The following is a 57129-nucleotide window of genomic DNA, read 5'->3' as shown; positions in this document are numbered from 1 at the left end:
TTGATCGCGCGCAGCACGCCCTTGAGGTCGATGGCCCCGTGCTCGTAGAAGCGCGCGTCCTCGATCGCGACGATCGCCTTCTGCATGTAGGGGGAGATCTTCTCCAGCGGCACCACCTTGCGGTCCCGCGAGTAGACCGTGGCGATCACCCCGCCCTTGGAGTCCAGGATGGTGGTGCGCTGGCTGAGCGGCGGGGTCTTCAGATTGGAGGGGATCTCGTCGAACCCCTCCACCGTGCCCTTCGCCGCCAGACCCAGTGCGCCGGCCGCGGGCAGGGCGATGCCCGCCAGCACGGCTCCGGAGAGCACACTGACACCGAGGAACTTGGCGGCCTGCTGGGTCCCGGTCAGACCACCGCCCGAGCGCTTCTTTGCCATGGGGGCAGCCTAATCCGTACTTACGAGCGTTCTGCAGGAGCGGGTGCTTCTCGGAGCGTTCGAGTACCAGACCGTGACATCCAGGTGCAGCCGGGCCGCCGAGGCCTCAACGTAGATCGGTGCGCGGTCGTGGTGCTCAGGGCGGGGAGGGCTGAACTCGTAACCGCTGGACGGATGCCTTCGCGTGACAGGACTTGTGAAGTCTCCCGGTAGATCGGCGCCGCTCGGCGACCTCAAGGGCAACACTCTCCGCCCTGGCTTCTCGTTGGCGTTGGCGGTGCGAGCCTGCCGCGCGGTGACCTCTTGCTACGCCCGAGCCCTCAGAGCTCCCGCATAGACCGAGGCCCGTGGGGTGCGCTGGTGTCACGAACGGCTAGTGAGGTGGCGGCCCGACCGCGCTGCGGTTGAGGCCTGGGATTAGGTCGCTGCGTGGCCCGCATGCGCTCGTGACCAGCGCAAACACCGATCTCCGGGGAGGGAATCTTGATCTACTGCGGAATCGACTGGGCGGAACGAACCCACGACGTCGCCCTGGTCGACGACACCGGCCAGCTGCTCGCCAAGCGGCACATCACCGACGATGCGGCCGGCTACAAGATCCTGCTGGAACTGCTCGCCGAGTATGGCGATACCGAGGAGGATCCGATCCCGGTCGCGATCGAGACCTCCCGAGGCCTGCTCGTCGCGGTGCTGCGGACCGGAACGCGCAAGGTGTTCGCGATCAACCCGATGGCCGCCGCCCGCTACCGCGACCGGCACAGCGTCTCCCGCAAGAAGTCCGACCCCGGCGACGCCCTCGTCCTCGCCAACATCCTCCGCACCGACATGCACGCCCACCGGCCCCTGCCCGACGACTCCGACCTCGGCCGCGCGATCACCGTCCTGGCCCGCGCCCAGCAGGACTCTCTCTGGAACCGGCAGCAGCTCGCCAACCAGCTCCGCTCCCTGCTGCGCGAGTACTACCCCGCCGCCCTGGCCGCCTTCGCCGCCTGGACCAACGGCCTGTGCCGTCCCGAGGCCCGCGAGCTGCTCAAGACCGCCCCGACCCCGGCCCGGGCCGCACGGCTGACCCGCACCCAGATCCAGGCCGCGCTCAAGCGAGCCGGCCGCCAGCGCGGCATCGAGGCCGAGGCCGACCGCCTCCGCGAGGCCTTCCGTGCCGAGTGGGCCCACCAGCCGCCGCTGGTCGAGGACGCACTCGGCAAGCAGATGCTCGCCCTTCTCATGCAGCTGGATGCCGCCTGCACCGCCGCCGACCAGCTCGCCGAAGCGGTCGAAGAGGCATTCCCCCAGCACCCGGACGCCGAGATCCTGCTGAGCTTCCCCGGCCTCGGCATCCAGCTCGCCGCCCGAATCCTGGCCGAGATCGGCGACGACCGCACCCGCTTCGCCGACGCCCACGGACTGAAGGCCTACGCCGGCTCCTCACCCATCACCCGCGCCTCCGGCAAGAAGTCCGCCATCACCAGACGCTGGGTGAAGAACGACCGGCTCAACCACGCCGGCTACCTCTGGGCCTTCGCCTCACTCCGGGCATCCACCGGGGCCAACGCCCACTACCGACGCCGACGCGAACAAGGCGACTGGCACGCCGCCGCCCAGCGCAACCTCTTCAACCGCATGATCGGCCAGCTCTACCACTGCCTCCAGCACGGACAACGCTTCGACGAGTCCGCCGCCTTCCCGGTGGGGATCGAGGACGCAGCGCAGGCCGCATAGTCCCGGCCCCCGGAAAAGGCCAGGAGGACCTACGGCTCGAGTGGCTAGGCTCCCGAGGCATGAGCAGCAACCAGCCCTCCGTCTCAGACCGCTTCATCGGCGATTTCCGGGAACTCGGGCACGGCCGGAGTGATGGGCCCTCGCTTCATGCTGCCGTACGTGACGAAGGAGACCAGGACGAGCAGTCCCTCGCGCGCTACCTGTGTGAAGGGGGAGTCCTTGCTGTCACCGGGACCAGGCTCTACGACATCCTCAGCCCGGAGCGCGAGCTGATCGGCGGACTGTCCTTGCTCACCGACGGCCAGTGGTTCTGGTACTCGGACCTCGCCCACTACGTCGAGCGCTACCACGTCGCCCTGGACCAGCGATTCGTCCAGCACGCCCGAAGCAGGAACTGGAGTCCGCCGGAGCTGACCGACGATGAACTCGTCGAAATCGGAGATGCCCTGTTCGACGAAGACGAGGCCTGACCTCACCACTCGGGCGGCCTGACTTGACGGCATAGCAACGTGAGGTGTCTACGTTCTCAATCGCCGGACACGCGTATATGCCTTGGCCTAAGCTGCTCCCAACTGTCACAGGAGTGCGGTCCCGTATCAACCCCCGTGCGTGACAATCGCCTGATTTCCGGCACCCGTTCCCGCGTCCCCGAATACGCGGGAAGAGTGTGTCCGATTCCGGGGTGTGTGTCGCGGGGTGCCCCATAACACACGCATGTCCTTCGATCACTCCCCTGGGTGATCTGACGCGCACGCATAGTCCGTTCGGACCATTCAAGATTGGGCCCGAAGGGGGTGTTGCGCTGTCCCCGCCTTCCGTAACGTCCCAACTGGCAGCGGTGAATATGCCGCTGCCGCCGTGGGGGAGCCTCGATTCGGGAGAGGACGGCGCCGGTATGGGCTGGGTAGCTGACTGGAGTGCGCAGGCGGCCTGCCGCACTACCGATCCGGATGAACTTTTCGTGCAGGGAGCGGCGCAGAACAGGGCAAAGGCGGTGTGCACCGGCTGTCCGGTACGCACCGAGTGCCTCGCCGACGCCCTGGACAACCGTGTGGAGTTCGGCGTGTGGGGTGGCATGACGGAGCGCGAGCGCCGTGCCCTGCTGCGCCGGCGGCCCACGGTCACCTCGTGGCGGCGGCTCCTGGAGACCGCGCGCACCGAGTACGAGCGCGGCGCGGGTCTGCTGCCCGTCGCCATGCAGGACGACGCGACGTACGAGGAGTACGCCGCGGTCGGATAGTCCCGCTCGCCCCGTGAGGTCCCGTCAGGACCGCTCGCGCGGGGAGGAGAGGCGCTCACCGATGGCCCGCAGCCCGGCGAGGTCGTGCACATCGCCGGGCAGGGCGGCCACCTCGGTCACCGCCACCTCGGGGTGGAGGGCCGTGAAGCGGTCCCGCGTGCGCTGCTCGCGCGTGAGCACCCGCATCCGCTCGGCATGGAGCCGGAGCAGGCCCGCGGTGAGCCGCGCGATGTCCGGAGCGGACCCGGGATCGGTGTCCTCGCTGGGGTGCTCTTCGGGCACGTCGGCTGTGGGGGCAGCCTCGGATGCGGCGGAGGGGCGGGCGGGAGAGTCGGCGGCGGTGGCGTGCGACGGCTCGGACGACGTGGCCGGGGCGCCACGCACTCCAGTCTTCCCGGGCCCCTGATCCACAATGCGGCCCTCCTCAAGATTTTCCGCGGCCGCCCGGGCCCGCTCGGCCGAGAGCCGCTCCGCCCCGCTGCCGTGCACCCGGTTGAGGACGAGACCGGCCAGCGGCATCCCCTCGGCGGCCAGCCGCTCCACGAAGTACGCCGCCTCCCGCAGCGCGTCCCGCTCGGGCGACGCCACGACGAGGAAGGCCGTGCCCGGCGCCTGGAGCAGCCGGTACGTGGCGTCCGCCCGCGTCCGGAAGCCGCCGAACATCGTGTCCATCGCGGCCACGAAGGTCTGCACGTCCCCCAGGAACTGACCCCCCAGCAGCTTCCCCAGCGTCCCCGTCATCATCGACATGCCGACGTTGAGGAACTTCATCCCGGCCCGGCCGCCCACCTTCGCCGGCGCCATCAGCAGCTTGATGAACTTCCCGTCCAGGAAGGAGCCGAGCCGCTTCGGCGCGTCCAGGAAGTCCAGCGCCGAGCGCGACGGCGGGGTGTCGACGACGATCAGGTCCCACTCGTCCCGGGCCCGCAGCTGGCCCAGCTTCTCCATCGCCATGTACTCCTGCGTACCGGCGAACCCGGCCGACAGGGACTGGTAGAAGGGGTTCTCCAGGATCGCCCGCGCCCGGGCCGGCTCCGCGTGCGCCTCGACGATCTCGTCGAAGGTCCGCTTCATGTCCAGCATCATCGCGTGCAGCTCGCCCCCGCCCTCCCCGCGGTCGCCGCCACCCTCGCCGGAATCACCGCGCGAGGCTCCCGCCGGACCGGAGCCCTTGATGCCGTCCACCCTGCGCGGGGTGTTGTCCAGCGCGTCGATGCCCATCGACTGGGCCAGCCGGCGCGCCGGGTCGATGGTGAGCACCACCACCCGCCGGCCCCGCTCCGCCGCCCGCACCCCCAGCGCCGCCGCCGTGGTCGTCTTGCCGACCCCGCCCGCGCCGCAGCAGACGATGATCCGGGTGTCCCGGTCGTCGAGGATCGGGTCGATCTTCAGGAAGGGCACCGCGTCCATGCCGCCGCCCGCGGGAGGAACCGGCCCGCCCGCCTCGGCCGGGGCGGCCCCGCCGTCCGCCGGGCCCGGGGTCTTCTCCGTCACGCCGCACCCACCCCTTGCTTCCGCAGTTCCTTCGCCAGGCGGTAGAGGCCCGCGATGTCCGCCCCGTCACCCAGGTACGGCAGCTCGTACGCGGGCACGCCGACGCCTTCCAGGACCGCCCGCTGGGTCCGCTCCAGCTCCACCCGGCGGGCGTGCTCGGCCGCCTGGTCGAGCAGCGGCTCCACGAGCCCGACGGCGCCCGTGACGCCGGCGGCCGCCAGCGTCCGCGCGATCGCCTCGCGGTGGTCGCCGGAGGCGGCCCGTACCGCCGCCTCGTCCAGGACGTGCGGGCGGACCATGTTCACCACCACCCGGCCCACCGGCAGCCCCGCCGCACGCAGCTCCGCGACGCCGTCCGCCGTCTCCTGGACCGGCATCTCCTCCAGGAGCGTCACCAGATGCACGGCCGTCTCGGGGGACTTGAGGACCTTCATCACGGCCTGCGCCTGGTTGTGTATCGGGCCGATCCTGGCCAGCCCGGCCACCTCGTCGTTCACGTTCAGGAAGCGGGTGATGCGGCCGGTCGGCGGCGCGTCCATCACCACGTGGTCGTAGACCGGGCGGCCGTCCTTCTCCCGCCGGCGGACCGCCTCGCACGCCTTGCCGGTGAGCAGGACGTCCCGCACCCCCGGCGCTATCGTCGTCGCGAAGTCGATCGCGCCGAGCTTCTTCAGCGCCCGGCCCGCGCCGCCCAGTTTGTAGAACATCTGAAGGTAGTCGAGGAGCGCGCGCTCGGCGTCGATCGCCAGCGCGTACACCTCGCCGCCGCCCGGAGCCACGGCGATCTTGCGCTCCTCGTAGGGAAGCGCCTCCGTCTCGAAGAGCTGTGCGATGCCCTGTCTGCCTTCGACCTCGACGAGGAGCGTGCGCTTCCCCTCCGTCGCGAGGGCGAGGGCGAGGGCGGCGGCGACCGTCGTCTTACCGGTACCGCCCTTGCCGCTGACGACCTGGAGCCTGCTCACGCTGTCGAGCCTAACCACTGGCGGGCCCGCGCAATCAGCGGACCGCCCCGGAGAAGTCCCCGAGCCCGGGCCCTAGGGGGAGAGCCTCGGAGGAGCACTCCTCCGCAACGACTACAGTCGGCTCCATGACCAAGTGGGAGTACGTCACGGTGCCGCTTCTGGTGCACGCGACCAAGCAGATTCTCGACAACTGGGGCCAGGACGGCTGGGAGCTCGTCCAGGTCGTGCCCGGGCCCAACCCGGAGCAGCTGGTGGCCTACATGAAGCGGCCGCAGTCGTGAGCGGGGCCGTCGAGGCCCGGATCGCCGAGCTGGGCCTGAAGCTGCCCGAGGTCGTCCCGCCGCTCGCCGCCTACCAGCCGGCCGTGCAGTCCGGCGTGTACGTCTACACCTCGGGCCAGCTCCCGATGGTGGAGGGCAAGCTTCCGGTGACCGGCAAGGTCGGCGCCGAGGTGACCGCCGAGGAGGCCAAGGCGCTCGCCGCCACCTGCGCGCTGAACGCGCTCGCGGCCGTCAAGTCGGTCGCCGGTGACCTCGACCGGATCAAGCGCGTCGTGAAGGTCGTCGGCTTCGTCGCCTCCGCCGCGGACTTCACCGGCCAGCCCGGCGTCATCAACGGCGCCAGCGAGCTGCTCGGCGAGATCCTCGGCGACAAGGGCGTGCACGCCCGCAGCGCCGTCGGCGTCACCGTCCTGCCGCTCGACGCCCCCGTCGAGGTCGAGGTCCAGGTCGAGCTGACCGAGGCCTGACCGGAACCGTCCGCACGAGAGCCGGCCGCCCCCACCCGGGGCGGCCGGCTCTCGTGCATTCCGTTCGATGCGCATAGCATCCGCCCATGCCGAATGGTCAGTGGTACCCGCCGGAATGGCCCGACCGCATCCGCGCCCTCGCCGCCGGCGAGCTGGTGCCGGTGACGCCCCGGCGCGCCGCCACCGTGCTCCTGCTGCGCGACGCGGCGGCGGGTCCCGAGGTCCACATGCTGCGCCGCCGCACCTCCATGGCCTTCGCCGGCGGCGCGTACGCCTACCCCGGCGGCGGCGTCGACCCGCGGGACGAGCAGCCGGTGCGCTGGGCCGGGCCCGCGCTGGAGGAGTGGGCGGAGCGGCTGGGGCTCGACGACCCCGCGCAGGCCCAGGCCGTGGTCTGCGCGGCCGTCCGGGAGACCTTCGAGGAGGCGGGCGTGCTGCTCGCCGGGGAGACCCCGGACACCGTGGTCGGCGACACCACCGGCGAGGACTGGGAGCGCGACCGGGCGGCCCTGGTCGCCCGCGAGCTGTCCTTCGCGGACTTCCTCGACCGGCGCGGCCTCGCGCTCCGCTCCGACCTGCTCGGCGCGTGGGCCCGCTGGATCACCCCCGAGTTCGAGCAGCGCCGGTACGACACCTGGTTCTTCGTGGCCCTCCTCCCGGCCGGGCAGCGGACCCGGGACGTCTCCGGGGAGGCCGACCGGACCGTGTGGACCCGTCCGGCCGACGCCGCGGACGGCTACGACCGGGGCGAGCTGACGATGATGCCGCCGACGATCGCGACCCTGCGCTCCCTCCTGCCGTGCGCCACGGCCGCGGACGCCCTGGCGGCGGCCGGGAAGCAGGCACTGACGCCGGTGCTGGCCCACGCGCGCGTGGAGGGCGATCAGGTGGTGCTGACCTGGCCCGGCCACGACGAGTTCACCAAGCGGGTCGAGGGAGGCGCCGCATGACCGACGCCGCCGCCCTGCCCGGCCAGCCGCGCGGGCTCGTCACCTCGGGGCCCGCGACCGCGCGGGCCGTGAACGTGCTCGCGCCCAACCCGTCCGCGATGACCCTGGACGGCACCAACACCTGGCTGCTCTCCGAGCCGGACTCGGACCTGGCCGTCGTCGTGGACCCGGGCCCGCTCGACGAGGGCCACCTCCGGCACGTGATCGACACCGCGGAGCAGCTGGGCAAGCGGGTCGCGCTGACCCTGCTGACCCACGGGCACCCGGACCACGCCGAGGGCGCCGGCCGCTTCGCCGAGCTGACCGGCACGTCCGTCCGCGCCCTCGACCCGGCGCTCCGCCTCGGCGACGAGGGCCTGGGGGAGGGCGAGGCGGTCACCGTGGGCGGTCTGGAGCTGCGGGTGGTGCCGACGCCCGGACACACCTCCGACTCGCTCTCCTTCCACCTGCCCGCCGACCGCGCGGTGCTGACCGGCGACACGATCCTCGGGCGGGGCACGACGATGGTGGCGCATCCGGACGGGCGCCTCGGCGACTACCTGGACTCGCTGCGGCGGCTGCGCTCGCTCACCGTGGACGACGGCGTGCACACGGTGCTGCCGGGCCACGGGCCGGTCCTGGAGGACGCCCAGGGTGCCGTGGACTTCTACCTGGCCCACCGGGCGGGCCGGCTGGCCCAGGTGGAGGCGGCCGTCGAGGCGGGCCACCGGACGGCCGAGGAGGTCGTCGCGCACGTCTACGCGGACGTGCACCGCTCGCTCTGGCCGGCGGCGGAGCTCTCCGTACGGGCGCAGCTGGAGTACCTGAGGGAGCGCGGCCGGAGCTGACCCGGCCGCCCCGGGCCCGCGAGGGTGTCCTGAAGCAACCGGTCCACTCCGGCCGCCCCGGGGCCCGCGAGAGTGTCCTGAAGTGACCGGTCGACCCCGGGAACCCGGGAGCTTCCCCTGATGTCTTACGCTCCGCTTACATCAGGCCGTAGCTCTCGGGGGGAATGCCCATGTTCGTCATAGCCATCCTGCTGGTCATCGCCGCGGTGGTGCTCTGGTTCGTCGGCCGGTCGCAGGACTCGACCGGCTGGAAGCTGGGCGCCGCCGGCGCTCTGGTGACCGGCGTCTTCTCGCTGATCGTGAGCATGACGTACGTGATCAGCGCGTACGAGGTCGGCGTGCCGGTCGCCTTCGGCAAGGTCGGGACGCCGATGACGTCCGGCATGCACGTGAAGTCACCGTTCACCGACGTCACGACCTTCTCCACCCGCCCGGTCGACCTCAACCTCTCCGACAAGGACGTGGTCGAGGTCCGCTCCTCGCAGGGCGGTGTCATGTACGCCGAGGTCACCGTGAAGTGGGCCGTGGTCCCGGCGAAGGCCGTCGAGCTGTACAAGCTCGCGGGCAGCGAGGACGCGATCCAGCAGCGGCTGGTCTACCCGGACAGCCGTGAGATCGTCCGTAACGTCTTCGCCCGCTACAGCAGCGAGCAGGGGTACGCCTCCGACCGCGAGAAGATCAACGCCGAGATCGCCCGGCTCATCACGGAGCGCCTGGAGCCGCGCGGCATCGTCGTCACCACGGTCAACCTGCGCAACGTGAAGCCCTCGGACGCGCTCCAGGGCCAGATCGACCGCAAGATCCAGCAGCAGCAGGCCACCGAGCGGGCCCTGGAGGCCGCCCGTACGGCCAAGGCGGACTCGGACCGGCGCCGCATCGAGGCGGAGGGCATCGCCCGCGCCAACAAGATCCTCAACGACTCGCTGACCGACAAGGTCCTGGCGAACCAGTGCATCGACGCCTTCAAGGAGGCGGCGGCCAAGAACCCGGTCTACGCGGTGCCCTGCGGCAGCGGCGGCGGCTCCGCCCCGGTGATCGTGGACGGCTCCAAGCGCTGATCCGCCCGCACCCCGCACGGAAGGGGGCCGCCCGGTTCGACCGGGCGGCCCCTTCTTCCGTACCTACGCGCGCGTGCTTACCGCGAGCGCTTCGCGAGGCGCTCCACGTCCAGCAGGATGACGGCGCGGGCCTCCAGGCGCAGCCAGCCGCGCTGGGCGAAGTCGGCGAGCGCCTTGTTCACGGTCTCGCGGGAGGCGCCGACCAGCTGGGCCAGCTCCTCCTGGGTGAGGTCGTGGACGACGTGGATGCCCTCCTCCGACTGCACGCCGAAGCGGCGCGACAGGTCGAGGAGCGCGCGGGCGACCCGGCCCGGCACGTCGGAGAAGACCAGGTCGGACATCTGGTCGTTGGTCTTGCGCAGTCGGCGGGCGACGGCCCGCAGCAGGGCGCCGGCCACCTCGGGACGGGCGTTCAGCCAGGGCTGGAGGTCGCCGTGGCCGAGGCCGAGCAGCTTGACCTCGGTCAGCGCCGTCGCGGTCGCGGTGCGCGGGCCCGGGTCGAAGAGGGACAGCTCGCCGATGAGCTCGCCGGGGCCGAGGACGGCCAGCATGTTCTCCCGCCCGTCGGGGGAGGTGCGGTGCAGCTTCACCTTGCCCTCGGTGACCACGTACAGGCGGTCGCCGGGGTCGCCCTCGTGGAAGAGCGCGTCGCCACGGGCGAGCGTCACCTCACTCATCGAGGCGCGCAGCTCGGCGGCCTGCTCGTCATCGAGCGCCGCGAAGAGCGGGGCGCGCCGCAGAACGTCGTCCACGAGTTCACTCCTACTGTCGACCTGCTCACGGGACCTGGTCCCATGATGCCGGACGTGCCAAACAGTGCGATCAATCACAACAAGTTTGACGCACCGGACGCCATTGCCGAACGTCAGGGGCCCGATCGGGGGCCGATCGGCGGCGGGCGGGGCGGATGTCGGCCTCGGCCCCTAGGCTGGCCGGGTGTCCAACTCGCCGGTGAGAACGCAGGCCAAGGGGGCTGGAAGAGTGTCGGCCGAAGGTAATTCCGCCGTGGGCGAACACGGCGTGTCGAAGCGGTCGAAAGGTGCGGATCGGGATGATTCGCACCCGCGAGAGGCGGCCCCGAAGAAGGCCGCGGAGAAGGCTGGGGTGAAGAAGGCCGCGGCGAAGAAGGCGGTGGCGAAGAAGGCGGCCCCGGAGAAGGCCCCCGCCAAGAAGGCGGCCCCGGAGAAGGCGGCGCCGAAGAGGGCCGCCGGGTCCAGGTCCGAGTCGCGGCTCGCGATGGTCCGGCGCGCCCGCAGGATCAACCGGGAGCTCGCGGAGGTGTTCCCGTACGCCCATCCGGAGCTCGACTTCCGGAACCCCTTCGAGCTGCTGGTCGCCACCGTCCTCTCCGCGCAGACCACCGACCTGCGGGTGAACCAGACGACCCCCGCGCTCTTCGCCCGGTACCCGACTCCCGAGGACCTGGCCGCCGCCGTCCCCGAGGAGGTCGAGGAGCTGATCCGCCCGACCGGCTTCTTCCGCGCCAAGACCAAGTCGATCATGGGCCTGGCCGCCGCCCTCAGGGACGACTTCGGCGGCGAGGTCCCCGGCCGTCTGGAGGACCTGGTCAAGCTCCCCGGCGTCGGCCGCAAGACCGCCTTCGTCGTCCTCGGCAACGCCTTCGGCGTCCCCGGCATCACCGTCGACACCCACTTCATGCGGCTCGCCCGCCGCTGGCGGTGGACCGAGTCCGACGACCCGGTGAAGATCGAGGCCGAGGTCGCCGAGATCTTCCCGAAGAGCGACTGGACGATGCTCTCGCACCGGGTCATCTTCCACGGCCGCCGCATCTGCCACGCCCGCAAGCCCGCCTGCGGCGCCTGCCCCATCGCCGCCCTCTGCCCCGCCTACGGCGAGGGCGAGACGGACCCCGAGAAGGCCGCGAAGCTGCTCAAGTACGAGAAGGGCGGCTACCCCGGCCAGCGGCTCAACCCGCCCGCCGACTACCCCGGCCGCCCCGCCCCGCCCGCCCCCGGAGTGGCGCCGGGCGCCGTCCAGCGTCCCTCAGGGGCCGAATGAGCACGGCAGGGGCCTCCGGCGCGTTGGGCGACCACGGGAACGAAGGGGCACGGCGACGGCGTTGGACGACACGGGGGTGCCCATGACGCGCACGGACGAAGAGATCTACGGCCCCGGCACCGGCGGCCTGCTGGACCGGGGCGGACTGCCCGACTGGCTCGCGCCGGTCGACCGGGCCGCGCGCACCGTCGCGCCCGAGCAGCTGAGCCGGTTCCTGCCGCCCGCCAGCGGCGCCGGCCGCCAGTCCGCCGTGCTCGTGCTCTTCGGCGACGGCGAGCGCGGCCCCGAACTGCTCCTCATGGAGCGGGCCGGCAGCCTCCGCTCGCACGCCGGACAGCCCTCCTTCCCCGGCGGCGCCCTCGACCCCGAGGACGGCGCCCCCGACGACGGGGGACTGCTGCGGGCCGCCCTGCGCGAGGCGCGGGAGGAGACCGGCCTCGACCCGGCCGGCGTCCAGCTCTTCGGCGTCCTGCCCCGGCTCTACATCCCGGTCAGCGGCTTCGTCGTCACGCCCGTCCTCGGCTGGTGGCGCGAGCCCAGCCCGGTCGGGGTCGTGGACCCCGCCGAGACCGCCCGCGTCTTCACGGTGCCCGTGGCGGATCTCACGGACCCGGCCAACCGCGCCACCGCCGTCCACCCGGCCGGCCACGCGGGCCCCGCCTTCCTCGTCGCGTCCGCCCTGGTCTGGGGTTTCACCGCCGGAGTGATCGACAGGCTCCTCCACTTCGCCGGCTGGGAGCTCCCCTGGGACACCTCCCGTAAGGTCCCGCTCGACTGGCGGTCATGACAGGCTGGGCCCCCGGGCGACCGGAAACGACACTGCGAGGCTGACGACCGTGAACGTGCTGGACATCCTGCTGCTGCTCGCGGCCGTGTGGTTCGCGATCATCGGCTACCGCCAGGGCTTCGTGGTCGGCATCCTCTCGGTGATCGGCTTCCTCGGCGGCGGGCTCGCCGCGATGTGGCTGCTGCCGATCCTGTGGGACCAGCTCACCGAGCAGAGCGAGGTCACCACCACCGTCACCGTGATCTTCGTGATGGCGGTCATCGTCAGCGCGTCCGTCGGCCAGGCGTTCACCACCCACCTCGGGAACAAGCTCCGCCGCCACATCACCTGGTCCCCGGCCCGCGCCCTCGACGCCACCGGCGGCGCGCTGGTCAACGTGATCGCCATGCTCCTCGTGGCCTGGCTGATCGGCTCGGCGCTGGCCGGCACCTCGCTGCCCACCCTGGGCAAGGAGGTGCGCGGATCCAAGGTGCTCCAGGGCGTCTCCCGGGTGATGCCCGATCAGGTCGGCGTCTGGTTCGCCGACTTCAGCTCCACCCTCGCCCGCAGCGGCTTCCCGCAGGTCTTCGGCCCCTTCGCCAACGAGCCCATCACCGAGGTCCTCCCGCCGGACCCGGCGCTCGCCGGCAGCCCCGTCGCGACCCTCGCCCAGCGCTCCATCGTCAAGGTCGTCGGTACGGCCCCGAGTTGCGGCAAGGTCCTGGAGGGCACCGGCTTCGTCTTCTCCGACCGCCGGGTGATGACCAACGCGCACGTGGTCGGCGGGGTCGACGAGCCCACCGTGCAGATCGGCGGCGAGGGACGCCTCTACGACGCCAAGGTCGTCCTCTACGACTGGCGCCGCGACATCGCCGTCCTCGACGTGCCCGAACTCGACGCCGATCCGCTCCGCTTCACCGGTCGGGAGGCCCGCAGCGGCGACGACGCCATCGTCGCCGGCTTCCCCGAGAACGGCTCGTACGACGTCCGCTCCGCCCGCGTCCGCGGCCGGATCAGCGCCGACGGCCCCGACATCTACCACCGGGGCCAGGTGCGCAGGGAGGTCTACTCGCTGTACACGACGGTCCGCCAGGGCAACTCCGGCGGACCGCTGCTCACCGAGGACGGCACGGTCTCGGGCGTGATCTTCGCCCGCTCCCGCGACGACGCCGACACCGGTTACGCGCTGACGGTGGAGGAGATCCGCGAGGACATCGAGCTCGGCCGCACCGCCACCCAGGAGGTGGACACCGACGGCTGCGCCCTCTGACCCCGGGTGGGGTCAGGGGGTGTCGCGCGGATGGCGGAGCCGGGCCGAGACCCAGCGGGCCCGCCGCCTGAGGATGCGTGAGATCCCGACCTGCCCGCCGGGAGCGCGGCCCTGGTCCGGCGGGCCTCCCCGCTCGCGGGAGCCCGGCCCGGAGGCGGAGCGGCGGTCGCGTGCCGTGTCACCGTAGTCGTGCGTCCAGCCCATACCCGGACGTCTGCCCGGGGTCCGGCCCCGGTAACCGTTCCGGTGCCCGCCAATCGGAGTATGCGCGGGGCACATGGCCGTTCGACGCAAACCCGTGCGGGCGGCGGGCCCGCGGCCGCCCGCCGGCGCCCGTACGGGCCTCAGCGGTCGGGCTCGGGGTCCTTCAGCCAGTTCACGAGCTCCGTCGTGAAGGCGACCGGGTCCTCCTCGTGCGGGAAGTGCCCGAGGCCGTCGAAGAGCCGCCAGCGGTACGGGGCCTCCACGTACTCGCCCGAACCGGCCGCGCTGCGGGTGCGCATCACCGGGTCCAGCGACCCGTGCAGGTGCAGCGTCGGCACCCGCACCGGCCGCTTCATCCGGCGGTTGAACTGGATGCCGTCGGGGCGGGCGAGCGAGCGGACCAGCCAGCGGTACGGCTCGATCGAGCAGTGCGCGGTCGAGGGGACGAGCATCGCCCGCCGGTACACCTCGACCGCCTCCTCGTCGGCCGGGCGCGGGCCCGACCACTCCTGGAGCAGACGACCCACCAGCTCGGCGTCGTCGGCGACCAGCTGACGCTCCGGCAGCCACGGCCGCTGGAAGCCCCAGACGTGCGAGCCGGCCCGCGACTGGGCGAAGTCGGAGAGCATCGCCGAGCGCCAGCGGCGCGGGTGCGGCATCGAGGAGACCACGAGCCGGCGGACCAGCTTGGGACGCATGACCGCGGCCGTCCAGGCCAGGTAGCCGCCCAGGTCGTGGCCGACGAGGGCGGCGTCCGGCTCGCCGAGCGAGCGGACCACGCCGGTGATGTCGAGGGCGAGGTTGGCGGGGTCGTAACCCCGGGGGGTGCGGTCGCTGCCGCCGACCCCGCGCAGGTCCATCGCGACCGCCCGGAAACCGGCCTCGGCGAGCGCCGGCAGCTGGTGGCGCCAGGTCCACCAGAACTGCGGGAAGCCGTGCAGCAGCAGCACCAGGGGGCCGTCGCCCATCTCGGCGATGTGGAAACGGGCGCCGTTGGCCGCGACGTCACGGTGGGTCCACGGACCGTCGAGGCGTACGGGCCCGCCGCCGGGGGTGCTGCTCTCGGGGAGGGTCATACGGACGAGCGTGCCACAGTCTGGGCCTTCGCCATCGTCACCTCGGCGGCGGGGACACCCTCCGGACGGGGGTGCGGCTTCACGTTCTGGAGCATCGCGGCGGTCTGCTTGGCCGAGGAGATGGACTTCTCCGGCGGCTTCACCTTCTTGAACTTCGAGACCGCGAGGAGGCCGAGGAGGCTCGCGACGATCACGTTGAAGGCGAAGGACAGCAGGAAGCACCAGACGAGGTTCCAGCCGCCGTTGCCGTTGTGCCCGCCGGTCCAGGTGTTGATGGCGTACGCGAGCGCGAAGCTCAGCATCGGCAGCGAGAACAGCAGCACGACGGCGGCGGCGATGCCGGCCACGCTGCCGATCGCGCCGCGCTTGACGTCCTGCCGGAGCTCGGCCTTGGCCAGGGCGATCTCGTCGTGCACCAGTGCGGACATCTCGGCGGTCGCCGAGGCGACCAGCTGGCCGAGGCTGCGCTCGGTTCCGTCGAACGGGTCGCTCATCGCTCTCCCTCTCCTCTTGTACGGTCCAGTCAGATCATGCCGGACGGTCGGCCCCGTCGCGCGATGCCCCCGCCAGTCGGGCGCGCTCGCGATGTTCCGCGGCCCTCCGCTCCAGGATCTCCGCCATCCGGAGGTGGTACTCCTCCGTGCCCTCCTCGTACACGTCCGGGATGCCGTCCTCGTCGTCGTCGCGGTCCTCCTCGGCGACCAGGAGCTGGTACTTCCGGACGCGCAGCTTGAGCAGGAGCGTGGCGCACGCGGCGGCGATGAGCGAGCCCATGAGGACCGCTGCCTTCACCTCGGCGGTGAGGGCCGCGTCCCCCTCGAAGGCGAGTTCGCCGATGAGCAGGGAGACGGTGAAGCCGATCCCGGCGAGGGAGGCGACGGCGAAGACGTCCGGCCAGGCCAGCTCGGGGTTGAGCTCCGCCCTCGTGAAGCGGGCGGCGAGCCAGGTGCCGCCGAAGATGCCGAGGGCCTTGCCGACGACCAGTCCGAGGACGACGCCGAGGGTGACGGGCTGGGTGAAGACGTCGCGGAGCGCCTCGCTCGACAGGGACACGCCGGCCGAGAAGAGCGCGAAGAGGGGGACGGCGAAGCCGGCGGAGAGCGGGCGGACCAGGTGCTCGATGTGCTCGCCGGGGGAGTGCTCCTCGCCCTCGCGGGTGGTGCAGCGGAGCATCAGGCCCATGGCGACGCCCGCGATGGTGGCGTGGACGCCGCTGTTGTACATCAGCGCCCAGACGACCAGGGCCAGCGGCACGTACACGTACCAGCCGCGCACCTCCTTGCGGAGCAGGTACCAGAAGAGGGCGAGGCCGGCGAAGGCGCCGCCGAGGGCGAGGAAGTTCAGGTCGCTGGTGAAGAAGACCGCGATGATCAGGATCGCGAAGAGGTCGTCGACGACGGCGAGGGTGAGGAGGAAGGCGCGGAGCGCCGAGGGGAGCGAGGTGCCGATGACGGCGAGGACGGCGAGCGCGAAGGCGATGTCGGTGGCGGTGGGCACGGCCCAGCCGTCCATGGACCCGCCGCCGACGGCGTTGACCAGGACGTAGACGAGGGCCGGGGCGGCCATGCCGCAGATCGCCGCGATGACCGGGAGGGCGGCGGCCCGGGGGTCGCGCAGCTCGCCCGCGACGAGTTCGCGCTTGAGCTCGATGCCCGCGACGAAGAAGAAGATCGCCAGGAGGCCGTCGGCCGCCCAGTGCGCGACCGACAGGTCGAGGCCGAGGGCGGCGGGGCCTATGTGGAAGTCGGCGACTGCCTCGTAACTGCCCTGGAAGGTGTTGGCCCAGACGAGTGCGGCGACGGCCGCGAGGAGCAGGAGGACACCGCCGACCGTCTCGGTGCGCAGGGCGTCGGTGAGGTAGCGGCGCTCCGGGAGGGAGAGCCTGCCGAGGAACTTGCGGTCGGTGGACACGGGGGGCCTCCGGTCGGGTGGGCAGCACAGAGCACATGCCGACCAGACTTCCCGGCGCACCTAGGTCTTTCTGTCGCGTTCCTGACGCGGTCCTTACCTTACCTAACGAGCCCGAGGTGTGCGGAGGCGTGTCCGGCGAGGATCACTTTAGGGAGTTATGGGGCTTTCGTCGCGTCGGGGCGGGCGCAGCGGAAAGGCCCGCCCCAGGGCCTCGGGGCGGGCCTTTCCGTACCGACCGGTGCTGTCAGTCCTCGCTGGACGCGGCGGGCAGCTGCGTCTGGATGAGCGACATCACGGACGAGTCGGTCAGGGTGGTGACGTCGCCCAGCTCGCGGTTCTCCGCCACGTCGCGCAGCAGCCGGCGCATGATCTTGCCGGAGCGGGTCTTCGGCAGCTCGGCCACCGGGAGGATCCGCTTCGGCTTGGCGATCGGGCCGAGGGTGGCGCCCACGTGGTTGCGCAGCTCGGCGACGAGGGCGTCGTCCTGGCTGGCGGTGCCGCGCAGGATGACGAAGGCGACGATCGCCTGGCCGGTGGTCTCGTCGGCGGCGCCGACGACGGCCGCCTCGGCCACCGACGGGTGGGAGACGAGCGCCGACTCGACCTCGGTGGTCGAGATGTTGTGGCCGGAGACGAGCATGACGTCGTCGACGCGGCCCAGCAGCCAGATGTCGCCGTCGTCGTCCTTCTTGGCGCCGTCGCCGGCGAAGTACTTGCCCTCGAAGCGGGACCAGTAGGTGTCGATGAAGCGCTGGTCGTCGCCCCAGATGGTGCGGAGCATCGACGGCCACGGCTCGGTGAGCACCAGGTAGCCGCCGCCGCCGTTCGGCACCTCGCGGGCCTCGTCGTCGACGACGGTGGCGGAGATGCCCGGCAGCGGGCGCTGGGCGGAGCCCGGCTTGGTCTCGGTGACGCCGGGGAGCGGGCTGATCATCATGGCGCCGGTCTCGGTCTGCCACCAGGTGTCCACGATGGGGCAGGTGTCGGCGCCGATGTGCTTGCGGTACCAGATCCACGCCTCGGGGTTGATCGGCTCGCCGACCGAGCCCAGCACGCGCAGGCTGGTCAGGTCGAACTTGGCGGGGATGTCGTCGCCCCACTTCATGAACGTGCGGATCAGCGTCGGCGCCGTGTAGAGGATGGTGACGCCGTACTTCTGCACGATCTCGAAGACCCGGCCCTGGTGCGGGGTGTCCGGGGTGCCCTCGTACATGACCTGCGTGGCGCCGTTGGCCAGCGGGCCGTAGACGATGTACGAGTGGCCGGTGACCCAGCCGATGTCGGCGGTGCACCAGTAGACGTCGGTCTCCGGCTTGAGGTCGAAGACGGCGTGGTGGGTGTACGCGGCCTGGGTGAGGTAGCCGCCGGAGGTGTGCAGGATGCCCTTCGGCTTCCCCGTGGTGCCCGAGGTGTACAGGATGAAGAGCGGCTGCTCGGCCGGGAACGCCTCGGGGGTGTGCTCGGCGGACTGGCGCTCGACGAGCTCGTGCCACCACACGTCGCGGCCCTCGGTGAAGGCGGTGTCCTGGCCGGTGCGGCGGACCACCAGGACGTGCTCGACCGTCGGGCACTTGGCGACGGCCTCGTCGATGGCGGGCTTGAGGGCGGACGGCTTGCCGCGGCGGTAGCCGCCGTCGGCGGTCACGACCACCTTGGCGTCGGCGTCCTGGATGCGGGAGGCCACCGCGTCGGCGGAGAAGCCGCCGAAGACGACCGAGTGGGCGGCGCCGACGCGGGCGCAGGCCAGCATCGTGATCGCGGCCTCGGGGATCATCGGCAGGTAGACGGCGACCCGGTCGCCCTTGCGGACGCCCAGCTCGGTCAGGGCGTTGGCGGCCTTGGAGACCTCGTCCTTGAGCTCGGCGTAGGTGATCGCCCGGCTGTCGCCCGGCTCACCCTCGAAGTGGATGGCGACCCGGTCGCCGTGGCCGGCCTCGACGTGCCGGTCGACGCAGTTGTACGCCACGTTGAGCTCGCCGTCGGCGAACCACTTGGCGAACGGCGGGTTCGACCAGTCGAGGGTCTCGGTCGGCTCGGCCGCCCAGCTCAGCCGCTTGGCCTGCTCGGCCCAGAAGCCCAGCCTGTCCGCCTCGGCCTGCTCGTACGCCTCCGCCGTCACGTTGGCGTGCGCGGCCAGCTCGGCGGGCGGCGCGAAGCGGCGCTCTTCCCGGAGCAGATTGGCCAGGCTCTCGTTGCTCACGACATCTCCCTTTCCCAGGGCGTCCTCTGTGCGTATGTGTCCCGCGTCATACCTCATCAGCCCAATGCCCCGGGTGACAAGAGTCTCCGGGGAATTGGTTTAGACCTGTGAGTGTCTTGACGGACGGTGGCCCCTTCGTCCCGAGCGGAGGGAGAAGGGGCCACACAGTCTCACGGACGCGCGCCGCGGAAGGTTCAGGACGCGCGGGATCCCCGCTCTCGCGGGGTGGGAGGCGCCGGAGGCCGGGGCCCCGGCTGTCAGGGAGCCCGGGCCGGGAGGACCGCCGGAGGCCGGCCGTCAGGAGGCCGGGCGGTGAGGACCGCCGGAGGGCGAGGCCCGGACGTCAGGAGGCCCGGGCCGCCAGGACCGCCGGAGGCCGAGGCCCGGACGTCAGGAGGCCCGGGCCGCCAGGACCGCCGGCGGGACGCTGTCGAAGACGTCGTCGTAACCGCGCACCTCGTCCCCGGAGAGCAGGTACGCCTGCGCCTCGCCCACGTGGAAGTACATCCCGTGCAGGGTGAGGCTGCCGTCCGCGAGCCGCCGCGCCACCGACTCGTACGCCCGCAGGTGCTCCAGCTGCTGCACGACGTTGGTGAGGCAGAGCTGCTCCACCGCGTCAGCCGGCAGCCGCCCGGAGATCCGCGCCCACGCGTGGCGGCGGCTCGCCATCCGCTCCAGGCTCGGCCGGCCGTGCCGCAGCCAGCGGCGCAGCGGGGTCGTCGGCTCGTCGGGACCGGCGCCGAGCAGGGCCTGCATGGCTCCGCAGCCGGAGTGGCCGCAGACGGTGATCGACTGGACCCGCAGCACCTCCACCGCGTACTCGATCGCCGCCGCCACCGAGTCGTCGCGGCTCTCCTCGCCGGGCAGCGGGACCAGATTGCCGACGTTGCGCACGGTGAAGAGGTCGCCGGGGCCGCTGGAGGTGATCATGCTGGTGACCAGCCGGGAGTCGGCGCAGGTGAGGAAGAGCTGGGAGGGGCTCTGGCCCTCCCGCGCCAGCCGGGCCAGCTCGTCCCGGACCAGCGGGGCGGTGTTCCGCTGGAACTTGCCGATGCCGTGGGCCAGCTGGTGCCCCGTCGGCCGCGCCGGCTCCTCCTCGGCCACGAACTCGGGCGGCGGGACGGGCCGCTCGGCGCACTGGTGGTTGTGCCACGGCGTCCAGGGGCGGCAGCAGGCGTGCGGGGAGGCGTGGACGGACCCCTCCTGCGCGGCGAGCGGTCCGGCGAGCGACGCGGGGAGCGTCCTCGGGGCCGGGGCGGGGCCCGTACCGGGGGCGGCCGGGGAATCGGCCGCCGGATCGGCCAGGGGGTCCGCTTCGGGGACGCGGGTGCCGGGGGAGCCGGGGGAGCCGGTGATACGGCCTCCGGTCGGGCCCCTCATCTCGACCGTGCCGCCGTGCGCCAGGTGGCCGGCCGTCCAGTCGCTCAGCGTCTCGTACGCGGCGTGGTCCATGAAGGAGCCGTCCAGCACCACCGTCACCGCCGAGCCCGCGGGGATCTGGTGCAGCGCCCGGCTCAGCCTCGGCACCGCGAGGAAGGTCAACTGGCCGCGCACGCGCAGCAGCTGGCTCCCCTCGCGGTCCTCCCGGGTGATCCGGGTCCGGGCCAGCCGCTGCATCGCGACCGCGACGGCGACCGCGATACCGAGGGCGACGCCCTCCAGGACGCCGACCAGGACGACCCCGCTCACGGTCACCGCGTACACCACGACCTCGCGGTGGCGGGTGACCGTGCGGATGTGGGTGATGCTCACCATCTGGATGCCGACGACCATGACGAGCGCGGCGAGCGCGGCGAGCGGGATCAGGTCGATGGCGGGCACCAGCAGCAGGGCGGCCAGCACGATCCACAGCCCGTGCAGCATGGTCGAGGCGCGGCTGACCGCGCCCGCCGAGACGTTGGCGACGCTGCGGACCGCGACCCCGGCGACCGGGAGGCCGCCGAGCGCCCCGGAGACCATGTTGGCCGCGCCCTGCCCGGCCAGTTCGCGGTCGAGGGCGGCACGCGGGACTCCCCGGCCCCGGTCCGGGCGGGCGGCGACGAGCTTGTCGACGGCGACGGCCGACAGCAGCGACTGCACGCTGGTGACCAGGGTGATCGTGAGCACGCCGGCGGCGATGCCGAGCACGGGGCCGTCGGGCAGCCCCGGCAGCGCGTGGCTGCTCCAGGACGGGAGGTCGACGCGGGGCACGCCGATCCCGGCGGCCACCGCGAGCAGGGTCGCGCCGCCGACGCCGACCAGTGCGGCCGGGGCCTTGCGCGCCCACGCGCCGGCGCGGCCCGGCAGCCGGGGCCAGCCGAGCAGCACGGCGACGGTCAGCCCGCTGATGAGCAGCGAGGCGGGCCCGGCGTCCGCCAACTGGGCGGGCAGGCCGAGGACGTTGGCCACGGCGGAGCTCTGCGGGGTGCCGCCGAGCACGATGTGGAGCTGGGCCAGGGCGATGGTGACGCCGATGCCGGCCACCATGCCGTGCACGATGGCGGGCGAGACCATGAGCGCCGAGCGGGCCACCCGCAGGGCGGACAGGGCGAGTTGGGCCAGTCCGGCGAGGACCGTGATGGCGCAGGTGGTGCGCCAGCCGTACCGCTGGATCAGCTCGGCGGTGACGACGGTGAGGCCGGCGGCGGGGCCGCTCACCTGGAGCGGGGAACCGCCGAGACGGCCGGCCACCAGTCCGCCGACGGCGGCGGCGACCAGTCCGGCCTGGAGCGGGGCTCCGGTGGCGAGGGCGATGCCGAGCGAGAGCGGCAGCGCGATCAGGAAGACGGCGATCGACGCGGAGACGTCCGCGCCGGCGGGGCGGAAGCGGCGGCCGCCGGGCGGGCTGTGGGGCCGCTGGACGCGGGGGCGGTTGGTGGTGCGGGCAGGGGTGCAGAGGGTCATCCGGTCTCCTCCGGGGCCGAACGGGTACCTCAACTCTGAGTAAATGAATCGTAACGAAGAGTAAAGTCTCCGGCATTATTTTCGGGGCAAACAGGTCAAGGATTCACCTATTTCGGTGATTGGAGGGCGAAGGGCCGCTTGTCGTTTCATCACTCCGGCGGGTGCGGTGCGACGTTGACGGCGCTCGAAGGCCGTCGTCGGAGGAGAGAGGTGGGCGGATGTCAGCCGCCGCGCGAGGAAGTACGTTCCGCAGGAAGGCGCTGGCCGCCGGCGTCCTGGTCGTCGCCCTGATCGGCGGTCTCGCCGGCTGCTCGGAGCCGGCCGGGCCACCGGACGGGGGCGCCCCCGGAGCCGGCGCCGGGAAGACCGGGACGGGCGCCGGGAAGAAGGGCCCCGCCGCCGCGCCGGAGAACGCGGTCCGGCTGATCGGTGACGGCTCCACCGCCCACACCGGCGCCCAGCCGCACCAGCCGACCTGGAAGAAGCTGAAGCCGGGCGAGGCCCCGCCGCAGTTCGTCGTCTTCTCCTGGGACGGAGCGGGCGAGGACAGCCAGAAGCTCTTCTCCCACTTCCGGAACGTCGGCAAGAAGTACGACGCCACCATGACGTACTTCCTCAGCGGCGTGTACCTCCTGCCGGAGGAGAAGCGGGCGCTGTACGACCCGCCGCAGCACAACGCGGGCCGCTCCGACATCGGCTTCAACGACACCGAGGGCATCCGCGCCACCGTCCGCGAACTGCGCGGCGCGTGGCTGGAGGGCAACGAGATCGGCACCCACTTCAACGGGCACTTCTGCGGCGCCGAGGGCGGCGTCGGCACGTGGTCCGTGGAGGAGTGGAAGAGCGAGATCCGGCAGGCCAAGTCCTTCGTCAAGAACTGGAAGACCCACTCGGGCCTGCGCGCCGAGCAGCCGCTCCCCTTCGACTACGACAAGGAGCTCGTCGGCGCCCGCACGCCCTGCCTGGAAGGGCGCGAGAACTTCGTGAAGGCCGCCGCCGAGCTGGGCTTCCGCTACGACACCAGCGGTGTCAACGACCAGATCTGGCCGGAGAAGGACGGCGGCATCTGGGACCTGTCCATGCACCTCGTGCCGGTCCCGGGCCGCGCCTTCCAGACCCTGTCCATGGACTACAACTTCATGGTCAACCAGTCGCCGGGGACGACCCAGGGCGACCCGGGCATGCACCGCTACTGGGGCGACCAGATGCGCGACGGCCTCGTCCAGGCCTTCCAGCGCTCCTACCAGGGCAACCGGGCGCCGGTCGTCATCGGCAACCACTTCGAGTCCTGGAACGGCGGCACCTACATGCGCGCCATCGAGGAGACCATCGCCACGGTCTGCGTCCAGAAGGACGTCGAGTGCGTCTCCTTCCGCCAGCTCGCGGACTGGCTCGACGCCCAGGACCCGGCCGTCATCGCCAAGATGCGGACCCTGAAGGTGGGCGAGGCCCCGCCCGGCGGCTGGACCGCCTTCCTCGCCCAGCAGCCCCCGGCCCCGGCGACCGCCCCCGCGGCGAAGCCTGCCTCCAAGGCGTGACCTCCGCCCCCGGGCCGCACACCCTGCCGCGCCGGAGCGCCCCCGAGTCATGACGGCCCGGCCGCCGGGTCCGCCACCGGCGGCGGGTGCGCCGAGCGGGTCCGCCGAGGGCGAGCCGGGGCCTGCCCCGCGCCGCGCCGCCTTCGGCGGGTGGCGGCAGCGGCACTGGGTTGCCGGTGTGGGCCCCGGCCCGGGCCGCCGTCGGCGGGTGGCGGCGGTGGTGCGGGGGTGCCGAGGGTGAGCCCCGGGGTCCGGGCCGCCGCCGTCAGCGGGTGGCGGCGGTGGTGGGTTCGCCGAGGGTGAAGTCGGGGTCGACCTGCGCCGCCAGGTCGGCCCCGGTTTTGGCGTTGCCCCAGCTCTCCGCGTTGCGGAGGTGGAAGTGGACCATCTGGCTCGTGTAGCGGCGCCAGTCGCGGCGCGCGTACGAGTCGTCCGCCGCCTCCCGCAGGGTGCCCAGCGCGCGCTGGTTCTCCGGCTCCAGCCGGTCGAAGCGCGGCGGCCGGCCCTTCTCCATGGCGCGCACCCAGTCCGAGTGCCCGACCGTGACGAGCAGGTCCTCGCCGACCTCCTGGTGCAGGAAGTCCAGGTCGTCCGGACCCTGCACCTTGTTCCCGACGACCTTCAGTGCGACGCCGAAGTCCCGCGCGTACTCCTTGTACTGGCGGTACACCGAGACGCCCTTGCGGGTCGGCTCGGCGACCAGGAAGGTCATGTCGAAGCGGGTGAACATGCCGGACGCGAAGGAGTCCGAGCCCGCGGTCATGTCGACGACCACGTACTCGCCCGCCCCGTCCACCAGGTGGTTCAGGCACAGCTCCACCGCGCCGACCTTCGAGTGGTAGCAGGCCACCCCGAGGTCCGCCTCGGTGAACGGCCCCGTCGCCATGAGCCGCACCTCGCCGGGGTCCAGCCGGACCGGCCGGGCGCACGCCTCGTAGACCGGGTTCTCCTCGCGGACCCGCAGCAGCCGCGAACCCTCCCCGGGCGGCGTCGTCTTGATCATCGTCTCGGCGGAGACGATCCGCGGGTTGCTGCCGCGCAGGTACTCCTTGATGAGCGGCAGGTGCGCCCCCATCGCGGGCAGCGCGGCCGCCTCGTCCTCGGAGAGACCGAGCGCGGCCCCCAGGTGCTGGTTGATGTCCGCGTCGACGGCGACGACGGGGGACTCGGTGGCGGCGAGGTGGCGGACGAAGAGCGAGGACAGCGTCGTCTTGCCGCTGCCGCCCTTCCCGACGAAAGCGATCTTCATGTTCACTTAGCGTAGTGGTATGAACGCGCCGAGTGGTCAAGGTCTATGAAGAAGACCACTCCATCGTGGGGCGGGCCCCCGGGGCGCGTAGCCTCCTTACCTATGAGTACGCACGCCTCTGACCCCTTGGCCGCCCTCGGCACCCTGCCGGGCGTAGCCGATGCGGTGGACTCCGTACGCAAGGCCGTCGACCGGGTCTACGGCCACCGTGTGATGCGCCGCCGCAGCAACGAGATCGCCCACGAGGCCGCTCTCCGCGGCGCCCGCGGCTCGGCCGCGCTGGCCGGGGCCGACTGGGCCCTGGAGGAGGTCCGGCGCCGGACCGACTTCAGCGCCGACCCCGAGGCCCGCACCGTCGGCGCCGCCCTCCGGCTGAGCGCCGAGGCGGGCGAACTGCTCTCCATCTGGCGCCAGTCGCCGCTCCGGGTGCTGGCCCGTCTGCACCTGGTCGCCGCGGGCGAGCACGAGGACTCGACGGGCCGTCCCCGTCAGGCCGGCGAGACCGTCGTCGAGCCGCTGATCGAAGCCTCCCTGCCGGGCCCCGACGAGGTCGCCGCCCGGCTGGACGGCCTCGCCGAACTCGTCGTCAACGGCAGCGAGGCCCCGGCGCTCGTCGTCTCCGCCGTGGTCCACGGCGAACTGCTCGCCCTGCGCCCCTTCACCTCGCACAACGGGCTCGTCGCCCGGACCGCGGAGCGGATCGTCCTGGAAGGCAGCGGTCTCGACCCGAAGGGCATCTGCCCCGCCGAGGTCGGCCACGCCGAACAGGGCCGGGCCGCCTACGCGGCCGCCCTCGAGGGGTATCTGACCGGAACCCCGCAGGGCGTCGGCGCCTGGATCGCGCACTGCGGGCGCGCGGTGGAACTGGGAGTCCGGGAGTCGACGGCGGTCTGCGAGGCGCTCCAGCGCGGCGCGGCCTGAGGACACCCCCGGACATGGGTTGCGGCGGTACCGAGAATCAGTACCGCCGCTGGCACGGCCACCCAGTTACCAAGCGTCCTCGATATGTGCCCATCAGGCGGGGTTGCTTTGCCCTTCGCCTGGTGCGGCTGGCCCGTAATCGACGGGTCGACGTCGCGTGGGTGCCGGGTTTTCGTGCGTCAGGTCCGTGGGGCCTTGATGCTCAACAGGTGATCCTCTCGGATGTCCCAGGTCTCGCGGGCCTGATTCCTTTCTACTCCTGTCCGCCGATAAGCGAAAGTGGTGGCTCCGCTTCTTTGCCCTCTTTCCGGGCCGCGCGGAGACGGGGGAGCGGTCAGCGCCCCGCGAGGGCCGTGGCGGCCCGGTGCCGCCGCCGGGTGGCGTACCAGACCAGCCCCGCGGTGGCCGCCGCCGCTCCCACCGCCGCCGCGGCCATCAGCGCCGGACGGGGCGGCATCCGGAAGTCCGGCAGCCGCTGCTTCAGCCGCACCGGCCGGTTGAACACCAGCACCGGCCACTCCCGGGCGACCGCCTCGCGGCGCAGCGTCCGGTCCGGGTTGACCGCGTACGGGTGTCCGACGGCCTCCAGCATGGGCAGGTCGGTCGCCGAGTCGCTGTAGGCGTAGCAGCGGGAGAGGTCGTACCCCTCCGACTTCGCCAGCTCGCGGACCGCCTCGGCCTTCGTCGGGCCGTAGGCGTAGTACTCCACCTCGCCGGTGAAGCACCCGTCGTCGCCGACCACCATCCGGGTGGCGACGACCCGGTCGGCCCCGAGCATCTCCCCGATCGGCTCGACCACCTCGGCACCGGAGGTGGACACGATCACGACGTCGCGGCCGGCGGCGTGATGCTCCTCGATGAGCGAGGCGGCCTCGTCGTAGATGATCGGGTCGATCAGGTCGTGCAGGGTCTCGGCGACGAGTTCCCGGACCTGGGCCACGTTCCAGCCTTTGCAGAGCGCGGAAAGATATTCGCGCATCCGCTCCATCTGGTCGTGGTCGGCCCCGCCGACAAGGAACACGAACTGGATGTAGGCCGTCCGCAGGGCGGCGCGGCGGCTGATCAGCCCGCCCCGGTAGAAGGACTTGCTGAAGGTCAGCGTCGATGACTTCGCAATGACCGTCTTGTCCAGGTCGAAGAAGGCAGCTGTGCGCGGCAAGGAGTGGTTTTCCACAACGCTGAGCATAGGTGCCCGCCATTCGGCGTACGCTGTGGCGCGTGGGTTTGCCTGAGAAGCCTCTCGGGTACACCATGGAAGTCACGGATCGTTCGCGACCGTGCTAACCCGGTCCGGCTCCTCCCCCCCCGAGTCGGCCGGAAAGACGACCCCCGCTCTCCCCCCCGGCGGGGGTCGTCGCATGTCCGGACCCGTTTTCACCCGCTGAGCCATCGCTCGCTCCCCTCTCTCCCGCCGCCGCGTGTCCGGCCGCCCCCGGCGCGGCGATCTCTCGATTCATCACTCAGAGTAACCGGCGGACTGCGTTCCGGGCAGTCCTCGGACGGGTGGTCGAGATATTCACAGGCGGTGGATTGTCCACAGTTTTTCGGTGGCCTCCGCACGATTTCCCCGGCGGCCTCACCGTGATTCCCGTCGCGAAGTTCGCGGCCGACAGGAATCACGAGAGGGGTGGGCGCGATGCAGGAGCCGACGGCTTCCCGCACGGGCGGAGCGGAGCACGGGGACGCGAGGCGGGGCCCGCGCGGAGCGCGGGGCGAGGAAGGGGCACGGGGCGGCGAAGGGGTGCGGGGCGGCGAAGGGGCACGGGGCGGCGAAGGGGTGCGGGCGGTCGGCCCGCTGATCGTCACCGAGGACGTCGTCCTCCTCGACGACCTGCTGCGGCTGTGCGCCGCGGCCGGCGTCGAGCCCGAGGTCCACCACCGGGTGCCCGAGCGGCGAGCGAGCTGGACCGATCCTCCGCTCGTCCTGGTCGGCGAGGACGCGGCGGCCCGCTGCCGGGGCGCCACTCGCAGGCCCGGGGTCGTCCTCGTCGGACGCGCCCAGGACGATCCGGCCGTGTGGCGGCTCGCCGTCGAGCTCGGCGCCGACAGCGTCCTGCGGCTCCCCGGCGCCGAGTCCCTACTCGTCGACCGGATCGCGGACGCCGCCGAGGACGTCGGCAGGACCGCGCTGACCGTCGGCGTCGTCGGCGGGCGGGGCGGGGCCGGTGCCTCCACCCTCGCCTGCGGGCTCGCCCTCGCCGCCGCCCGCACCGGCAGGCCGACCCTTCTCGTCGACGGCGACCCGCTCGGCGGAGGGCTCGACGTGCTCCTCGGCGCCGAGCGGGAGAAGGGCAGGCGCTGGGGCGACTTCGCCGCCTCGAAGGGACGCCTGGCCGGCGGAGCCCTGGCGGAGTCGCTGCCGGCCGCCCGGGGCGTCCGGGTGCTCAGCTGGGGCCGGGAGCCCACCGCCGCCGTACCGCCCGAAGCGGTCCGGTCCGTGCTCGCTGCGGCCCGACGCCGGGGCGGGGTCGTCGTGGTCGACCTGCCGCGCGCCGTCGACGAGGCCGGGGCCGAGACCCTGGCCCAGCTCGACCTCGGCCTCCTCGTCGTCCCCGGCGAGCTGCGGGCGGTCGCCGCCGCCCATCGGATCACCGACACCCTCTCCCTGTTCGTGCGCGACCTGCGGGCCGTGGTCCGGGGACCGTACGCGGCGGGCCTCGACGAGCGCTGGGTCGCCGACGCGCTGCGGCTGCCGCTCGCCGGCGAACTCCCCTACGACCCCGGCATCGTGACCGACCAGGACGCGGGCGTCCCGCCGGGCGCCGAGCCCCGGGGGCCGCTCGGCCGCTTCTGCGCCGCCTTCTGGGAGCGCGCGCTGCCCACCGGAGGTGCGGCATGACGGGGACGGGCGTGGGGGACACCGGGACGGCGACCGTCCCGCGCGGTGGCGCCCCGGACGCGCGGGCGGGCGGCACGGGACTCCTGGACGCCGTGCGGCAGCGGCTCGCGGCGAGCGGCGCCGAACCGACCCCGGCCCGGGTGGCCGCCGCGCTGCGCGCCCAGGGCCGGCTGCTGGGGCACGCCGAGGTGCTGGGAGCCGCCGAGGAGCTCCGCTGCGAACTGACCGGCGCGGGACCGCTGGAGGCCCTGCTGGCCGCCCCCGACGTGACCGATGTGCTCGTCTCGGCGCCGGACCGGGTCTGGGTCGACCGGGGTGCCGGCCTGGAGCGGGCGCCCGTCGTCTTCCCCGACGCCGCCGCCGTCCGCAGGCTCGCCCAGCGGCTCGCCGCCGTGGCCGGGCGCCGCCTCGACGACGCCCGGCCGTGGGTGGACGCGCGGTTGCCCGACGGCACCCGCATGCACGCGGTCCTCCCGCCCGTCGCCGTCGGCTCCACCTGCCTCTCGCTCCGGGTGGTGCGCCCGCGGGCCTTCACCCTGGACGAACTGACCGCGGCCGGCACCGTGCCGCCCGGCGGCGACCGGGTGCTGCGCGCGCTGATCGAGGCCCGGGTGTCGTATCTGGTCAGCGGTGGCACCGGCACCGGCAAGACGACGCTTCTGGCGGCGCTGCTCGGTCTGGTGGGCGAGCGGGAGCGGATCGTCCTGGCCGAGGACTCGGCCGAGCTGCGCCCGGACCATCCCCACGTGGTGCGTCTGGAGGCCCGGCCGCCGAACCAGGAGGGCGCCGGACTGGTCACCCTCAGGGATCTCGTCCGGCAGGCCCTGCGGATGAGGCCCGACCGGCTGGTGGTCGGCGAGGTGCGCGGCGGCGAGGCCGTCGACCTCCTGGCGGCCCTCAACACGGGCCACGAGGGCGGCTCGGGGACTCTTCACGCCAACACCGCCGCCGACGTGCCCGCCCGGCTCGAAGCCCTCGGCACGGCCGCCGGGCTCGACCGGGCCGCCCTGCACAGCCAGTTGGGCGCCGGACTGTCCGCCGTGCTGCACCTGGCGCGCGACCGCGACGGGCGGCGCCGGATCGCCGAGGTCCATGTGCTGGAGCGGGACCGCGCCGGCCTGGTGCGGACGGTGCCCGCGCTCCGCTGGGACCCGGCCGGGTTCGAGCGGGAGCGCGGCTGGCCCCGGCTGCGCGCGCTCGTCGGGGGTGCCCCGTGACGGCCGCGGAGTTCTCCGTCACCTGCGTCTGGGTCTGCGTCCTCCTCGCCTATTGGCAGGCGGCGGGCCGCCGGCGGGCGGTCCGCCGGGCGGCGGTCCTTCTGGGCCCGGGCACGGTCCACGGGGGCGGTGCCACCGGCCGGGCGATCGCGGAGCGCTGGTGGGCGGCGGCTCGGGGGCGGCCCGAGTGGCTGTGCCTGCCCGTCGCCGCGCTGGTCGCGCTCCTGGGGGAGTCGCCGCTGCCGCTGGCCGCAGGGGCCCTGGCGGTCCCGCTGGTGCGGCGCCGCCTGCGGGCGGCCTCCCGGCGCAAGGAGCGTGAGGCGCTGGCCGGGAGCGTGGTGGCCCTGTGCGAGGCCGCCGGCGGCGAGCTGAGGGCCGGCCTGCAGCCCGGCCCCGCCCTCGCCCACGCGGCACGCCGCACCGGCGCCCTCGGCCCGGAGGAGGCGCGGGTGCTGGCCGCGGTCGGCTTCGGCGGCGACGTGCCGGAGGCCCTGCGGGCGGCGGCCCGCCGGGAGGGCGCCGAGGGGCTCGCGGGCCTGGCGGCCTGCTGGCAGGTGGCCGTCGACAGCGGGGCGGGGCTGGCGGCCGGGCTCGACCGGCTGGAGGCCGCCCTCCGCGAGCGGCACGAACGGCGCGAGGGTCTGCGGGCCGAACTGGCCGGGGCCTGGGCCACGGTGGCCGTGCTCGCGGCCCTCCCGGTGGCCGGCATCGGGTTGGGCGCGACCATGGGCGCCGACCCGTTGCGGGTCCTGCTCCACACCCCCGCCGGATGGATCTGCCTCCTCGTCGGCTGCGGGCTGGAAGCGGTCGGGCTGTGGTGGGCCGCCCGGATCGTGCGGGGAGGCGGTGCCGATGCGGAGTGAACTGACGCGGTCGGCGGTGCTGTTGCTCCTGCTCTGCTGGATCCTCGTCCGTGCCTGGCTGCGGCTAGGACGGGCGCGGCGGGAGCGGGGCGCCCGCCGGCGGCTCGCCGCCCTGGCGGCGCTTCCCGAGAAACGGCCCGCCGCGCGAGGGGTCCCGGCCCGTCTGGCGGCCGGGCTGAGGCGGGTGCCGGGGCCGGTGCGGGCCGCCGTCGCCGGGGGAGTCCTGGGCACCTGGATGCTCCTCGGGTGGCCCGCGGCGCTCGTGGCGGGCGCGGGCGGGACCCTGGGCGCCCGGTGGTGGACGCACCGGACCGAAGCCTCCCGGGCGTCGGCCGTCGACCTGGAGGCGGTACGGCAACTCCCCCAGGCGGCCGATCTGCTGGCGGCCTGCGCCTCGGCCGGGGCAGGGCCTGGGGAGGCGGCGGAGGCCGTGGGGAGGTCGATGGGCGGGCCGCTCGGCGAGCGGCTGCTGCGGACCTCCGCCGAACTGCGGCTCGGCGGCGAACCGGCCGAGGTGTGGGCGAGGTTCGGCGCGATACCGGGCGCCGAGGGGCTCGCCCGCTGCATGGAACGGGCCGGTGCCTCCGGGGCACCCGCCGCGGACGCCGTCGCCCGGCACGCGGCCGGACTGCGGGCGGCGAGCGCCCGTACCGCCACGGCACGGGCCCGCCGGGCCCAGGTGCTGATCAGCGCCCCCGTGGGGCTGTGCTTCCTGCCCGCGTTCCTCGTGGTCGGGGTGGCCCCGGTGGTGATCGGCCTGGCATCGGGCCTGCTCGGCCCCTGAGGACGGACATGACGACGAACAAGAGCGACGAGGACGGAAGGAAGATCGAGATGGGAAAGACGTACACGTGGGCGCGGAAGGCGCTGGGGACCTTCTGGGAGACCCGGCGGGCGGCGCTGCGGACCGACAACGGGATGAGCACCGTCGAGTACGCGCTCGGCCTGCTCACGGCGGCCGGCGTGGCCGTGATGTTCTCCAAGGTCGTGACCGGGGCGAGCGTCTCCGGCGCCCTGGAGTCGATGGTCATGAAGGCCCTCGATGCGCCGTTCTGAGGGCGACCGGGGCTCGGTGACGGTGGAGGCGGCGATCGTGCTGCCGGTGCTGGCGCTCTTCGCGATGGCCCTGCTGTGGGCGCTGGTGGCGTCCGCCGCGCAGATCCGGTGCGTGGACGCCGCCAGGGCCGGGGCGCGGGCGGCGGCCCGGTCGGAGCCCGCGGAGGCGGTGACCGCCGCCGCCAGGGCCGCCGCACCCGACGGAGCCCGGGTGGCGGTCGTGCGGGACGGGGAGCTGTGGCGGGTGACGGTGGAGACGGCCGCGCCGGGACCGGGCGGCCTGGGCGTGACCCTGCGCGCCGGGGCCGCTGCGCTCGCCGAGGACGCGGTGGGAGCAGGGATCGGCGTCGGGATCGGGCCCGAGGCCGGGGGAGGTGGTGCGGTGTGAGGCGTGGCGCCGGCGATCGGGGTGCCGCGACCGTGTGGACGGCCTTCACGGCCTGCGCGCTCTGTGTGGTCTTCGGGGCGGTGCTGGCGCTCGGGCAGGCGGTGGCCGCACGGCACAGGGCGGGCGGAGCGGCCGATCTCGCGGCCCTGGCCGCGGCGGACCGGGCCCCGTGGGGCGAGCCGCGGGCGTGCGCGGCGGCCGCGCGGGTCGCCGCCGCACAGGGCGCCGAAGTGGTGCGGTGCGCCGTGACCGGGGCGGAGGCGGAGGTGACGGCGCGGGTGGTCCGAGGGCCCTGGACGCCGACGGTCAGGGCGCGGGCGGGCCCTGCCCAGCCACTGCCTCTCCCGCCGCCCGGGGCTCTGGCTCCGCGGTCCGGGTTCCGGTAGGAGCCGCGGCGCCTCCCGCCGCTCTGGGCTCAGGCTTCGCGGTACCGGTACCGGCGAGGGGCACGGGCTCTGCCGCCGCCCTGGGCTCTGGCTCCCCGGTCCGGGTACCGGTTCTGGTTCCGGCGAGGGCCATGGCCTCTGTCGCGGCTCCGGGCTCTGGCTACGCGGGCCCGAGTTCGGTGGGCGCCACCGTCTCTCCCGTTTCTCCCGTCGCCTCCTCCTCGGCGCCCTCCGGCGGTGCCGCGCGGAGGAGTTCCGTGAGGAGGCGGACGGCGCCTCGCTTGTGGAGGGGGTCGTTGCCGTTGCCGCACTTGGGGGACTGGATGCAGGAGGGGCAGCCCGCCTCGCACTCGCAGGAGGCGATCGCCTCGCGGGTGGCGGCGAGCCAGGCCCGGGCGGTGTGGAAGGCGCGCTCGGCGAACCCGGCGCCGCCCGGGTGGCCGTCGTAGACGAAGACGGTCGGCAGCAGGGTGTCCGGGTGGAGCGGGACGGAGACGCCGCCGATGTCCCAGCGGTCGCAGGTGGCGAAGAGCGGCAGCATGCCGATGGAGGCGTGCTCGGCGGCGTGCAGGGCGCCGCCGAGGATCTCCGGGGTGATCCGGGCGGCGTCGAGCTGGTCCTCCATGACCGTCCACCACACGGCCCGGGTGCGCAGGGTGCGGGGCGGCAGGTCGAGCTTGGTCTCGCCCAGCACCTCGCCCGTGATCAGCCGGCGGCGCAGGAAGGAGACGACCTGGTTGGTGACCTCGACGGAGCCGTAGCAGAGGCGGCCCGAACCCCAGGGGATCTCGGTGTCGGTCTCCAGGACGCGGATGGAGGTGGTGTCGCGGGCGACGGTCGAGTACGGCGGGACGGCCTCCTCGACGAGGGCGACCGAGTCCTCCAGGTCCAGCTTCCGGACCAGGTAGGTGCGGCCCTGGTGGAGGTGGACGGCGCCCTCGTGGACGGCGGTGTGGGAGGCGGCCTCGTCGACCGTGCCGAGGAGCCGGCCGGTGCCCTCCTCGACGATCCGGACCGGGTTGCCGCCGCCGCCCCGGATGTCGGCGAGGTCGGCGGCCCGCTCGCGGCGGGTCCAGTACCAGCCGCCGGCGCGGCGGCGGAGCAGTCCGGCCGCCTCCAGCTGGGGCATGAGACCGGGCGCGGCGGGGCCGAACAGAGCCAGGTCGGTCTCGGTGAGCGGGAGCTCGGAGGCGGCGGCGCAGAGATGGGGGGCGAGGACGTAGGGGTTGTCGGGGTCCAGGACGGTCGACTCGACCGGCTGGTCGAAGATCGCCTCGGGGTGGTGGACGAGGAAGGTGTCCAGGGGGTCGTCGCGGGCGATCATGACGGCGAGGGCGCCCTCGCCGGAGCGGCCCGCCCGGCCCGCCTGCTGCCACAGCGAGGCCCGGGTGCCGGGGTAGCCGGCGATGAGGACGGCGTCGAGGCCGGAGACGTCCACGCCCAGCTCCAGGGCGGTGGTGGCGGCAAGGCCGAGGAGTTCCCCGGAGTGCAGGGCACGCTCCAGGGCGCGACGCTCCTCCGGCAGGTAGCCGCCCCGGTAGGCGGCGACGCGCCGGGCGAGCGCCCGGTCGGTCTCGGCGAGCCGCTCCTGGGCGATCACCGAGATCAGCTCGGCGCCGCGGCGGGAGCGGACGAAGGCGACCGAGCGGACGCCCTGCCGGGTGAGGTCGGTGAGCAGGTCGGCGGTCTCCGCGGTGGCGGTGCGGCGGACCGGGGCGCCGCGCTCGCCCTGAAGCTCGGTGAGGGGCGGTTCCCACAGGGCGAAGACCAGTTCGCCGCGGGGGGAGGCGTCGTCGGAGACCTCGGTGACGGGCAGGCCGATGAGGCGTCCGGCGGCGCGGGCCGGGTCGGCGGAGGTGGCGGAGGCGAGGAGGAAGACCGGCTCGGAGCCGTACCGGGCGCAGACCCGGCGCAGCCGGCGCAGGACCTGGGCGACGTGGGAGCCGAACACGCCCCGGTAGGTGTGGCACTCGTCGATGACGACGTAGCGCAGGGAGCGCAGGAAGGAGGACCACCTGGGGTGGGAGGGGAGGATGCCCCGGTGCAGCATGTCGGGGTTGGTGAGCACGTGGTTCGCGTACTGGCGGACCCACTCGCGCTCCTCGACCGGGGTGTCCCCGTCGTAGACGGCGGGACGGACGCGGTTGCCGAGCGGGGCGGCGAGCTCCCGGACGGCGCGGTGCTGGTCGGCGGCGAGGGCCTTGGTGGGCGAGAGGTAGAGGGCGGTCGCGCCGCGCCCGTTCGGGGCCTCCGCGCCGTCGAGGAGGGTGGAGAGGACGGGTGCGAGGTAGGCGAGCGACTTGCCCGAGGCGGTTCCCGTGGCGATCACCACGGACTCGCCGTCGAGGGCGTGCTCGGCGGCCTCGGCCTGGTGGGCCCAGGGATGCTCGATCCCGGCGTCCCGGATCGCGGCGATCACCTCTGCGCGGATGCGGTCCGGCCAGACGGCATGGCGGCCCGTCCGGGCGGGCATGTGCTCCATATGAGTGATGCGCGCGGCCCGGCTCTCGCCGGAGGTGAGCCGTTCGAGGACCCGGTGCGGGGAGGGGCGGCTGCCCGTGTCTCCGGCGGGTCGAGCGGTGCGGTGATTCATGGCCATCGGCACCGAGTGTGTCACCGGCGTGACGGACAATGCTTCCAAGGCGTCGTGCATGGCTGCAGGTAAGTGATTGAATGCCATGGCGGCTGGCGATTCGTTCTCCGACTCCGTCCGGGAGATCCGAGGGGGCGAACGCCCGATAGCAAGGTGCTGGAGGATCCGTGGACCTGTCCCTGTCGACTCGCACTGTGCCCGGAGCTGGCGGCGACCGTACGGTCGTCGAGGTCGGTGGCGAGATTGATGTGTATACCGCGCCCAAGCTGCGCGAGCAGTTGGTCGAGTTGGTGAACGACGGCAGTTACCACCTGGTCGTCGACATGGAGGGAGTGGACTTCCTCGACTCCACCGGTCTCGGCGTGCTCGTGGGTGGCCTGAAGCGCGTGCGTGCCCATGAGGGCTCGCTGCGCCTGGTCTGCAACCAGGAGCGCATTCTCAAGATCTTCCGGATCACGGGCCTCACCAAGGTCTTCCCGATCCACACGTCGGTCGACGAGGCCGTCAACGCGGTCGACTGACCGGGGGATCCCATGGCCACCGTTGAACTCCGCTTCAGTGCCCAGCCCGAGCACGTCCGTACGGCCCGCCTGGTGGCGGCCGCGGTCGCCCGCAGGGCCAGGGTGGACGAGGCGGTCCTCGACGAGGTGCGGCTCGCCGTCGGCGAGGCGTGTTCCCGTGCGGTCGGGCTGCACCGCAGCAACGGCGTCACCACGCCCATCCGGGTCGTGCTGATCGAGGCGGAGAAGACGTTCTCCATCGAGGTCGGCGACGAGGTGCCCGGTGCCGGCGCGGCCGCCGGCGGTGTGCCCGGCGCGCGTGCCGGCGACCCGGCGGAGGCCGCCGAGGAGGCGGACGCCGACGGTGAGGACGAGATGGGTCTCGCGGTGATCCGCGGGCTCGTCGACGACGTCGAGGTGACCGCCGGCGAGGACGGCGGCACCATCCGGATGAGCTGGCCCACCACCCAGGCCGGGGCGGACGTGGACATCCTGTCCTGACGCCGCCTCCACGCCCCCGTGGCCGAGGCGGACGTGGACGTGTCGTCCTGCCCCGCCCCGCGCCCTCGTGGCCGGGGGTGTGGGCGTCCTGTCCTGACGCCGTCCCGGGGCCGAGGTGGGGTACGGGCGTTCCGCCCTGACCCCGTCCCGCCCTCGTGGTGGAGGCGCGTGAGCAGAGGCTTCGCCCGCGCGGTGGAGTCGTGTGCGAAGAGGCCCCGCCCCCGTGGCGGGGCCTCTTCGCGTGCCCGCGTCTCCGGGGCAATCGATGGATTCCTGCGGGGTGCCGCCCGAGAGGGCCGTTCTGTCCTGCTTCGGCTGCCTATGATCCGTGCCCATGCACCCGGAACCGGAAATGGCCCAGGCCCCCGCCGCCCTCGCCGCGGCGGTGCTCACCAGCGGGAACCGGACGATCGTCTACGTCGTCGCCGGAGTCGCCCTCGCCGCACTGGTCACCGCCCGGCTCTTCGGCCGCCAGGTGCTCAAGGCCGACGAGGGCACCCCGGCGATGCGGCGGATCGCCGCCGCCGTGCAGGAGGGCGCCAACGCCTACCTCGCCCGCCAGCTGCGCACCATCGGCCTCTTCGCCGTCGTCGTCTTCCTCCTCCTCATGGCGCTCCCCGCCGACTCCTGGTCGCAGCGGGCCGGCCGCTCGCTGTTCTTCCTGGTCGGCGCGTTGTTCTCGGCGCTCACCGGGTACGTCGGGATGCGCCTCGCCGTCCGTGCCAACGTCCGGGTCGCCGCCGCCGCCCGGGAGGCCGCCCCCGCCCCCGGCGAGCCCGGCCGCGACCCCGCCGAGGCCGCTCACCGGGCCATGCGGATCGGTTTCCGCACCGGCGGGGTGGTGGGCATGTGCACGGTCGGCCTCGGGCTGCTCGGGGCCGCCTGCGTCGTCCTCGTCTACGCCGCCGACGCGCCCAAGGTCCTGGAGGGCTTCGGCCTGGGCGCCGCCCTCATCGCCATGTTCATGCGGGTCGGCGGCGGCATCTTCACCAAGGCCGCCGACGTCGGCGCCGATCTGGTCGGCAAGGTCGAGCAGGGCATCCCCGAGGACGACCCGCGCAACGCCGCCACCATCGCCGACAACGTGGGCGACAACGTCGGCGACTGCGCGGGCATGGCCGCCGACCTCTTCGAGTCGTACGCCGTCACCCTGGTCGCCGCCCTCATCCTCGGCAAGGCCGCCTTCGGCGACCACGGCCTGGTCTTCCCGCTGATCGTGCCCGCGATCGGCGTGCTCACCGCCGTGGTCGGCATCCTCGCCGTCGCGCCCCGCCGCTCCGACCGGGGCGGGATGCGGGCCGTCGACCGCGGCTTCTTCGTCTCCGCGGTCGTCTCCCTCGCCCTCGTCGCCGTCGCCGCCTTCGTCTACCTGCCGTCGTCCTACGCCGAGCTGGCCGGCGTCACCGAACCGGGGCTGACCGGCCACGACGGCGATCCCCGGGTCCTCGCCCTCGTCGCGGTCGCCATCGGCATCGTGCTCGCCGCGCTCATCCAGCGGCTCACCGGCTACTTCACCGAGACCGGCCGCAGGCCCGTCCAGGACATCGGCCGCTCCGCGCTCACCGGCCCCGCCACCGTCGTCCTCGCCGGCGTCGCCATCGGCCTGGAGTCCGCCGTCTACGCGGCGCTGCTCATCGCCCTCTCCGTCTACGGCGCGTTCCTGCTCGGCGGCACCTCGGTGATGCTGGCACTCTTCGCGGTCGCACTCGCCGGGACCGGGCTGCTCACCACCGTCGGCGTGATCGTCGCCATGGACACCTTCGGCCCGGTCGCCGACAACGCGCAGGGCATCGCGGAGATGTCCGGGGACGTGCGGGGCGCCGGCGCGCAGGTGCTCACCGAGCTGGACGCCGTCGGCAACACCACCAAGGCGATCACCAAGGGCATCGCGATCGCGACCGCCGTCCTCGCCGCCGCGGCACTCTTCGGCTCGTACCGGGACGCCATCGCCGGCTCGGTCGCCGAGGTCGGCGCCCGGGCCGGCGAGCTGACCCTCTCCATGGACATCTCCCAGCCCAACAACCTCGTCGGGCTGATCCTCGGCGCCGCCGTCGTCTTCCTCTTCTCCGGACTGGCCGTCAGCGCGGTCTCCCGGTCCGCCGGTTCGGTGGTGTTCGAGGTGCGGAGGCAGTTCCGCGAGCACCCCGGGATCATGGACGGCAGCGAGACCCCCGCGTACGGGCGGGTCGTCGACATCTGCACCAAGGACGCGCTGCGCGAACTCGCCACGCCCGGGCTGCTCGCCGTCCTCGCGCCGGTCGCCGTCGGCTTCGCGCTCGGGGTCGGCCCGCTCGGCGCGTACCTCGCCGGGGCGATCGGCACCGGCGCGCTGATGGCGGTCTTCCTCGCCAACTCCGGCGGCGCCTGGGACAACGCGAAGAAGCTGGTCGAGGACGGTCACCACGGCGGCAAGGGCAGTGCGGCGCACGAGGCGACGGTGATCGGCGACACGGTGGGCGACCCGTTCAAGGACACCGCGGGGCCGTCGATCAACCCGCTCCTGAAGGTGATGAACCTGGTGGCGCTGCTGATCGCCCCGGCGGTGGTCCGCCTCGGGTACGGCGAGGACGCGAACCCCTGGGCGCGGGCCGGGATCGCCGTCCTGGCGCTCCTCGTCGTGGCGGTGGCCGTCCTGGTTTCCAAGCGGCGTCCGGTGACCGTCGCCTGACGTGGCGTCCGTCTCATTTCCCGGGCGTCCGGGGTGCCCGGAGGCCTGGCGCCGCTTGGTTCAAACGGATTCAACACGGGAGGAATCCATCGTACGAAAGGTGGAAGTCGTCCGCGCGGCGTGTATGTTCCGGGGCCGAGAGTCTTGGAAGGGACCGATCCGGTGAACAAGAAGCTTGCGGCAGCGCTGTCCGGCGGTGCGGTACTGGTACTCGTGCTGTCCGGCTGCAGCGACGACGGCGACAAGGTCAACGACTGGGCCAAGTCTTTCTGCGACCAGGCGAAGCCGCAGATCCAGAAGCGGGCCGACGCCCACCAGATCATCATCTCGACCGCGGCCGACAGCCGTCCGGCGGAGATCCAGGCCGCCGACTCCAAGGCGTTCAAGGACATCGCGGACGCCGACCGGGCGCTGGCCAAGGCCGTGGAGACCGCGGGCGTCCCGCCGGTCGAGAACGGCGAGAAGACCCAGAAGGACGTCATCGCGGAGCTCAACGCGACCGCCGTCGCCTACGACGCGCTGAAGAAGCAGGTCGACGCGCTCGACCCGTCGAACCAGCAGAAGTTCGCCGAAGGACTGAAGGACGTCGCCGACGGCCTCACCAAGATCGAGAAGATGGACCAGAACGCGCTGGCCACCCTGGAGAACGGCGAGCTGGGCCAGGCCATGGCGAAGCAGCCGGGCTGCCAGAAGCCGACCCCGTCGGTGCCGCCGACCGGCTCCGCCTCCCCGAAGGCGGGTTCCACGGCCACGCCCTCCGCGTCCACCACGCCGAAGACGAAGCCCTCCGCCTCCGCCGAGTAGCAGGAGCGGGCGGCACGGCGCGACACGGCGCGACACGGGTCGGCGGCGCGGCACAGGCCGGCGCGGCGAGCCGGGCGAACAGCCACCGGGCAGTCCGGCGGCCGTCCGCCGATGCCCACCGCCGGTCCGCCGGCCCGCCTGCCGATGCCGACCGCCGGTCCGCGGGCCCCGGCCGCCGACGCCGGCCGTCGGTCCGCCGGCCCCGGCCGCCGAGGCCGACCGTTCGTCCGCCGGGGCCGGTCGCCGGCGGTGGGTGGGCGTCGGGCTGTCGGTGCCCCGGTTGTCGGCGGCGGCCGTCACAATGGAGCCCGTGAGTACGACCAGCCTGACCACCAGCCTCCCGGTGCCCGCGCACGCCGCCCGACTGCGCGAGGCCCTGCTCGCCGCGGACTTCACCGCCGACGGCCTGCTCGACCTGCTCGGCGCCCCCGCCTACGCCGCGCTCGCCCGCAGCGAGACCGTGCCCGCCCTGCGCGCCACCCGAGGCGGCTCCCCGCTGGAGACCCTCGTCCGGCTCTTCCTGCTCCAGCAGGACGTCGAGTCCGAGCGGGCCGCCGCCGCGCTCCCGCTGGCGGAGGCCCTGGCCGACGGCTGGGTGGCCGAGGAGGCGGGCGCCGTGCGCGCGACCGTCGACGTCCGGCCGTACGGCGGCCCGGACGGCGAGGACTGGTTCATCGTCTCCGACCTGGGCTGCGCCGTCGGCGGTGCCGGTGGCATCGGCAGCAAGGAGGAGGGGGTCGTCCTCGGCGTCGGCGGCGCCTCCACCACGCTCGCCGGCCTCACCGTCCGCACCCCGGTCGCCGCCGCGCTCGATCTCGGCACCGGCTCCGGCATCCAGGCCCTGCACGCCGCCCGGCACAGCACCCTGGTCACCGCCACCGACCTCAACGCGCGGGCGCTGGACTTCACCCGGCTGACGCTCGCCCTCTCCGGGGCCCGCGAGGCCGAGCTCCTGGAGGGTTCGCTGTACGAGCCGGTCGACGGCGACACGTACGACCTGATCGTCTCCAACCCGCCGTTCGTGATCTCGCCTGGCGCCGGACTCACCTACCGGGACGGCGGGATGAGCGGCGACGACCTGTGCCGCACCCTCGTTCAGCAGGCCGGAGAGCGGCTGAACGACGGCGGGTACGCCCAGTTCCTCGCCAACTGGCAGCACGTCGAGGGCGAGGAGTGGCAGGACCGGCTGCGCTCCTGGGTGCCGCGCGGCTGCGACGCCTGGATCGTCCAGCGCGAGGTGCAGGACGTCACCCAGTACACCGAGCTGTGGCTGCGTGACAGCGGGGACCACCGCGGCGACCCGGAGGCCTACCGGGCGGCGTACGACCGCTGGATGGACGCCTTCGAGGCGAGCGGGACCCGCTCGATCGGCTTCGGCTGGATCACCCTGCGCCGCGACCCGGAGGTGGCGGCCGGGAAGGCCGAGCCGTCGATCGTGATCGAGGAGTGGCCGCACCCGGTGGAGCAGCCGCTCGGCCCGACGGTCCGCGCCCACTTCGAGCGCCAGGAGTACCTCCGCACGCACGACGACGCCGCCCTCCTCGCCGACAGCTTCACCCTCGCCCCCGAGGTGGTGCAGGAGCAGGTCGGGCTGCCCGGCGCCGAGGACCCCGAGCACGTCGTCCTGCGCCAGAACCGGGGCATGCGCCGCGCCACCCGGGTCGACCACGTCGGCGCCGGCTTCGCGGGCGTCTGTGACGGCACCCTCAGCGCCGGCCGGATCCTCGACGCGATCGCCCAGCTCATGGGCGAGGACCCGGTGCTGCTGCGGGACCGCACCCCGCAGGCCGTCCGCCTCCTCGTCGAGGAGGGCTTCATCACTCCGGAATCCCTGCTTCCGGCGGAGGGGCGCACCGCGGAGTAGTGGGGCACTACCGGCCATCTTCGTGAAACCGGCCGACCCGGCCCGCGTCGTTCACCCGGAATTCGCGTCCCTGACGCCGGAAGCTGTCAGCCTCCCTTCCAGGACACCCCGGGAGAGGAAGAGACCCGCGGGTACGGCGCCGGGACGGGAAGCGGGTACGGGCATGGAGAGCGGGCCGGCGATCTTCGCGGGAGCGGCGTTCGCGCTGTTCGGGGGCGCTCTGCTGCTGTGGACCACGGTCCGCGTCCGGCAGGGCGAGCCCGTCGCGCTCGGCGTCGCCCCCCGGGCCGCGGCCCTCGTCGCGGGCCTCGCCGGAGCCCTCTCCCTGGCCCTCGGCGTCTGGTGCTTCGGCCGCCTCTGAGCCTCGCCCGCGCCACCCGCTGAGACGCGCTCCACACCCGGTCGCCCCGCCGGTCCGGCAGTCCGGGCGGCAGGAAGGGCAGGAGTCGGGTTACCGTTCGAGTGGCCGTTGCGGGCTTTCCCTGTTTGACACGGGGGCGGGTTGTACCGTCACACTCCGCAGCGACGCCAGCGTCACCGAGGGTGCCGCTGACGTGCGTGCCAGCGCAGACCGCGTCGACCGGAGAGAAGAGCGAAGTTGTCCCCGACCAGCGAGACCGCACACGGCGGCCGCCGACTCGTCATCGTCGAGTCGCCTGCCAAGGCGAAGACGATCAAGGGCTACCTCGGCCCCGGCTACGTCGTCGAGGCGAGCGTCGGGCACATCCGTGACCTCCCCAGCGGCGCCGCCGAGGTGCCGGAGAAGTACACCGGCGAGGTGCGCCGCCTCGGCGTCGATGTCGAGCACGACTTCCAGCCCATCTACGTCGTCAACGCGGACAAGCGGGCGCAGGTCAAGAAGCTCAAGGAGCTGCTGGCCGAGTCCGACGAGCTCTTCCTCGCCACCGATGAGGACCGCGAGGGCGAGGCCATCGCGTGGCACCTCCAGGAAGTCCTCAAGCCCAAGGTCCCCGTCCACCGGATGGTCTTCCACGAGATCACCAAGGACGCGATCCGCGAGGCCGTCGCCAACCCGCGCGAGCTCAACCAGCGGATGGTCGACGCCCAGGAGACCCGACGCATCCTCGACCGCCTCTACGGCTACGAGGTCTCGCCGGTCCTGTGGAAGAAGGTCATGCCGAAGCTGTCGGCGGGCCGCGTGCAGTCCGTCGCCACCCGGCTCGTCGTCGAGCGCGAGCGCGAGCGCATCGCCTTCCGCTCCGCCGAGTACTGGGACCTCACCGGCACCTTCTCCACCGGCCGCGCCGGTGACGCCTCGGACCCGTCCACGCTGGTCGCGCGCCTCGCGGCGGTCGACGGCAAGCGGGTCGCCCAGGGCCGTGACTTCGGCGCCGACGGCCGGCTGAAGAGCGACACGGTGCTCCACCTCGACGAGGCGAACGCCCGCGCGCTCGCCGCCGCCCTCGCCGACACCCGCTTCGCGGTCCGCTCGGTCGAGTCGAAGCCGTACCGCCGCTCCCCGTACGCGCCCTTCCGCACCACGACCCTCCAGCAGGAGGCCAGCCGCAAGCTCGGCTTCGGTGCCAAGGCGACCATGCAGGTGGCGCAGAAGCTGTACGAGAACGGCTTCATCACCTACATGCGTACGGACTCCACCGTGCTCTCCGACACCGCCGTCGCCGCGGCCCGCGCCCAGGTGACGCAGCTGTACGGCGCCGACTACCTGCCGGAGAAGCCCCGCGTCTACGCCGGCAAGGTCAAGAACGCGCAGGAGGCGCACGAGGCGATCCGGCCTTCGGGTGATCGTTTCCGCACCCCGGCCGAGACCGGCCTGACCGGCGACCAGTTCCGGCTGTACGAGCTCATCTGGAAGCGGACCGTCGCCTCCCAGATGAAGGACGCCACCGGCAACTCGGTCACCGTGAAGATCGGCGGCACCTCCGCCGACGGCCGTGACGCCGAGTTCTCGGCCTCCGGCAAGACCATCACCTTCCACGGCTTCATGAAGGCGTACGTCGAGGGCGCCGACGACCCGAACGCGGAGCTCGACGACCGCGAGCGGCGCCTGCCGCAGGTCGCCGAGGGCGACGCGCTCACCGCCGAGGAGATCACCGCCGACGGCCACGCCACCAAGCCGCCCGCCCGCTACACCGAGGCCACCCTGGTCAAGGAGCTGGAAGAGCGCGAGATCGGCCGCCCGTCGACGTACGCCTCGATCATCGGCACCATCCTCGACCGCGGCTACGTCTTCAAGAAGGGCACGGCCCTCGTGCCGTCCTTCCTCTCCTTCGCCGTGGTCAACCTGCTGGAGAAGCACTTCGGCCGGCTGGTCGACTACGACTTCACCGCCCGGATGGAGGACGACCTCGACCGCATCGCCCGCGGTGAGGCCCAGTCCGTGCCGTGGCTGAAGCGCTTCTACTTCGGCGAGGGCGAGGCCCCGATCGGCGGCGCCGCCGACGCCGGGAACGGCGACGGCGACCACCTCGGCGGCCTCAAGGAACTCGTCACCGACCTCGGCGCCATCGACGCCCGGGAGATCTCCTCCTTCCCCGTCGGCGACGGCATCGTGCTCCGCGTCGGCCGCTACGGCCCCTACGTCGAGCGCGGCGAGAAGGACGAGGAGGGCCACCAGCGGGCCGACGTCCCCGACGACCTCGCCCCCGACGAGCTGACCGTCGCCTACGCGGAGGAACTGCTCGCCAAGCCCAGCGGCGACTTCGAACTCGGCACCGACCCCGTCAGCGGCAACCCGGTCATCGCGCGCGACGGCCGCTACGGCCCGTACGTCACCGAGGTGCTGCCCGACGGCACCCCGAAGACCGGCAAGAACGCGGTCAAGCCGCGCACCGCCTCCCTCTTCAAGACGATGTCCCTGGACACCGTCACCCTGGAGGACGCGCTCAAGCTGATGTCGCTGCCGCGCGTCGTCGGCGCCGACGCCGAGGGCGTCGAGATCACCGCGCAGAACGGCCGGTACGGCCCGTACCTGAAGAAGGGCACCGACTCGCGGTCGCTGACCAGCGAGGACCAGCTCTTCACCATCACGCTGGAGGAGGCGCTGGCGATCTACGCCCAGCCCAAGCAGCGTGGCCGGGCCGCCGCCAAGCCCCCGCTGAAGGAGCTCGGCACCGACCCCGTCAGCGAGAAGCCCGTCGTCGTCAAGGACGGCCGCTTCGGCCCGTACGTCACCGACGGCGAGACCAACGCGACCCTGCGCACCGGCGACAGCGTCGAGACGATCACGCCCGAGCGAGGCTACGAGCTGCTCGCCGAGAAGCGCGCCAAGGGACCGGCCAAGAAGACCGCCAAGAAGGCCCCGGCGAAGAAGACCGCGGCCAAGAAGACGGCCGCGAAGAAGACCACCGCGGCCAAGAAGACGGCGGCGAAGAAGACCACGACGGCCGCCAAGAAGACCACCACCGCAGCGAAGAAGGCGGCGGCGGCCAAGCCGGAGTAGTCCCGGCCGCACGGGTCAGGAGGGAAGGGCGGGAGCGATGCTCTCGCCCTTCCTACGTTTGTTCGGCTAGGGACCCGGTGACCAAGGGGGTCCGGATAGGGTGGACGGATGACGCGAGCAGAGCAGCCAGAGCTTCTGGGCGACTCCGAAGCCGCACCCGCCCCCGGCGCCGCCCCCGTCTTCGACGCGGCCCTCGTCGCGGACTCCCGGGAGCGGGCCGTACGGGCCCTCGTACGCCACCAGCCACTGCGCAGGTTGTGGAGCGCCCAGGTCGCCGGCGGGATCGGCGACGCCCTCGCCCTCCTCGTCCTCGTCCTCCTCGGCCTCCAGGCCGCGGTGACCGAGGGCGCCCTCGGCGGCGGCTACCGGGGCGCGGCCTTCGCGGTCGCCGCCGTCGTCGGCGCCCGGCTGCTCGCCACCGTGCTCCTCGGCGCCGTCCTGCTCGGCCCGCTCACCGCCCTGACCGCGCCCGGCGGCGCCCTCGACCGGCGATGGACCATGATCGGCGCCGACGGGCTGCGGATCGCGCTGCTCGTCATCGCACCCCTGTGGATCGACTGGATCCCCGGCAGCGCCCTGTGGTTCCTGCTCGGCACCGTCTTCCTCACCGGCGCCGCCGAGCGCCTCTGGGCCGTCTGCCGGGACGGCGCCGCCCCCGCGCTGCTGCCCGCCGCGCCGGTCGAGGGCGACGCCGTCCGGCCGCTCCCCGACCACCTCGGCGCCCTGCGTACCCTCACCCAGCGCACCGCCTTCCTCACCGTCCCGGCCGCCGCCGCCGTCCTGCTCGCCGCCACCCTGGTCGGCAACCTGCTCGGCTCCGGCATCGACTGGTTCTCGCTCCACCAGGCGGCCCTCGGCGGCTATGTCGCCGCCGGCCTCTTCGCCGCCTCCGTCAGCGTCCTCGCCGCGGTCACCCTGCCCGGCGGACAGACCCCGCGCCCCCGCTCGCCGCTGGAGGGGCTGCGCCGCCCCGCCGGCGACAAGGGCCGCACCGGAGCCGTACCGCTGCTCGTCCTGGCCTGCGCCACCGTCGCCGGCGCCATCGGCGCCGCCGCCTCGCTCGCCGCGCTCCACGCCTACGACCTCGACGGCGGCCCCGTCACCTACGCCCTGCTCGTGCTCGCGCTCAGCGGCGCCACCGCCGTCGGCATCCGCACCGCCCGCCTCGTGCTGCCGGTGCTCTCCCGCCGCCGGATGCTCGCCCTCGCCGTCGCCGTCACCGGCGTCGCCCTCATCGCCGTCGGCCTCGTCCCCGACACCGCGACCGTGCTGCTCCTGGCCGTCCTCGCCGGCTACGCCGCCGGGGTCGCCGCCAACACCGGGCACACCCTCATCGACCAGGAGACCGAGGAGCCGCGCCGGGAGCGCACCACCGCGCACCTCCAGGCCACCGCGCGCGTGGGCATCGCCCTCGGCGCCCTCGCCGCGCCGCTCCTGGCCGCCGCGATCGGCCCGCACCGCTTCGTCTCCGACTCCGGGAAGTTCGTCTTCGACCACGGCGGCGCCGCCTTCACGCTCGCCCTCGTCGGCGCGCTGCTGCTGCCCGTCGCCGCGCTCGTCCTCGCCAGGACCGACGACCGCGCGGGCGTCCCGCTCCGCCGCGACCTGCGCGACGCGCTGCGCGGCGCCGACCCCGCCCAGGCGCCGGCCGCCACCGGCTTCTTCATCGCCCTGGAGGGCGGCGACGGCGCCGGCAAGTCCACCCAGGTCCAGGCGCTCGCCGACTGGATCCGCGCCAAGGGCCACGAGGTCGTCGTCACCCGCGAGCCCGGCGCCACCCCCATCGGCAAGCGGCTCCGCACGATCCTGCTCGACGTCTCCTCCGCCGGCCTCTCCAACCGCGCCGAGGCACTGCTCTACGCCGCCGACCGCGCCGAGCACGTCGACTCCCTGGTCCGGCCCGCCCTGGAGCGGGGCGCCATCGTCATCTCCGACCGGTACATCGACTCGTCCGTCGCCTACCAGGGCGCGGGCCGGGACCTCTCGCCGACCGAGATCGCCCGCATCTCCCGCTGGGCGACCGGCGGCCTCGTACCCCACCTCACCGTCCTGCTCGACGTCTCCCCGGAGACCGCCAGGGAGCGGTTCACCGAGGCGCCGGACCGGCTGGAGTCGGAGCCGCCCGAGTTCCACGCGCGCGTGCGGGCCGGTTTCCTCTCCCTGGCTGCCGCCGACCCCGGCCGCTACCTCGTCGTCGACGCCGGGCAGGAACCCGAGGCCGTCACCACCGTCGTACGCCACCGGCTCGACCGGATGCTGCCGCTCTCCGAGGCCGAGGTGAAGGCCGCGGAGGAGGCCCGCCGGAAGGCCGAGGAGGAGGCCCGGCGCAAGGCCGAGGAAGAGGCCGCCCGCAAGGCCGAGGAGGAGCGCCTGGAGCGTGAGCGCCAGGAGCAGCTCGCGAAGCTGCGCGCCGAGGAGGAGGAGCGCAAGCGCCGCGAGGAGGAGGAGGCGCGCCGCCTGGAGGCCGAGCGGCAGGCGGAGGAGGCCCGTCGCAAGGCCGAGGAGGCCCGGCTCGCCGCCGAGGAGGAGGCTCGCAGGCTCGCCGCCGAGGAGAAGGCCCGCCGCGAGGAGGCGGAGCGGCTCCGCAAGCAGGCCGAGGAGGAGGCCCGGCTCCGCGCCGAGGCCGAGGCGCTCCGCCAGGAGAAGCAGCGCAAGGCGGAGGAGGCCCTGCTCCGCGCGGAGGAGGCCCGCCGTCTCGCGGCCGCCGCCGCCGCGGCCAAGGCCGCCGAGGAGGCCACCGCCGCGGCCGAGAGGCTCGCCGCCGAGCAGGCCGCGAAGGCCGCCGCCGAGAAGGCGGCGGCGGAGGCCGCGTCACGGGCTGCCGCCCAGCGCGCGGCGGCCGAGCGCGCCGCGAAGGAGCAGGCGGCCCGGGAGCGGGCCGCGGCCGAGCGGGCGGCGGCGGAGAAGACCGCCGCCGAGAAGGAGGCCCGGGAGCGGGCCGCCGAGATCACCGTCCAGACGCCGATCGTGAAGCCGGCCGGGGAAGCCCCCGGCGCCGCCTCGGGCAAGGCCGCCGGGGCGTCCTCCGGTACGGCCGCGGCGGCGGGCGCCGGCACCCCGGACGTCTCGCCGAACGAGGTCACCGTGGAGACCCCGGTCGTCCGGCCGGACGAGCGGCGCCCCGAGGCCGAGACCGCCGTCCTGCCCCAGGTGACCGACCGCGCGGCGGACGAGACCGCGGTGCTGCGCCCCGTACGGGACACGGCCCGGGACGAGACGGCCGCGCTGCCGCGGGTGCGGGACGCCGCCCCGGACGAGACGGCCGTGCTGCCGCGGGTCCGGGACGAGCGGCGGGCCGATCCGGTGGACCGGGTGCCCGGCGACTTCTTCCGGAAGGAGCCGGAGGCCCGCGGGGCCGGGTCGAACGACGTCACCCGCGAGCTGCCGCAGCTCGACGAGCAGGGACGGCCGCGCCGCCGCTCGGACTGGGCCGAGGAGACCCCGCTGGACGACCTGCCGACCCTCGCGGACGAGCTGTTCGGCGGATACGAGGACGGGGACGACGAGACGGGCGGCCGGGGCCGCCGCCGGTGACCCGGGCCGGGCCTGTGGTGGAGCCCGCTCCACCACAGGCCCGGCAGCCCGCTCCCTCCCCTCGCGCCCCGCGGCTGCCTAGCGTGATCGGCATGATGACGACAGCAGCGGCGGACGGCGGGAACGCGCTCGTCCTGGACCGGGTGGGCAGGACGTACGGGCGCGGCGACGGGGCACGGCCCGCGCTCGACGACGTGAGCCTCACCGTGCCGACCGGCCGGTTCGTGGCCGTGATGGGCCGCTCCGGCTCAGGGAAGTCCACCCTGCTGCGGTGCGCGGCGGGCCTCGAACGGCCCACGACGGGCACGGTACGGATCGGTGGCACCGACCTCGCCCGGCTGAAGGCCGCCGCCCTCACCCGGCTCCGGCGCGACCGGGTCGGCTTCGTCTTCCAGTCGCTCAACCTCGTCCCCGCCCTGAGCGTGCGCGAGAACGTCGCCCTCCCGCTGCTCCTCGCCGGCGCCCGCGACGACCGCGCGACCGACGCCCGCGCCCTGGCCGGGCTCGCGGCCGTGGGCCTCGCCGACCGGGCCGACGACCGGCCCGCGAACCTCTCCGGCGGCCAGCGGCAGCGGGTCGCCGTTGCCCGCGCCCTGCTCACCGACCCCGAGGTCGTCTTCGCCGACGAGCCGACCGCCGCGCTCGACCCGGTCACGGCGGGCGAGGTGCTCGCCCTGCTGCGGCACGCGGTCGACGAGCGGGGCCGGACCGTCGTCCTCGTCACCCACGACCCGGTGGCGGCGGCCTGGGCCGACGAGGCCGTCTTCCTGGACCACGGCCGGATCGCCGGCCGGCTCGACCGCCCGGACGAGCCCCGGGTCCGCCACGCACTGGCCGGCCTCGGACGCGGCACCGGGTCCGGCACCGGGTCCGGGTCCGGCTCCGGGTCCGGCTCCGGCTCCGGGTCCGGCTCCGGCTCCGGGTCCGGGTCCGGGTCCGGGTCAGCCTTCGGCCCGGGGGGCGCCTTCGGGTCAGGGGGTGCTTTCGGGTCCGGGTCCGCCTCCGGGTCAGGGGGTGCTTTCGGGTCCGGGTCCGCCTCCGGCCCGGGGATCGCCGCCGGCTCCGGGTCCGCCCCCGGCTCCGGGAGCGGGGCCGCCGGTGCCGCGCGTCCGGCGGCGGTGGTGCGGTGAACCCGGCCGTGCGCCTCCTCGCCGCCCGTTCCCTGCGGACCCACCGCAGGGCGTGGGCGGCCGTCTTCGCGGCCGTCGCCGTCACCTCCGCGCTGCTCGGCGTCCTCGCCCTCGCCCTCGGCTCGACCGCACTCGGGCACGCGCGCGTGGAGCGGTACGCGGGCGCCGCCGTGGTCGTCTCCGGCGACCACGAGGTCACCTGGACCACGAAGCCCTGGGGCAGCGAACCCAGGACCACCACCGCGGGCCTGACCGAACGGGTACGGATCCCCGAAGCGGCCGTCGCCGTCGTGCGCGCCGTCCCGGGCGTCCGCGCCGCGGTGCCGGACCACACCTTCGTCGTACGGGAGCCGGGCACGGGCCCCGAGGGCGCGCCGCGCACCCGCACCGGGCGCTCCTGGGCGGCCGCCGCCCTCGCCCCGTACGCCCTGACCGAGGGGCGCGCGCCCCGCGCCGACGACGAGGCCGTCGCGGGGGCCGGTCTCGGACTCGGGACCGGTGACCGGACGGCCGGGTACCGGATCGTCGGGGTGGCCGCCGGACCCGCCGCCGTGTACGTGACGGAGGCGGAGGCCCGGAAGCGGGCGGGCCGTCCGGGCGAGGTCGACGCCGTCGGCGTCGTCGCCGGGCCCGGGGTCCCCGCGGACACCCTCCACGCGCGCGTGCGGGCGGCCCTCGACTCCGCGGGGCTCAAGGACACCGCATCCGGCCGGCCGCTCCGGGCCCTGACCGGCGACGGGCGGGGCGAGGCCGAACACCTCGGCGCGCAGCCCGCCCGGTGGGAGCTGCTGGAACTGCTCGGCGCCGTCTCGGGAGCCGTCGTCCTCGTCTCCGTCCTCGTCCTCGCCTCCCTCGTCGCTCAGGCGCTCCAGCAGCGCGCCGCCGAGCGCGAGCTGCTCCTCGCCGTCGGCGCGACGCCCCGCCAGGTGCGGGCCGCGGCCGGCCGGGAGGTCGTCCGGGTGGCGGGCGCGGCGGCGCTGCTCGGCGCGCTCGGAGCCGTACCCGCCTTCCTGGCGCTGTGGACGGCGCTGCGCGACCGACCGGGAGCCGCCGCCGAGGGCCTCGTACTCGCCGTCCCGGTCTGGCTGTTCGCGGCACCGCTCGTCACCGCCCTGCTCGTGACCGGACTCGCCCGGCTCGTGGTGGCGCTCGGGACCGGCAGACCGGACCGGGCGCCGGCCGGTCCCGGCAGGGCCCGGCGGGTGGCGGGGCTCGCGCTGCTGGTGCTCGGCGTCGCCTCGGCCGGGACCGCCACGCTCCAGGGGGGCGAGGCCGCCGGCATGGCGGCCGGAGCGGCCACCGTGACGCTCGTCTCGGGGTGCGCGCTGCTCGGGCCGTGGATCGCCGGGGCCGCGATGCGCGTGCTCGACCGGCCGTTCAGGCTCCTCGGCGGGGCGCCCGGGCGGCTCGCCGCCGCCGGCGCCGCCGCCCGCTCGCGGCGCCTGGGAGCCGCCCTCACCCCGGTCGTCCTCGTCACCGCCTTCGCGCTGGTGCAGCTCACAGGGGGCGCCACCATGGAACGGGCCGCCACCGCCCAGGCGCGGGCGGCGACCACCGCGAACCTGGCGGTCTCCGGTACGACCGCCGAGGAGGTGCGGCGGCGGCCCGGTGTGACCGCGGCGACCGACGTCCTGCGCTCCACGGTCGTCCTGGCCCGCGACGAGGCCGGTACGCCGCGCCTCGACCGGCTTCCCGTGCTCGGCGTGGACCCCGACGGCCTCGAAGGCGTCCTCGATCCCGGAGTCGTCGACGGCGACCTCGCCGGACTCGCCGGCCCCGGCTCGGTGGCCGTGGCCGCCGACCGGGCCGACTCCCTGGACGCGCGGCCCGGTTCGACGGTCCGGCTGCGGCTCGGCGACGGCGTCGAGAAGGACCTGAGGGTCGTCGCCGTCTACGAACGCTCGCTCGCGCTGGGCGAGTTCCTCTTCCCGAAGGCCGGACTGGCCCCGCACATGACCGATCCGTATCCGGCGAGGGTCCTCGCCAGGACCGCCGCCGGGCCGGAGCGGGCGGTCGTGCCCGAACAGGTGGTGAGGCCCGGGGCCGCGTCGAACGGCGTCGTCGCGGCGGGGGTCGTCGGTGCGATCGGCGCCCTCACCGTCCTGTCCGTCCTGAGCAGCCTCGCCCTGATCGGCGCCGGCCGCCGCGGCGAGCTGCGACTGCTGCGCCAGGTGGGCGCGTCGGCCGGACAGCTGCGCCGGATGCTCGGCCTGGAGGCCGGATTCCTGATCGCCGTCGGGCTGCTGCTCGGCCTCGTCGTGGCCGCGCTGCCGCTCACCGCCCTGTCCTGGGCGCACACCGGAGGCCTGCCGTACCTGCCGCCCGTCCAGGCGGCCCTGATCGCCGGGACGGTCGCGGTGACGGTGGCGGCGGGCGTCTTCGGTTCCCACCGCCCGGGCTGACGGGCGCCTTCGTGGACTGACGGTCGGCCGGGTGGGCCGGGCCGCCCGGACCGGCCGGGTCGCCCGCGCTGGCCGGGTCGCCCGCGCTGGCCGCGTCGACCACGCTGGCCGGGTCGGCCGGGTCGGCCGGGTCGGCCGGAGCGTACGGGGCACGGCACCTCGGCCCTCGGACCTCGGCCTCGGCCCTCGACCCTTGGTCCCGCGTCGGGGCGGAGGCCCGGAGGCCCGGGGGCCCGGCCCCGGTCACGCGTCGAGGTAGGCCAGCACCGCGAGGACCCGGCGGTGGCCGCCGCCGTCGTTCGGCGGAAGGCCGAGCTTCGCGAAGACGTTGCCGATGTGCTTGTGCACGGCCCGCTCGGTCACCACGAGCGAGCGGGCGATCGTGCCGTTGTCCAGGCCCTGCGCCATCAGCTCCAGGACCTCGCGCTCGCGCGGGGTCAGCGAGTCCAGCGGATCGTCCCGGCGCCGGGCGAGCAGCTCCCTGACGACCTCGGGGTCGAGGGCCGTTCCCCCGGCCGCCACCCGCTCCAGGGCGTCCAGGAACTCGTCCACCCGCCCCACCCGGTCCTTCAGCAGATAGCCGACGCCCCGCGCCCCGTCACCGAGGAGCTCGGCCGCGTACGTCTCCTCCACGTACTGCGACAGGACGAGGACCGGAAGCCCCGGCAGCTCGGCGCGCGCCGCGAGCGCCGCCCGCAGACCCTCGTCACGGAAGCCCGGCGGCATCCGCACGTCGAGCACGGCCACGTCCGGCCGGTGCTCCAGGAGCAGCGGAAGGACCTCGGGGCCGGCCGTCGCCACCCCGGCGACCTCGTGCCCCGCCGAGGTCAGCAGCAGGACCAGGCCTTCCCTGAGGAGGGCGTTGTCCTCGGCGATCACCACACGCACGGAAGCTCCACTTCGATCACGGTCGGGCCCCCGGAGGGGCTGGTCAGCAGGACGGTCCCGTCGAGCGCGGCCACCCGGCGGCGCAGGCCGAGCAGCCCGGAACCGCCGCCCGCGCCCCCGGCCGCCCGCTCCGCCTCCTCGGCGCCGCCCTCGCCCTCGTCCCGGACGCGGACGCGCAGGCCCGCCCGTTCCCGGCGCAGCAGGACGGAGGCGCGGTCGGTGCCGCCGTGCTTGGCGGCGTTGGTGAGGGCCTCGGCGACGGCGAAGTAGGCGGCGGCCTCGACGGCGGCGGGCGCCCGGGGGCCCTCGGCGTCCGGTCCGTCGGCGAGGCCCGTCACCGTGACCTCCACCTCCAGACCGCTGCTCGCGGCGAGCGCGCGGACCGCTCCCGTCAGGCCCCGGTCGGTGAGGATCGGGGGGTGGATGCCGCGCACCACGTGCCGGAGCTCCGCCAGCGCCTCCTCGGCCTGCCCCTGGGCGTCGTCCAGCAGCTTCCGGGCGGTCGCGGGATCGGAGTCGTACGCCCTCCGCGCCAGCCCTATCCGCATGGAGAGCGCGACGAGCCGGGCCTGCGCGCCGTCGTGCAGATCGCGCTCGATGCGGCGCAGCTCGGCGCCGTGCGCCGCGACCGCGCCCGCCCGGGTGGCCGTCAGCTGCTCGATGCGGGCCGCGAGCGCGGCGTCCCGGGCCGCCGACGGGACGGGCGTGAGCAGCTCGCGCGAGAGCCCGGCGCCCACGTCGGCGAGCCGCCCCACCAGCGGCAGCGCCACCGGCGGGCGCCCCGCGAGCCCCGCCCACACCCCGTCGACCACGGTCGCGGCCACCATGAGGGGCATCGAGGCGCACCAGAGGAGCATGCCGTACAGGAGCTGCGCCGCGGCCCACAGCAGGTCCCGCCGGGTCCCGGGATCGCCGACGGCGGTCCGCACGCGCGCGGGGAGGGGGCCTTCGAGCGGCAGGTACGCCTCCGGCACGGGCCGGCCGGTCCACTCGGCCGTGCGGCGCCGCTCCAGGCCGGCGAGCCGGCGCAGCAGCAGCACGCTCTCGGGGAGCACGCCCGCGCCGATCACGGTGAGGGTGAGGAAGGCGGTGAAGAGGGCGACGCCCACCATGAGATGGCAGAGGACGGAGATCGCGGCCCCGACCGCCAGCCGGCACCACGCCCGGCCCGCTTCCTTGATCGCCTCACGCATGGACCCAGCCTAGGCGGCGGAGCCGAGGGGGACGGTGGAGCGGGCTACACCACGGGTCCGGGTACGGGCTCCGCTGTGCGCGGGGCGCGTACGCCGGAGGATCGAGGAGTCGCCGGAACCCACCGGAAGCCGTCCGATCCTCCCGGATCCCACCGCATCGAGGAGACACCCCATGAGGGCCCTGCTCTGGCTGCTGCTCACCGTCAGCGTCCTGGCCAACGTCGCCATCAGCACCGTCGCCGGCTGGACCGGCGCACCCCGGATCGCCGCGAGCGTCGCCACCGGCCTGGTCCTGCTGGCCTCGGCGGTCGGCCTGTGGCTCACCCGGCCCCGCACCCACTCCTGACGGGGCGCCCGGACCTCCCGCCGGGCCTCGTCCCACCAGGCCTTTCCCGGGGCTTCGTCCGCGGGAGGGCTTCCGCCGGGCCTGCTCCGCCGGAGGGCTTTCCTCAGGCCGCCTCCGCCGGCCGCCTTCCGCCGACAACCCTGCCCGGGCCGGGTTGTCGGACCGCTGCCCCACAATGGAGGACGTACCTTCAGGAGGGGCAGACATGGCCGTATGGGACGACCTGGTCGGACAGGCGCGGATCGAGGAGCAGCTCACCGCCGCCGCGCGGGACGCCGACGTGCTCGTCACCGCCCATGCCGCCGGCGAGCCCGCCCCGGAGGCGTCGAAGATGACGCACGCCTGGCTCTTCACCGGCCCGCCCGGCTCGGGCCGGGTGGACGCCGCGCGGGCGTTCGCGGCGGCCCTCCAGTGCGTGAGCCCCGACCGGGCGCTCGGCGGGGCGCCGGGCTGCGGCTTCTGCACCGGGTGCCACACCGTGCTGGTCGGCACCCACGCCGACGTGACGACCGTCTCCGCCGTCGGTACGGAGATCCTGGTCAAGGACATGCGCGACACCGTCCGCAAGTCGTTCACCTCGCCGGCCAACGGCCGGTGGCAGATCATCCTCGTCACCGACGCCGAGCGGCTCAACGAGAAGTCGGCCAACGCGGTGCTGAAGGCCGTCGAGGAGCCCGCCCCGCGCACGGTCTGGATGCTCTGCGCCCCCTCGGTCGAGGACGTCCTGCCGACCATCCGCTCCCGCTGCCGCCACCTGACCCTGCGGACCCCGCCGGTCGACGCCGTCGCCGACGTGCTGATCCGGCGGGACGGCATCGAGCCGGAGCTCGCCCACGCGGCGGCCCGGGCCACCCAGGGGCACGTCGACCGCGCCCGGCGGCTCGCCACCGACGAGCGGGCCCGCGCCCGCCGCGCCGTCGTCCTGAAGCTGCCGCTGCGGGTGGCGGACATCGGCGGCTGCCTCAAGGCGGCGCAGGAGCTGGTGGACGCGGCTGCGGAGGACGCCAAGCAGGTCGCCGAGGAGGTCGACGGCAAGGAGACCGAGGAGCTGAAGGCGGCCCTCGGCGCCGCGCAGGGCGGGCGGATGCCGCGCGGCACGGCCGGACTGATGAAGGAGCTGGAGGAGAAGCAGAAGCGCCGCGGCCGGCGGACCCAGCTCGACAGCCTGGACGTCGCGCTCACCGATCTGACCGGCTTCTACCGCGACGTCCTGACGCTCCAGCTGGGCACCGGCTCCGAGCTCGCCAACGAGGACGTGCGGGACGCGGTGGAGCGGATCGCCCACGGGACGACCGCGGAGCGGACCCTGCGCCGGGTGGAGGCGGTCCTCGCCTGCCGCGAGGCCCTGGAGCGGAACGTGGCGCCGCTGCTCGCGGTGGAGGCGATGACGATGGCGCTGCGCGGCTGAGCCCCCTGAGGGCACCGGGCGGCCGGATTGGACACGGTGCGTGGTCGTCCGGATACGCTCCGGCAATGGACTCCAGGCGTCTCCTCCGTACCTCCGCCACGGCGCTCGCCGCCGCCGGGCTGATCCTCTCCGGCTGTACGGGAGGGAGCGACGCGGCGGCCCCCGCCGGGCGCGGGGTCGCCTCGGCGCGCTCGGCCGCCTCGCCCGCGCCCTCGCCCGAGGCGCTGAGGAAGTACTACGGGCAGAAGCCGGCGTGGCGGGAGTGCGGCGTCGAGGGGTTCCAGTGCGCGACGCTGCGGGCCCCGCTCGACTACGCGAAGCCGGACGGGCCGGAGGTGCGGCTGGCCGTCTCCCGGGTGCGGGCGAGCGGCCCCGGACAGCGGATCGGCTCCCTGCTGGTGAACCCCGGCGGGCCGGGCGGCTCGGCCGTCGACTACCTCCAGGGGTACGCGGGCATCGGCTATCCCGAGCCCGTGCGGGCCCGCTACGACATCGTGGCCGTCGACCCGCGCGGGGTCGGCCGCAGCGAGCCGGTCGACTGCCTGACGGGCCCCGAGATGGACACGTACACGCAGGTCGACCAGACGCCGGACGACGAGGCCGAGGTCGACGCGCTGGCGGCGTCGTACCAGCGGTTCGCGGCGGGATGCGCGCGGCGCAGCGGCACGGTCCTGCCGCACGTCTCCACCGTGGAGACGGCCCGCGACATGGACATCGCGAGGGCGGTGCTGGGCGACGAGAGGCTGCACTACGTCGGCGCCTCGTACGGCACCTTTCTCGGCGCCACCTACGCGGAGCTGTTCCCCGGGCGGGTCGGCCGGCTCGTCCTCGACGGGGCGATGGACCCGTCCCTGTCGGCGCTCGACCTCAACCGGGACCAGACGGCCGGCTTCGAGACCGCGTTCGCGGCCTTCGCCGCCGACTGCGTCACCCTGCCCGACTGCCCGCTCGGCACCGGTACGGTCGCGGAGGCCGGGGAGGCCCTGCGGAGCTTCTTCCGCGCCACGGACGCCGAACCGGTCCCGACCGGCGAGGCCCGCGACCTCGGCGAGTCCCTGGCGACCACCGGAGTGATCGCCGCCATGTACGACGAGGGGGCCTGGCCGCAGCTGCGGGAGGCCCTGACCCGGGCGATCGACGGCGAGGGCTCGTCGCTGCTGGCGCTCGCCGACAGCTACTACGAGCGGGAGCCGGACGGCTCGTACGCGAACCTCATGTTCGCCAACGCCGCCGTGAACTGCCTCGACCTGCCCGCCGCCTACCCGGACCCGGCGGGCGCGCGGCGCGCCGTCCCCTCCTTCGACAAGGCCTCCCCGGTCTTCGGCGCCGGCCTCGCCTGGGCGGCCCTGAACTGCACCTACTGGTCGATCCCCGCCACCGGCCGCCCGCACCGCATCACCGCCGAGGGCGCCGCCCCGATCCTCGTCGTCGGCACCACCCGCGACCCCGCCACCCCCTACAAGTGGGCCGAGTCCCTCGCGGACCAGCTCTCCTCCGGCACCCTCCTCACCTACGAGGGCGACGGCCACACGGCGTACGGCCGGGGCAGCGACTGCGTCGACACCGCGATCAACACCTACCTCCTGGAAGGCACCCCTCCGGCCGACGGAAAGCGCTGCTCCTAGGCGGTGTTTTAGAACGCGGTGACCTGCCTGTTTGGCCGTCCGGGGAAGTCTCGGGCGGCCATCCAGATGGTGAGGTCACGGGCGATGTCGT

47 protein-coding genes and 1 pseudogene (1 of these 48 only partly in view) are annotated in these 57129 nt (G+C 74.1%); 33 read left to right on the top strand and 15 right to left on the bottom strand.

Going from position 1 to position 57129, the window contains the following annotated elements; translation table 11 throughout:
* Window positions 1-377, bottom strand: partial view of a transglycosylase domain-containing protein gene (locus ACF1BN_RS23250; protein ID WP_392333511.1) — the beginning only. Its footprint begins 1852 nt before the window's first position; the window shows 377 of its 2229 coding nt (coding positions 1-377); the start codon lies at window positions 375-377; its stop codon lies beyond the left edge, outside the window.
* Window positions 378-842: 465 nt separating this feature from the next.
* On the opposite strand from ACF1BN_RS23250, the gene ACF1BN_RS23245 reads away from it, so the two are divergent.
* From ACF1BN_RS23245 to ACF1BN_RS23235, 3 genes are all read left to right on the top strand, one after another.
* On the top strand, window positions 843-2096 hold the full coding sequence (locus ACF1BN_RS23245) for an IS110 family transposase (protein WP_392333611.1): 1254 nt from the start codon (window positions 843-845) through the stop codon (window positions 2094-2096).
* Window positions 2097-2155: 59 nt separating this feature from the next.
* Window positions 2156-2566, top strand: coding sequence for a hypothetical protein (locus ACF1BN_RS23240; RefSeq protein WP_392333510.1), 411 nt, complete (start codon window positions 2156-2158; stop codon window positions 2564-2566).
* 425 nt (window positions 2567-2991) lie between these two features.
* Window positions 2992-3336 carry a WhiB family transcriptional regulator gene (locus ACF1BN_RS23235; protein ID WP_030749207.1) on the top strand — a complete coding sequence of 115 codons (345 nt, stop codon included), beginning with the start codon at window positions 2992-2994 and terminating at the stop codon, window positions 3334-3336.
* A 24-nt stretch (window positions 3337-3360) separates the two neighbouring features.
* Here the strand turns inward: ACF1BN_RS23235 and ACF1BN_RS23230 are convergent, their stop codons facing one another.
* Together ACF1BN_RS23230 and ACF1BN_RS23225 are read right to left on the bottom strand one after the other, a co-directional pair.
* Window positions 3361-4746: an ArsA-related P-loop ATPase gene (locus ACF1BN_RS23230; RefSeq protein ID WP_392333610.1), complete on the bottom strand. Its 1386-nt coding sequence runs from the start codon at window positions 4744-4746 to the stop codon at window positions 3361-3363.
* 80 nt (window positions 4747-4826) lie between these two features.
* Complete coding sequence (locus ACF1BN_RS23225) at window positions 4827-5792, bottom strand: ArsA family ATPase (protein ID WP_392333509.1); 966 nt, start codon at window positions 5790-5792, stop codon at window positions 4827-4829.
* A 125-nt stretch (window positions 5793-5917) separates the two neighbouring features.
* Here ACF1BN_RS23225 and ACF1BN_RS23220 point away from each other — a divergent pair, with 125 nt between their 5' ends.
* The 5 genes from ACF1BN_RS23220 (at window position 5918) to ACF1BN_RS23200 (ending at window position 9375) form a co-directional block, all read left to right on the top strand.
* Window positions 5918-6073, top strand: coding sequence for a DUF4177 domain-containing protein (locus ACF1BN_RS23220; RefSeq protein ID WP_158821993.1), 156 nt, complete (start codon window positions 5918-5920; stop codon window positions 6071-6073).
* Window positions 6070-6540, top strand: a complete 471-nt coding sequence (locus tag ACF1BN_RS23215) for a RidA family protein (RefSeq protein WP_346170327.1) — start codon at window positions 6070-6072, stop codon at window positions 6538-6540. The genes ACF1BN_RS23220 and ACF1BN_RS23215 overlap by 4 nt, the downstream gene beginning before the upstream one ends.
* An 86-nt stretch (window positions 6541-6626) precedes the next feature.
* A complete protein-coding gene (locus ACF1BN_RS23210) occupies window positions 6627-7490 on the top strand; it encodes an NUDIX hydrolase (protein WP_392333508.1) in 864 nt (287 codons plus the stop codon).
* Entirely contained in the window at window positions 7487-8317 is an 831-nt protein-coding gene (locus ACF1BN_RS23205; RefSeq protein ID WP_392333507.1) for an MBL fold metallo-hydrolase, read from the top strand. Before ACF1BN_RS23210 ends, ACF1BN_RS23205 begins: the two co-directional genes overlap by 4 nt.
* 170 nt (window positions 8318-8487) lie before the next feature.
* The gene (locus ACF1BN_RS23200; protein ID WP_392333506.1) at window positions 8488-9375 is read left to right on the top strand and encodes a prohibitin family protein; all 888 of its coding nucleotides are present in this window, start codon (window positions 8488-8490) and stop codon (window positions 9373-9375) included.
* Window positions 9376-9452: 77 nt separating this feature from the next.
* Here ACF1BN_RS23200 and ACF1BN_RS23195 read toward each other — a convergent pair whose 3' ends face one another.
* Window positions 9453-10127 (bottom strand): Crp/Fnr family transcriptional regulator, encoded by a 675-nt coding sequence (locus ACF1BN_RS23195; RefSeq protein WP_030495802.1) that lies wholly within the window; start codon window positions 10125-10127, stop codon window positions 9453-9455.
* 184 nt (window positions 10128-10311) lie between these two features.
* Between ACF1BN_RS23195 and nth the strand changes: the two genes are divergently transcribed.
* The 3 genes from nth (at window position 10312) to ACF1BN_RS23180 (ending at window position 13430) form a co-directional block, all read left to right on the top strand.
* On the top strand, window positions 10312-11394 hold the full coding sequence (gene nth, locus ACF1BN_RS23190) for an endonuclease III (protein ID WP_392333505.1): 1083 nt from the start codon (window positions 10312-10314) through the stop codon (window positions 11392-11394).
* Between the two features lie 82 nt (window positions 11395-11476).
* The gene (locus tag ACF1BN_RS23185) at window positions 11477-12181 is read left to right on the top strand and encodes an NUDIX hydrolase (RefSeq protein ID WP_392333504.1); all 705 of its coding nucleotides are present in this window, start codon (window positions 11477-11479) and stop codon (window positions 12179-12181) included.
* Window positions 12182-12230: 49 nt separating this feature from the next.
* Window positions 12231-13430, top strand: coding sequence for a MarP family serine protease (locus tag ACF1BN_RS23180; protein ID WP_392333503.1), 1200 nt, complete (start codon window positions 12231-12233; stop codon window positions 13428-13430).
* A 12-nt stretch (window positions 13431-13442) separates the two neighbouring features.
* On the opposite strand, the gene ACF1BN_RS23175 is transcribed toward ACF1BN_RS23180, so the two are convergent.
* The 6 genes from ACF1BN_RS23175 to ACF1BN_RS23150 form a co-directional block, all read right to left on the bottom strand.
* The gene (locus tag ACF1BN_RS23175; protein WP_376603016.1) at window positions 13443-13634 is read right to left on the bottom strand and encodes a hypothetical protein; all 192 of its coding nucleotides are present in this window, start codon (window positions 13632-13634) and stop codon (window positions 13443-13445) included.
* 140 nt (window positions 13635-13774) lie between these two features.
* Window positions 13775-14710 (bottom strand): alpha/beta fold hydrolase, encoded by a 936-nt coding sequence (locus ACF1BN_RS23170; protein WP_392333502.1) that lies wholly within the window; start codon window positions 14708-14710, stop codon window positions 13775-13777.
* Window positions 14707-15204, bottom strand: a complete 498-nt coding sequence (locus ACF1BN_RS23165; protein ID WP_392333501.1) for a phage holin family protein — start codon at window positions 15202-15204, stop codon at window positions 14707-14709. Before ACF1BN_RS23165 ends, ACF1BN_RS23170 begins: the two co-directional genes overlap by 4 nt.
* Before the next feature lie 34 nt (window positions 15205-15238).
* Complete coding sequence (gene nhaA, locus ACF1BN_RS23160; protein ID WP_392333609.1) at window positions 15239-16651, bottom strand: Na+/H+ antiporter NhaA; 1413 nt, start codon at window positions 16649-16651, stop codon at window positions 15239-15241.
* 214 nt (window positions 16652-16865) lie between these two features.
* Complete coding sequence (gene acs / locus ACF1BN_RS23155; protein ID WP_392333500.1) at window positions 16866-18878, bottom strand: acetate--CoA ligase; 2013 nt, start codon at window positions 18876-18878, stop codon at window positions 16866-16868.
* Window positions 18879-19211: 333 nt separating this feature from the next.
* Complete coding sequence (locus ACF1BN_RS23150; RefSeq protein ID WP_392333499.1) at window positions 19212-21704, bottom strand: SulP family inorganic anion transporter; 2493 nt, start codon at window positions 21702-21704, stop codon at window positions 19212-19214.
* Between the two features lie 218 nt (window positions 21705-21922).
* On the opposite strand from ACF1BN_RS23150, the gene ACF1BN_RS23145 reads away from it, so the two are divergent.
* Window positions 21923-23242, top strand: coding sequence for a hypothetical protein (locus ACF1BN_RS23145; RefSeq protein ID WP_392333498.1), 1320 nt, complete (start codon window positions 21923-21925; stop codon window positions 23240-23242).
* Window positions 23243-23507: 265 nt separating this feature from the next.
* Here ACF1BN_RS23145 and ACF1BN_RS23140 read toward each other — a convergent pair whose 3' ends face one another.
* Entirely contained in the window at window positions 23508-24491 is a 984-nt protein-coding gene (locus tag ACF1BN_RS23140) for an ATP-binding protein (RefSeq protein WP_392333497.1), read from the bottom strand.
* 102 nt (window positions 24492-24593) lie between these two features.
* Between ACF1BN_RS23140 and ACF1BN_RS23135 the strand changes: the two genes are divergently transcribed.
* Window positions 24594-25412, top strand: coding sequence for an oxidoreductase (locus tag ACF1BN_RS23135; RefSeq protein WP_392333496.1), 819 nt, complete (start codon window positions 24594-24596; stop codon window positions 25410-25412).
* A gap of 334 nt (window positions 25413-25746) precedes the next feature.
* Here the strand turns inward: ACF1BN_RS23135 and ACF1BN_RS23130 are convergent, their stop codons facing one another.
* The gene (locus tag ACF1BN_RS23130; RefSeq protein ID WP_392333495.1) at window positions 25747-26598 is read right to left on the bottom strand and encodes an HAD family hydrolase; all 852 of its coding nucleotides are present in this window, start codon (window positions 26596-26598) and stop codon (window positions 25747-25749) included.
* 450 nt (window positions 26599-27048) lie between these two features.
* On the opposite strand from ACF1BN_RS23130, the gene ssd reads away from it, so the two are divergent.
* From ssd to ACF1BN_RS23095, 7 genes are read left to right on the top strand one after another with little or no spacing between them, the layout of a single operon-like run.
* Window positions 27049-28251: a septum site-determining protein Ssd gene (ssd, locus tag ACF1BN_RS23125; protein WP_392333494.1), complete on the top strand. Its 1203-nt coding sequence runs from the start codon at window positions 27049-27051 to the stop codon at window positions 28249-28251.
* Window positions 28248-29468 (top strand): TadA family conjugal transfer-associated ATPase, encoded by a 1221-nt coding sequence (locus ACF1BN_RS23120; protein ID WP_392333493.1) that lies wholly within the window; start codon window positions 28248-28250, stop codon window positions 29466-29468. The genes ssd and ACF1BN_RS23120 overlap by 4 nt, the downstream gene beginning before the upstream one ends.
* Window positions 29465-30331, top strand: a complete 867-nt coding sequence (locus ACF1BN_RS23115) for a type II secretion system F family protein (protein WP_392333492.1) — start codon at window positions 29465-29467, stop codon at window positions 30329-30331. Before ACF1BN_RS23120 ends, ACF1BN_RS23115 begins: the two co-directional genes overlap by 4 nt.
* The gene (locus ACF1BN_RS23110; protein ID WP_392333491.1) at window positions 30321-31115 is read left to right on the top strand and encodes a type II secretion system F family protein; all 795 of its coding nucleotides are present in this window, start codon (window positions 30321-30323) and stop codon (window positions 31113-31115) included. Before ACF1BN_RS23115 ends, ACF1BN_RS23110 begins: the two co-directional genes overlap by 11 nt.
* A gap of 8 nt (window positions 31116-31123) precedes the next feature.
* Entirely contained in the window at window positions 31124-31387 is a 264-nt protein-coding gene (locus ACF1BN_RS23105) for a DUF4244 domain-containing protein (protein ID WP_392333490.1), read from the top strand.
* Window positions 31374-31775: a TadE family type IV pilus minor pilin gene (locus ACF1BN_RS23100; RefSeq protein ID WP_392333489.1), complete on the top strand. Its 402-nt coding sequence runs from the start codon at window positions 31374-31376 to the stop codon at window positions 31773-31775. The genes ACF1BN_RS23105 and ACF1BN_RS23100 overlap by 14 nt, the downstream gene beginning before the upstream one ends.
* A complete protein-coding gene (locus ACF1BN_RS23095; protein WP_392333488.1) occupies window positions 31772-32161 on the top strand; it encodes an Rv3654c family TadE-like protein in 390 nt (129 codons plus the stop codon). Before ACF1BN_RS23100 ends, ACF1BN_RS23095 begins: the two co-directional genes overlap by 4 nt.
* A 160-nt stretch (window positions 32162-32321) precedes the next feature.
* Here the strand turns inward: ACF1BN_RS23095 and ACF1BN_RS23090 are convergent, their stop codons facing one another.
* Entirely contained in the window at window positions 32322-34841 is a 2520-nt protein-coding gene (locus ACF1BN_RS23090) for a DEAD/DEAH box helicase (RefSeq protein WP_392333487.1), read from the bottom strand.
* Between the two features lie 80 nt (window positions 34842-34921).
* Here ACF1BN_RS23090 and ACF1BN_RS23085 point away from each other — a divergent pair, with 80 nt between their 5' ends.
* The 10 genes and pseudogenes from ACF1BN_RS23085 to ACF1BN_RS23040 all read left to right on the top strand — a co-directional run bounded on the left by ACF1BN_RS23085 (window position 34922) and on the right by ACF1BN_RS23040 (window position 51578).
* Window positions 34922-35275: an STAS domain-containing protein gene (locus ACF1BN_RS23085; RefSeq protein ID WP_030749286.1), complete on the top strand. Its 354-nt coding sequence runs from the start codon at window positions 34922-34924 to the stop codon at window positions 35273-35275.
* 12 nt (window positions 35276-35287) lie between these two features.
* On the top strand, window positions 35288-35755 hold the full coding sequence (locus ACF1BN_RS23080; protein WP_392333486.1) for an ATP-binding protein: 468 nt from the start codon (window positions 35288-35290) through the stop codon (window positions 35753-35755).
* Window positions 35756-36089: 334 nt separating this feature from the next.
* Window positions 36090-38423 carry a sodium-translocating pyrophosphatase gene (locus ACF1BN_RS23075; RefSeq protein ID WP_392333485.1) on the top strand — a complete coding sequence of 778 codons (2334 nt, stop codon included), beginning with the start codon at window positions 36090-36092 and terminating at the stop codon, window positions 38421-38423.
* A gap of 162 nt (window positions 38424-38585) precedes the next feature.
* On the top strand, window positions 38586-39227 hold the full coding sequence (locus ACF1BN_RS23070; protein ID WP_392333484.1) for a small secreted protein: 642 nt from the start codon (window positions 38586-38588) through the stop codon (window positions 39225-39227).
* Window positions 39228-39528: 301 nt separating this feature from the next.
* Complete coding sequence (locus ACF1BN_RS23065) at window positions 39529-41091, top strand: methyltransferase (RefSeq protein ID WP_392333483.1); 1563 nt, start codon at window positions 39529-39531, stop codon at window positions 41089-41091.
* Between the two features lie 163 nt (window positions 41092-41254).
* Window positions 41255-41452, top strand: a complete 198-nt coding sequence (locus ACF1BN_RS23060) for a hypothetical protein (protein ID WP_392333482.1) — start codon at window positions 41255-41257, stop codon at window positions 41450-41452.
* A gap of 237 nt (window positions 41453-41689) precedes the next feature.
* Window positions 41690-44512 carry a type I DNA topoisomerase gene (topA, locus tag ACF1BN_RS23055; RefSeq protein WP_392333481.1) on the top strand — a complete coding sequence of 941 codons (2823 nt, stop codon included), beginning with the start codon at window positions 41690-41692 and terminating at the stop codon, window positions 44510-44512.
* A gap of 108 nt (window positions 44513-44620) precedes the next feature.
* Entirely contained in the window at window positions 44621-48046 is a 3426-nt protein-coding gene (gene tmk / locus ACF1BN_RS23050) for a dTMP kinase (RefSeq protein WP_392333480.1), read from the top strand.
* A gap of 92 nt (window positions 48047-48138) precedes the next feature.
* A pseudogene (locus tag ACF1BN_RS23045) lies at window positions 48139-48891 on the top strand (ABC transporter ATP-binding protein); the annotation flags it as partial.
* A gap of 281 nt (window positions 48892-49172) precedes the next feature.
* Complete coding sequence (locus tag ACF1BN_RS23040) at window positions 49173-51578, top strand: FtsX-like permease family protein (RefSeq protein ID WP_392333479.1); 2406 nt, start codon at window positions 49173-49175, stop codon at window positions 51576-51578.
* Between the two features lie 243 nt (window positions 51579-51821).
* Here the strand turns inward: ACF1BN_RS23040 and ACF1BN_RS23035 are convergent, their stop codons facing one another.
* The gene (locus ACF1BN_RS23035; protein ID WP_376600225.1) at window positions 51822-52466 is read right to left on the bottom strand and encodes a LuxR C-terminal-related transcriptional regulator; all 645 of its coding nucleotides are present in this window, start codon (window positions 52464-52466) and stop codon (window positions 51822-51824) included.
* Window positions 52454-53659, bottom strand: coding sequence for a sensor histidine kinase (locus tag ACF1BN_RS23030; RefSeq protein WP_392333478.1), 1206 nt, complete (start codon window positions 53657-53659; stop codon window positions 52454-52456). The genes ACF1BN_RS23035 and ACF1BN_RS23030 overlap by 13 nt, the downstream gene beginning before the upstream one ends.
* Window positions 53660-53831: 172 nt before the next feature.
* Here ACF1BN_RS23030 and ACF1BN_RS23025 point away from each other — a divergent pair, with 172 nt between their 5' ends.
* The 3 genes from ACF1BN_RS23025 to ACF1BN_RS23015 all read left to right on the top strand — a co-directional run bounded on the left by ACF1BN_RS23025 (window position 53832) and on the right by ACF1BN_RS23015 (window position 57038).
* A complete protein-coding gene (locus ACF1BN_RS23025; protein ID WP_392333477.1) occupies window positions 53832-54005 on the top strand; it encodes a hypothetical protein in 174 nt (57 codons plus the stop codon).
* 205 nt (window positions 54006-54210) lie between these two features.
* On the top strand, window positions 54211-55413 hold the full coding sequence (locus tag ACF1BN_RS23020; RefSeq protein WP_392333476.1) for a DNA polymerase III subunit delta': 1203 nt from the start codon (window positions 54211-54213) through the stop codon (window positions 55411-55413).
* Window positions 55414-55478: 65 nt separating this feature from the next.
* Window positions 55479-57038 carry an alpha/beta hydrolase gene (locus ACF1BN_RS23015; RefSeq protein ID WP_392333475.1) on the top strand — a complete coding sequence of 520 codons (1560 nt, stop codon included), beginning with the start codon at window positions 55479-55481 and terminating at the stop codon, window positions 57036-57038.
* The last annotated feature ends 91 nt before the right edge of the window (window positions 57039-57129 follow it).

Origin of the sequence: Streptomyces sp. NPDC014861, assembly GCF_043081625.1 — a bacterium.
Taxonomy (GTDB): domain Bacteria; phylum Actinomycetota; class Actinomycetes; order Streptomycetales; family Streptomycetaceae; genus Streptomyces.
This window is presented reverse-complemented; position numbering and strand designations above follow the sequence as displayed.

Excerpts from the sequence above, each read along its gene's own strand:
- ACF1BN_RS23240 (WP_392333510.1), top strand. The coding sequence starts at position 2,156 with ATGAGCAGCAACCAGCCCTCCGTCTCAGACCGCTTCATCGGCGATTTC.
- ACF1BN_RS23235 (WP_030749207.1), top strand. The coding sequence starts at position 2,992 with ATGGGCTGGGTAGCTGACTGGAGTGCGCAGGCGGCCTGCCGCACTACC.
- ACF1BN_RS23230 (WP_392333610.1), bottom strand. The coding sequence starts at position 4,746 with ATGGACGCGGTGCCCTTCCTGAAGATCGACCCGATCCTCGACGACCGG.
- ACF1BN_RS23220 (WP_158821993.1), top strand. The coding sequence starts at position 5,918 with ATGACCAAGTGGGAGTACGTCACGGTGCCGCTTCTGGTGCACGCGACC.
- ACF1BN_RS23210 (WP_392333508.1), top strand. The coding sequence starts at position 6,627 with ATGCCGAATGGTCAGTGGTACCCGCCGGAATGGCCCGACCGCATCCGC.
- ACF1BN_RS23205 (WP_392333507.1), top strand. The coding sequence starts at position 7,487 with ATGACCGACGCCGCCGCCCTGCCCGGCCAGCCGCGCGGGCTCGTCACC.
- ACF1BN_RS23200 (WP_392333506.1), top strand. The coding sequence starts at position 8,488 with ATGTTCGTCATAGCCATCCTGCTGGTCATCGCCGCGGTGGTGCTCTGG.
- ACF1BN_RS23185 (WP_392333504.1), top strand. The coding sequence starts at position 11,477 with ATGACGCGCACGGACGAAGAGATCTACGGCCCCGGCACCGGCGGCCTG.
- ACF1BN_RS23175 (WP_376603016.1), bottom strand. The coding sequence starts at position 13,634 with ATGGGCTGGACGCACGACTACGGTGACACGGCACGCGACCGCCGCTCC.
- ACF1BN_RS23170 (WP_392333502.1), bottom strand. The coding sequence starts at position 14,710 with ATGACCCTCCCCGAGAGCAGCACCCCCGGCGGCGGGCCCGTACGCCTC.
- ACF1BN_RS23165 (WP_392333501.1), bottom strand. The coding sequence starts at position 15,204 with ATGAGCGACCCGTTCGACGGAACCGAGCGCAGCCTCGGCCAGCTGGTC.
- acs (WP_392333500.1), bottom strand. The coding sequence starts at position 18,878 with ATGAGGTATGACGCGGGACACATACGCACAGAGGACGCCCTGGGAAAG.
- ACF1BN_RS23150 (WP_392333499.1), bottom strand. The coding sequence starts at position 21,704 with ATGACCCTCTGCACCCCTGCCCGCACCACCAACCGCCCCCGCGTCCAG.
- ACF1BN_RS23145 (WP_392333498.1), top strand. The coding sequence starts at position 21,923 with ATGTCAGCCGCCGCGCGAGGAAGTACGTTCCGCAGGAAGGCGCTGGCC.
- ACF1BN_RS23140 (WP_392333497.1), bottom strand. The coding sequence starts at position 24,491 with ATGAAGATCGCTTTCGTCGGGAAGGGCGGCAGCGGCAAGACGACGCTG.
- ACF1BN_RS23135 (WP_392333496.1), top strand. The coding sequence starts at position 24,594 with ATGAGTACGCACGCCTCTGACCCCTTGGCCGCCCTCGGCACCCTGCCG.
- ACF1BN_RS23130 (WP_392333495.1), bottom strand. The coding sequence starts at position 26,598 with ATGCTCAGCGTTGTGGAAAACCACTCCTTGCCGCGCACAGCTGCCTTC.
- ssd (WP_392333494.1), top strand. The coding sequence starts at position 27,049 with ATGCAGGAGCCGACGGCTTCCCGCACGGGCGGAGCGGAGCACGGGGAC.
- ACF1BN_RS23120 (WP_392333493.1), top strand. The coding sequence starts at position 28,248 with ATGACGGGGACGGGCGTGGGGGACACCGGGACGGCGACCGTCCCGCGC.
- ACF1BN_RS23110 (WP_392333491.1), top strand. The coding sequence starts at position 30,321 with ATGCGGAGTGAACTGACGCGGTCGGCGGTGCTGTTGCTCCTGCTCTGC.
- ACF1BN_RS23105 (WP_392333490.1), top strand. The coding sequence starts at position 31,124 with ATGACGACGAACAAGAGCGACGAGGACGGAAGGAAGATCGAGATGGGA.
- ACF1BN_RS23100 (WP_392333489.1), top strand. The coding sequence starts at position 31,374 with ATGCGCCGTTCTGAGGGCGACCGGGGCTCGGTGACGGTGGAGGCGGCG.
- ACF1BN_RS23090 (WP_392333487.1), bottom strand. The coding sequence starts at position 34,841 with ATGGCATTCAATCACTTACCTGCAGCCATGCACGACGCCTTGGAAGCA.
- ACF1BN_RS23080 (WP_392333486.1), top strand. The coding sequence starts at position 35,288 with ATGGCCACCGTTGAACTCCGCTTCAGTGCCCAGCCCGAGCACGTCCGT.
- ACF1BN_RS23075 (WP_392333485.1), top strand. The coding sequence starts at position 36,090 with ATGCACCCGGAACCGGAAATGGCCCAGGCCCCCGCCGCCCTCGCCGCG.
- ACF1BN_RS23065 (WP_392333483.1), top strand. The coding sequence starts at position 39,529 with ATGGAGCCCGTGAGTACGACCAGCCTGACCACCAGCCTCCCGGTGCCC.
- ACF1BN_RS23060 (WP_392333482.1), top strand. The coding sequence starts at position 41,255 with ATGGAGAGCGGGCCGGCGATCTTCGCGGGAGCGGCGTTCGCGCTGTTC.
- tmk (WP_392333480.1), top strand. The coding sequence starts at position 44,621 with ATGACGCGAGCAGAGCAGCCAGAGCTTCTGGGCGACTCCGAAGCCGCA.
- ACF1BN_RS23030 (WP_392333478.1), bottom strand. The coding sequence starts at position 53,659 with ATGCGTGAGGCGATCAAGGAAGCGGGCCGGGCGTGGTGCCGGCTGGCG.
- ACF1BN_RS23025 (WP_392333477.1), top strand. The coding sequence starts at position 53,832 with ATGAGGGCCCTGCTCTGGCTGCTGCTCACCGTCAGCGTCCTGGCCAAC.
- ACF1BN_RS23020 (WP_392333476.1), top strand. The coding sequence starts at position 54,211 with ATGGCCGTATGGGACGACCTGGTCGGACAGGCGCGGATCGAGGAGCAG.
- ACF1BN_RS23015 (WP_392333475.1), top strand. The coding sequence starts at position 55,479 with ATGGACTCCAGGCGTCTCCTCCGTACCTCCGCCACGGCGCTCGCCGCC.